The 57,671-nt window shown below is 64.6% G+C and carries 45 protein-coding genes and 1 tRNA gene (1 of these 46 running past the window's edge); 12 read left to right on the forward strand and 34 right to left on the reverse strand.

What is annotated here, in order from left to right; all coding sequences use genetic code 11:
• Positions 1 to 1,322, reverse strand: a 1,322-nt coding sequence (locus NZ993_04985; protein MCS7155143.1) for a sigma-54 dependent transcriptional regulator, incomplete at its 3' end; no start/stop codon positions are given.
• A 103-nt stretch (positions 1,323 to 1,425) separates the two neighbouring features.
• On the opposite strand from NZ993_04985, the gene NZ993_04990 reads away from it, so the two are divergent.
• Positions 1,426 to 2,106: an ABC transporter ATP-binding protein gene (locus tag NZ993_04990; GenBank protein MCS7155144.1), complete on the forward strand. Its 681-nt coding sequence runs from the start codon at positions 1,426 to 1,428 to the stop codon at positions 2,104 to 2,106.
• Here NZ993_04990 and NZ993_04995 read toward each other — a convergent pair.
• Positions 2,063 to 3,016, reverse strand: a complete 954-nt coding sequence (locus NZ993_04995) for a TIGR01777 family oxidoreductase (protein ID MCS7155145.1) — start codon at positions 3,014 to 3,016, stop codon at positions 2,063 to 2,065. The genes NZ993_04990 and NZ993_04995 overlap by 44 nt on opposite strands.
• A gap of 68 nt (positions 3,017 to 3,084) precedes the next feature.
• On the opposite strand from NZ993_04995, the gene NZ993_05000 reads away from it, so the two are divergent.
• Positions 3,085 to 3,831, forward strand: a complete 747-nt coding sequence (locus NZ993_05000) for a DUF72 domain-containing protein (GenBank protein ID MCS7155146.1) — start codon at positions 3,085 to 3,087, stop codon at positions 3,829 to 3,831.
• Here the strand turns inward: NZ993_05000 and NZ993_05005 are convergent.
• The 3 genes from NZ993_05005 to NZ993_05015 all read right to left on the reverse strand — a co-directional run bounded on the left by NZ993_05005 (position 3,828) and on the right by NZ993_05015 (position 10,014).
• A complete protein-coding gene (locus NZ993_05005) occupies positions 3,828 to 5,687 on the reverse strand; it encodes a GWxTD domain-containing protein (protein MCS7155147.1) in 1,860 nt (619 codons plus the stop codon). The genes NZ993_05000 and NZ993_05005 overlap by 4 nt on opposite strands.
• 135 nt (positions 5,688 to 5,822) lie before the next feature.
• The gene (locus NZ993_05010; GenBank protein ID MCS7155148.1) at positions 5,823 to 7,055 is read right to left on the reverse strand and encodes a RagB/SusD family nutrient uptake outer membrane protein; all 1,233 of its coding nucleotides are present in this window, start codon (positions 7,053 to 7,055) and stop codon (positions 5,823 to 5,825) included.
• Between the two features lie 19 nt (positions 7,056 to 7,074).
• A complete protein-coding gene (locus NZ993_05015; protein MCS7155149.1) occupies positions 7,075 to 10,014 on the reverse strand; it encodes a TonB-dependent receptor in 2,940 nt (979 codons plus the stop codon).
• A 244-nt stretch (positions 10,015 to 10,258) separates the two neighbouring features.
• Between NZ993_05015 and thpR the strand changes: the two genes are divergently transcribed.
• Positions 10,259 to 10,807, forward strand: a complete 549-nt coding sequence (thpR, locus tag NZ993_05020) for an RNA 2',3'-cyclic phosphodiesterase (protein MCS7155150.1) — start codon at positions 10,259 to 10,261, stop codon at positions 10,805 to 10,807.
• Positions 10,808 to 10,902: 95 nt separating this feature from the next.
• Here thpR and NZ993_05025 read toward each other — a convergent pair whose 3' ends face one another.
• The gene (locus tag NZ993_05025; protein MCS7155151.1) at positions 10,903 to 11,700 is read right to left on the reverse strand and encodes an energy transducer TonB; all 798 of its coding nucleotides are present in this window, start codon (positions 11,698 to 11,700) and stop codon (positions 10,903 to 10,905) included.
• A gap of 213 nt (positions 11,701 to 11,913) precedes the next feature.
• Between NZ993_05025 and NZ993_05030 the strand changes: the two genes are divergently transcribed.
• Positions 11,914 to 12,588, forward strand: coding sequence for a hypothetical protein (locus NZ993_05030; protein MCS7155152.1), 675 nt, complete (start codon positions 11,914 to 11,916; stop codon positions 12,586 to 12,588).
• A gap of 2 nt (positions 12,589 to 12,590) precedes the next feature.
• Here the strand turns inward: NZ993_05030 and NZ993_05035 are convergent, their stop codons facing one another.
• From NZ993_05035 to NZ993_05095, 13 genes are all read right to left on the reverse strand, one after another.
• Positions 12,591 to 13,055 carry a gamma-glutamylcyclotransferase gene (locus NZ993_05035; GenBank protein MCS7155153.1) on the reverse strand — a complete coding sequence of 155 codons (465 nt, stop codon included), beginning with the start codon at positions 13,053 to 13,055 and terminating at the stop codon, positions 12,591 to 12,593.
• 31 nt (positions 13,056 to 13,086) lie between these two features.
• A complete protein-coding gene (gene mtaB / locus NZ993_05040) occupies positions 13,087 to 14,427 on the reverse strand; it encodes a tRNA (N(6)-L-threonylcarbamoyladenosine(37)-C(2))-methylthiotransferase MtaB (GenBank protein ID MCS7155154.1) in 1,341 nt (446 codons plus the stop codon).
• Positions 14,428 to 14,484: 57 nt separating this feature from the next.
• On the reverse strand, positions 14,485 to 15,516 hold the full coding sequence (locus NZ993_05045) for a zinc-binding dehydrogenase (protein MCS7155155.1): 1,032 nt from the start codon (positions 15,514 to 15,516) through the stop codon (positions 14,485 to 14,487).
• 72 nt (positions 15,517 to 15,588) lie between these two features.
• Complete coding sequence (locus NZ993_05050; GenBank protein MCS7155156.1) at positions 15,589 to 18,444, reverse strand: PD-(D/E)XK nuclease family protein; 2,856 nt, start codon at positions 18,442 to 18,444, stop codon at positions 15,589 to 15,591.
• Between the two features lie 3 nt (positions 18,445 to 18,447).
• The gene (locus NZ993_05055; protein ID MCS7155157.1) at positions 18,448 to 21,513 is read right to left on the reverse strand and encodes a UvrD-helicase domain-containing protein; all 3,066 of its coding nucleotides are present in this window, start codon (positions 21,511 to 21,513) and stop codon (positions 18,448 to 18,450) included.
• Positions 21,514 to 21,543: 30 nt separating this feature from the next.
• Positions 21,544 to 25,125, reverse strand: a complete 3,582-nt coding sequence (locus tag NZ993_05060) for a T9SS type A sorting domain-containing protein (protein ID MCS7155158.1) — start codon at positions 25,123 to 25,125, stop codon at positions 21,544 to 21,546.
• A 16-nt stretch (positions 25,126 to 25,141) separates the two neighbouring features.
• Positions 25,142 to 25,540: a hypothetical protein gene (locus NZ993_05065; protein MCS7155159.1), complete on the reverse strand. Its 399-nt coding sequence runs from the start codon at positions 25,538 to 25,540 to the stop codon at positions 25,142 to 25,144.
• Entirely contained in the window at positions 25,512 to 25,985 is a 474-nt protein-coding gene (locus tag NZ993_05070; protein MCS7155160.1) for an SUF system NifU family Fe-S cluster assembly protein, read from the reverse strand. The genes NZ993_05065 and NZ993_05070 overlap by 29 nt, the downstream gene beginning before the upstream one ends.
• Positions 25,986 to 26,020: 35 nt before the next feature.
• Entirely contained in the window at positions 26,021 to 27,274 is a 1,254-nt protein-coding gene (locus NZ993_05075) for a cysteine desulfurase (GenBank protein MCS7155161.1), read from the reverse strand.
• A 79-nt stretch (positions 27,275 to 27,353) separates the two neighbouring features.
• The gene (gene sufD, locus NZ993_05080) at positions 27,354 to 28,619 is read right to left on the reverse strand and encodes a Fe-S cluster assembly protein SufD (protein ID MCS7155162.1); all 1,266 of its coding nucleotides are present in this window, start codon (positions 28,617 to 28,619) and stop codon (positions 27,354 to 27,356) included.
• A 14-nt stretch (positions 28,620 to 28,633) separates the two neighbouring features.
• Complete coding sequence (sufB, locus tag NZ993_05085) at positions 28,634 to 30,046, reverse strand: Fe-S cluster assembly protein SufB (protein ID MCS7155163.1); 1,413 nt, start codon at positions 30,044 to 30,046, stop codon at positions 28,634 to 28,636.
• A gap of 32 nt (positions 30,047 to 30,078) precedes the next feature.
• Complete coding sequence (gene sufC / locus NZ993_05090) at positions 30,079 to 30,849, reverse strand: Fe-S cluster assembly ATPase SufC (protein MCS7155164.1); 771 nt, start codon at positions 30,847 to 30,849, stop codon at positions 30,079 to 30,081.
• A 153-nt stretch (positions 30,850 to 31,002) separates the two neighbouring features.
• A complete protein-coding gene (locus NZ993_05095; protein MCS7155165.1) occupies positions 31,003 to 31,221 on the reverse strand; it encodes a DUF2905 domain-containing protein in 219 nt (72 codons plus the stop codon).
• A 169-nt stretch (positions 31,222 to 31,390) separates the two neighbouring features.
• Between NZ993_05095 and pdhA the strand changes: the two genes are divergently transcribed.
• From pdhA to NZ993_05115, 4 genes are read left to right on the forward strand one after another with little or no spacing between them, the layout of a single operon-like run.
• The gene (gene pdhA / locus NZ993_05100; GenBank protein ID MCS7155166.1) at positions 31,391 to 32,476 is read left to right on the forward strand and encodes a pyruvate dehydrogenase (acetyl-transferring) E1 component subunit alpha; all 1,086 of its coding nucleotides are present in this window, start codon (positions 31,391 to 31,393) and stop codon (positions 32,474 to 32,476) included.
• Positions 32,477 to 32,492: 16 nt separating this feature from the next.
• The gene (locus tag NZ993_05105) at positions 32,493 to 33,473 is read left to right on the forward strand and encodes a pyruvate dehydrogenase complex E1 component subunit beta (protein ID MCS7155167.1); all 981 of its coding nucleotides are present in this window, start codon (positions 32,493 to 32,495) and stop codon (positions 33,471 to 33,473) included.
• Between the two features lie 12 nt (positions 33,474 to 33,485).
• Positions 33,486 to 34,709 carry a pyruvate dehydrogenase complex dihydrolipoamide acetyltransferase gene (locus NZ993_05110; GenBank protein MCS7155168.1) on the forward strand — a complete coding sequence of 408 codons (1,224 nt, stop codon included), beginning with the start codon at positions 33,486 to 33,488 and terminating at the stop codon, positions 34,707 to 34,709.
• Positions 34,710 to 34,739: 30 nt separating this feature from the next.
• Positions 34,740 to 36,377 carry an NFACT RNA binding domain-containing protein gene (locus tag NZ993_05115; protein MCS7155169.1) on the forward strand — a complete coding sequence of 546 codons (1,638 nt, stop codon included), beginning with the start codon at positions 34,740 to 34,742 and terminating at the stop codon, positions 36,375 to 36,377.
• A 1-nt stretch (position 36,378) separates the two neighbouring features.
• On the opposite strand, the gene NZ993_05120 is transcribed toward NZ993_05115, so the two are convergent.
• From NZ993_05120 to NZ993_05140, 5 genes are all read right to left on the reverse strand, one after another.
• Positions 36,379 to 37,140, reverse strand: a complete 762-nt coding sequence (locus NZ993_05120) for a TPM domain-containing protein (protein MCS7155170.1) — start codon at positions 37,138 to 37,140, stop codon at positions 36,379 to 36,381.
• A complete protein-coding gene (locus tag NZ993_05125) occupies positions 37,141 to 37,737 on the reverse strand; it encodes a LemA family protein (protein MCS7155171.1) in 597 nt (198 codons plus the stop codon). It lies immediately after the preceding gene.
• A gap of 60 nt (positions 37,738 to 37,797) precedes the next feature.
• Entirely contained in the window at positions 37,798 to 38,700 is a 903-nt protein-coding gene (gene speB, locus NZ993_05130) for an agmatinase (GenBank protein ID MCS7155172.1), read from the reverse strand.
• 74 nt (positions 38,701 to 38,774) lie between these two features.
• The gene (locus NZ993_05135; GenBank protein ID MCS7155173.1) at positions 38,775 to 39,320 is read right to left on the reverse strand and encodes an arginine decarboxylase, pyruvoyl-dependent; all 546 of its coding nucleotides are present in this window, start codon (positions 39,318 to 39,320) and stop codon (positions 38,775 to 38,777) included.
• Positions 39,321 to 39,385: 65 nt separating this feature from the next.
• Complete coding sequence (locus NZ993_05140) at positions 39,386 to 40,558, reverse strand: serine hydrolase (GenBank protein ID MCS7155174.1); 1,173 nt, start codon at positions 40,556 to 40,558, stop codon at positions 39,386 to 39,388.
• A gap of 101 nt (positions 40,559 to 40,659) precedes the next feature.
• On the opposite strand from NZ993_05140, the gene NZ993_05145 reads away from it, so the two are divergent.
• The 4 genes from NZ993_05145 to NZ993_05160 all read left to right on the forward strand — a co-directional run bounded on the left by NZ993_05145 (position 40,660) and on the right by NZ993_05160 (position 46,763).
• Positions 40,660 to 42,792: a S46 family peptidase gene (locus tag NZ993_05145; protein ID MCS7155175.1), complete on the forward strand. Its 2,133-nt coding sequence runs from the start codon at positions 40,660 to 40,662 to the stop codon at positions 42,790 to 42,792.
• Positions 42,793 to 42,836: 44 nt separating this feature from the next.
• Positions 42,837 to 44,756: a M1 family metallopeptidase gene (locus NZ993_05150; GenBank protein MCS7155176.1), complete on the forward strand. Its 1,920-nt coding sequence runs from the start codon at positions 42,837 to 42,839 to the stop codon at positions 44,754 to 44,756.
• A 1-nt stretch (position 44,757) separates the two neighbouring features.
• Positions 44,758 to 45,222: a Mut7-C RNAse domain-containing protein gene (locus NZ993_05155; protein ID MCS7155177.1), complete on the forward strand. Its 465-nt coding sequence runs from the start codon at positions 44,758 to 44,760 to the stop codon at positions 45,220 to 45,222.
• 161 nt (positions 45,223 to 45,383) lie between these two features.
• A complete protein-coding gene (locus NZ993_05160) occupies positions 45,384 to 46,763 on the forward strand; it encodes a methyl-accepting chemotaxis protein (protein MCS7155178.1) in 1,380 nt (459 codons plus the stop codon).
• A gap of 58 nt (positions 46,764 to 46,821) precedes the next feature.
• Here NZ993_05160 and NZ993_05165 read toward each other — a convergent pair whose 3' ends face one another.
• From NZ993_05165 to NZ993_05210, 10 genes are all read right to left on the reverse strand, one after another.
• Positions 46,822 to 48,114: an amidohydrolase family protein gene (locus NZ993_05165; protein ID MCS7155179.1), complete on the reverse strand. Its 1,293-nt coding sequence runs from the start codon at positions 48,112 to 48,114 to the stop codon at positions 46,822 to 46,824.
• Positions 48,114 to 49,562, reverse strand: a complete 1,449-nt coding sequence (locus NZ993_05170) for an amidohydrolase (GenBank protein ID MCS7155180.1) — start codon at positions 49,560 to 49,562, stop codon at positions 48,114 to 48,116. Before NZ993_05170 ends, NZ993_05165 begins: the two co-directional genes overlap by 1 nt.
• Before the next feature lie 24 nt (positions 49,563 to 49,586).
• The gene (locus NZ993_05175; protein MCS7155181.1) at positions 49,587 to 51,356 is read right to left on the reverse strand and encodes an amidohydrolase family protein; all 1,770 of its coding nucleotides are present in this window, start codon (positions 51,354 to 51,356) and stop codon (positions 49,587 to 49,589) included.
• 97 nt (positions 51,357 to 51,453) lie between these two features.
• The gene (locus tag NZ993_05180; GenBank protein ID MCS7155182.1) at positions 51,454 to 52,218 is read right to left on the reverse strand and encodes a Cof-type HAD-IIB family hydrolase; all 765 of its coding nucleotides are present in this window, start codon (positions 52,216 to 52,218) and stop codon (positions 51,454 to 51,456) included.
• A gap of 4 nt (positions 52,219 to 52,222) precedes the next feature.
• Positions 52,223 to 53,002: a hypothetical protein gene (locus NZ993_05185; protein ID MCS7155183.1), complete on the reverse strand. Its 780-nt coding sequence runs from the start codon at positions 53,000 to 53,002 to the stop codon at positions 52,223 to 52,225.
• A gap of 344 nt (positions 53,003 to 53,346) precedes the next feature.
• Positions 53,347 to 54,519 (reverse strand): hypothetical protein, encoded by a 1,173-nt coding sequence (locus tag NZ993_05190; GenBank protein ID MCS7155184.1) that lies wholly within the window; start codon positions 54,517 to 54,519, stop codon positions 53,347 to 53,349.
• Positions 54,485 to 55,714 (reverse strand): aminotransferase class I/II-fold pyridoxal phosphate-dependent enzyme, encoded by a 1,230-nt coding sequence (locus tag NZ993_05195; GenBank protein ID MCS7155185.1) that lies wholly within the window; start codon positions 55,712 to 55,714, stop codon positions 54,485 to 54,487. The genes NZ993_05190 and NZ993_05195 overlap by 35 nt, the downstream gene beginning before the upstream one ends.
• A 42-nt stretch (positions 55,715 to 55,756) precedes the next feature.
• Entirely contained in the window at positions 55,757 to 56,860 is a 1,104-nt protein-coding gene (locus tag NZ993_05200; GenBank protein MCS7155186.1) for a glycosyl transferase, read from the reverse strand.
• Positions 56,861 to 56,919: 59 nt separating this feature from the next.
• Positions 56,920 to 57,540 carry a DedA family protein gene (locus tag NZ993_05205; protein MCS7155187.1) on the reverse strand — a complete coding sequence of 207 codons (621 nt, stop codon included), beginning with the start codon at positions 57,538 to 57,540 and terminating at the stop codon, positions 56,920 to 56,922.
• Positions 57,541 to 57,602: 62 nt separating this feature from the next.
• Positions 57,603 to 57,671 (reverse strand) — tRNA-Gly (locus tag NZ993_05210) (it continues 5 nt past the right edge of the window).

The following is a 57,671-nucleotide window of genomic DNA, read 5'->3' on the forward strand; positions in this document are numbered from 1 at the left end:
GCGTACAGGTGGCTGCGGGGCATGCCGATGGCCTCGGCCGTGCGCAGGACGTTCCAGCCGTGCCGCGCCAGCTCGCGCTCCAGAAAATAGCGCTCCGCGCGGGCGCGAAACTCCGCCCAGGTGCGCGCCTCCTCCCAAGGCAACGCAGAGCCCGAATCCGCACCCGATACGTGCCGGCGCACGTCGTCGGCCGTGATCTCCGGGCCCGTCGCCAGGATAGCGAGCCGCTCCACCGCGTTGTAGAGCTCGCGCACGTTGCCCGGCCAGGGCAGGGCCTGTAGCGCGCGCAGGGCGGCTTGGCTAAAGCGCTTGGGCGGAAAGCCGTTTTCCGCGCAGACGCGCTCCAGCCTGGCCTGGGCCAGCAGGGGCACGTCCTCGGGCCGCTCCCGCAACGGCGGCAGCCGCAGCGTGATCACGGCCAGCCTGTGGTAGAGGTCCTCCCGAAAGGCGCCCGCGCGCACAAGCGCGGCCAGGTCTTTGTTCGTGGCGGCCAGGATCCGCACGTCCACGGGAATCGGCCTTCGGCCGCCGATGCGCTGCACGTGCCGCTCTTCGAGCGCGCGCAGGACCTTGGCCTGGGCCTGCAGGGGCATGTCGCCGATCTCATCCAGGAAAAGGGTTCCGGAGCTGGCCAGCTCAAACAGCCCGGGCCGGTCCTTGATGGCGCCCGTAAAGGCGCCTTTTTCGTGCCCGAATAGCTCCGCCTCCAATAGCTCAGCCGGTATGGCCGCGCAGTTTAGCGCCACAAAGGGCCCCTCCCCACGCCGGGACCGGGCATGGATCCAGCGGGCCACGAGCTCTTTGCCCGTTCCGGATTCGCCCAGGATGAGCACGCGCGCCTCCGTTGGGGCTACGCGTTCGAGGATCGCGCGCACCTCCTCGATGGCCGGGCTTTGGCCCAAGATGGGATCCAGACGCTCCAGGCGCCGGCGCAGGGCCCGGTTTTCCGCCTCAAGCCGGGCGCTACGCAGCGCGTTGCGCAGCGTAACGAGCAGCCGGTTCAGATCCGGGGGCTTTTCCAGAAAATCAAAGGCCCCGCGCCGGATGGCCTCCACGGCAAGCTCGATCGTGCCGTGCCCCGTAAGCAGGACCACGGGTAGCTCCGGCCGCCCCTGGCGTAGCGCCTCCAGGACCTCCAGACCGTCGCGGCCCGGCATCTTGACGTCCAGGAGCACAAGATCCACCTCCGATCGCAGGGCCTGCTCTAGGGCCTCCTCGGCGCTAGCGGCCTCCTCGACCCGGTAGCCTTCGTGCTCCAGGATCTCCCGCAGGGCGTTGCGGATGGCCCGCTCATCGTCTACGACCAGGATGCGGTGTGGCATCGGGTTAAGGCCGGCTTTGGCGCAAATATAACGGCTCCGCCTCCGGCCCCCCAAACGGATCCGGCCTTGATCGGGGGCCGGAGCGGATGCGACCTTCGGGCCGATGGCGGAGGCGATCCTCTGGGCAAGGGAGCTGCGCAAATCCTACCCCTGGGGCCGGGGCCGGCTTGAGGTCCTGCGCGGGGTGGACTTGGAGCTCAGGCCGGCCGAATTCGTGGCCCTGCTGGGCGCCTCGGGTTCAGGCAAGAGCACGCTGTTGCACCTGCTTGCCGGCCTCGATGCGCCGGATTCGGGGCAGGTGCTCCTGGACGGACAGGACCTGTTCGCGCTCGACGGGCCCGGCCGGGCCCGGGTGCGGGGCGAGCGCATCGGGTTTGTGTTTCAGTTTCCGCACCTGCTGGGTGAGCTTTCGGCCCTAGAGAACGTGGCCCTGCCGCTTTGGATGGCCGGCTGGGGCCGCGCCGAGGCCCTCCGGCAGGCCCGGGCGCTTCTGGGGCGGGTGGGGCTTGCCGATAGGCTCGCGCACCGGCCCTCGGAGCTCTCCGGGGGCGAACAGCAGCGCGTGGCCATAGCGCGCGCGCTCATCCGGCGTCCGGCCCTGCTCCTGGCCGATGAGCCCACCGGCAACCTGGACGTGCAGACGGCGCGTGAGGTCCTGGCGCTGCTGGATGAGCTACGCCGCGAGTTCGGAACGGCCCTGCTTTTGGCCACGCACGATCCGGAGGTGGCCGCGCGGGCCCTTAAGCGGCTGCGCTTGCATGAAGGCCGGCTTGCTCCAGAATAGCCATCAGGGCCGTCTCCGGATCCGGATAGCGCCACCGAAAGCCGAGCTCGGCAAGCCGCTGCGGCAGCACCGGCGCCCCTCCGAGGAGCAGCTCCTGAGCCCGCTCCCGGCCCAGGGCGAGCTCTAAGAGCCACGTGGGCACGCGCCAGAGGTCGGGACGGCCAAGCAAGCGGGCGAGCAGGCGCGAAAGCTCGGCCTGCGTTAGCGTCTGCGGGGCCACGACGTTATACGGCCCCTCTAGATCGGGCCGTTCTAGGGCAAACAACAGGGCCCGTACGGCGTCCTCCCGGTGGATCCACGCTATGGGCTGCCGTCCGCTTCCCAAGCGCCCCCCCAAGCCCAGGCGGTACAGGGGCAACAGCCGGGCCAGCATCCCGCCTCCGGCCCCGAAGACGACGCCGATTCGGGCCAGGACCAGGCGCACGCCCCGGCTCCGGACGGGCTCGGCTGCGGCCTCCCAGGCCTGGGCGAGCTCGGCCAAAAAGCCCTCGCCCGGCCCAGAGGCCTCCGTTACGGGCTCCGGTCGGCTGCCGTAGTAGCCCGTAGCCGAGGCGTTAAGCAGCAGGGCCGGGGGCTCGGGGCTATCGCAGATGGCGCGCACGAGCGCCTCGGTCGATCGAACCCGGCTTTCCCAAAGCTCGGCTTTGCGCGCGCGCGTCCAGCGGCCCGAGGCGATGGAGGCGCCCGAAAGGTTGATGACGGCCCGGCATCCGGATACGGCCTGGACCCACGGACCGAGGCTGCGGCCGTCCCAGCTTACAAGCTCCAGGCCCGCCAGATCGGCCCATTCCGGTGGCGCGGCCTCCGGCCTCCGGGTGAGCACGAGCAGGCGCCGATCCGAAGCGGCCAGGGCCCGCACAAGGGGACGGCCGATAAAGCCCGTAACACCGGCTAGGAGGATGCGCTCCACAGACAGCACCTCCGGTTTTCGCCTCCGTCAAACGAGCTAAGGCGACAGAAGGTTCTCGGAAAGCCGCTATGGAGGGCCATCGGATTTACGTGGGCACTTCGGGCTGGAGCGTGCTATCGGGACCGGAACGGCGCGCGCTTGGCGGCCCTGGTCCGCTGCTTGCCCGCTACGGGCGGGTCTTTCCGGCTGTGGAGGTGAACACGACCTTTTACCGCTCCCACCGGCCCGGCACGTATGCGCGCTGGGCGGAGCTTGTGCCCGAGGGTTTTCGGTTTGCCGTCAAGATGCCGCGCTGGATTACGCACTTGGGCCGGCTTCGCAGGCTTGACGGGCTTGAGCCGTTTTTAACGGAGGTGCGGCATCTGGGCCCTAAACTTGGCCCGGTGCTCGTGCAGTTGCCGCCCAGCCTGCGCTATGATCCGGAGCCGGTGGAGGCGTTTTTCGCCGCGCTTCGCGGCCTCTACGACGGCCCCTGCGCTTGCGAGGGCCGTCACGGAAGCTGGTTTTCCGAGGAGGCCGGGGCTATGCTAGGACGCTGGCGGATCGCCCGCGTCGTGGCCGATCCGGCCCCGATTCCGGCCGAGCCCGAGCCCGGAGGGTGCGGAGAGCTCGTGTACGTGCGCCTGCACGGCCGGCCTCGGATGTACTACTCGGCCTACGCTCCAGCGGAGCTGGAGGCCTGGATCGGACGGCTTCTTCGGTGGGCGAAGCAGGGACCGGTGTGGTGCTTTTTCAACAACACGGCCTCTCAAGAGGGCCTGGAGAACGCGCGCTACACCTGGGAGCGGCTTCAGGCGGAGTGCGGCTCGCCTTAGGTGGGCTCGATCACGAGCAATTTGAGCTCGCGCTCGGTGCGCTGACCGGATTCCAGGTCCGTGATCTGCAGCCGTATGGTCACCTCTCCGGGGGTCCAGTTGCGGGTCTCCAGCAGCAGGTATTCGCGCAACGTGCTGCCGCTTGTTATGTGCGTGGTAGCACCGCTTGTGCGCTCCAGCCGAAACTCCGTTCCCAGCGGTCCGGTCGGGACCCGACGCAGCACCTCGTAGGTCGTGCGCACCCGGGCCTGGCCTGCGGCGTTGGGCTTAAGATGGTAGACCTCGTAATACAAGGCCAGGGGCGCGCCCGGCAGGCAGGAGCTATAGGGATAGGGTCGGGTGGCGCCGGCGGGCACCGGGCGCGCGCTGAGTGCGGCCTCTTGCAGGACTTCCAGGAGCATAAGATCGCTCATCTCCAGCCGGGCCGGATTGGGGTTCAGGGCCCGAAGCGAATCCAGGCGCTGCACGTAGGTTTTGAGCAGGGGGATGGAGTCCAGGTTAGGCACCCGGCTCCGGGAGGGAAGCAGGTATTGGTCCAGTTCGAAGGCCAGATGGTAGAGGCCCGTATCCCCCCGTATCGTGTAGGTGCGGGGCTCCAGCACGGCCTCGCGCTGGCGGGCGGCCTGGGGGGCGAGCCGATGCCGGAAGTAATGCCGCACCCGGGGCTGATAGGCCGAATCGGTCTGTACGATGGAGCCCACAAGCAGGTATTCGGCCTGCTCCAGCGGCATGCGGGCGCGCTCCAGGCGGCGCCTCATCGCGCGGGAGGGCTCAAAGCTCCGGGCCGGCCCGGACCAGTAGAGCTCTGTGCGCGTGGTGCCGTCCGGATCGAGAAAGCGCGCCCAGCGCAGCTCGATCTGAAGCGCCTCGTAGGGATCGAGCACGTTCGTATAGGGCGGGGCCTGCAGCTGCTCGCGCCGCTCAAGCAGGTAGGCCTCCTCGTTCTGGACTTGCAGGAGCATCCGCTGCCCGAAGGCCGTAGGCGGAAGCTCGGGCCGCTGCGGGACCTGGCTTTCGAGCGTGGCCACGTAGTTGGCCACCTCATCGTAGAGCGCGCCGTAGTCGATGTGATACAGGGCAAGCTGGCGGTAGATCTCCTCCAGGGTGCGGAGCAGGGCCTCGGCCCGGCGCGGGCTATTTCGCAGGGGGCGCGGGATGAGCTCTTCGGAGGAGCCGATCCGGAAGCCCTCTCCGGGCCGGCGGATGAAGAGATAGTGCAGGTTGCGGTCGACCTGGGAGTAGACCCAGAATTCGTTTTCCGGGAACTCCAGGGGGCTCAGCGTGGGCTCTCGATCCAAGACCAAGCGCCGGTAGCGGGGGTCATCTAAGCGCACGCGCGTTTGCCGGGCCGGGGGGCCGTAGCGGATGTAGATCCGGCCGCGATCATCGAGCCGGTCCTCGTAGGTGTAGTGCCGGTGGGCGTAGGCCCAGCGCTCCAGGTGCTCTTCGATGCGCTCGTTGCGTGCGGTGGCGGGCCGGGCGTCCTGCGACCGCCACCAGGCCAGAAGGTCTGCGGCCACAGGGGGGCGATCCAGGCGCCGGGTGAGCTCCGGGGGCAGGATTTGGCGCAGGCCCTCCAGGTGGGGTTCGAGCACGGCGCGTTCGGCGGCCGAGAGCGTATCGTCGAGCAAGGCGAGCAGGGCCAGGTAGAGCCGGCTCGTCTCCTCGTAGCGGGCGCGCTCGGTTTTTCCGAAGACCTCCCGGATGCGTTGATCGGCGTAGCGGATCCACTCCAGCCGGTTCGGGGCCTCGGATAAGGTTTCAGAGCCGGTCTGCGAAGTCGCCCCTTGAGCCTGCGCGGCAGCGCTGGCGAACATCCCCATCAAGCCCAGCAGGCCGACGCCCAAGGCGAACATGCGCACCGCACCTTTTCGCAGTACGGAAATATCGTCTCGCCAAGCGCCGTGCGCAAGCGCCGCACGGGCGAGATTAAAACGTAAGGGGCCGCCCCGAAGGGCGGCCCCGGAGGAATGCGGACAAAATACGGACGCCTAACGCCCCATGTTCGGGTTGCTCAGCCGCTCCCGGTCGGTGATCTCCAGGTACTGCCAGGTGCCGGCCGGCAGGTGCCAGCGGCCGAAGCGGCGCTGGTCTATGAGGCGCTGCCCCTGAACGAAGAGCTCTTTGTCGCGCTCCACGTAGATCACGTCCAGGTTCACGCTCGTCAGGGGGCTTAGCCCGTAGTTGGCCCGTACCTCGTTGACCAGGCTTAGGGCTGTGGCCGGGCTTCCGCCTAGGCGCAGCTCCAGTTCGGCCAGCATGAGGTTGTTTTCCTGCCAGGTGATGATGGGCAGCGGGGACTCCCGATCCGGGTACTTGGCCTGCCGGAAGAAGGTCGTGCCCGGAGCTGAGGCGGCGCGCTCAACCGGGATGCGGGCCGATTCGCGCGGGTCGTCAACAAGATACCGCTGCCAGAAGCGCGTATCGACGACGATCTGCGTTCGGCCCCGGCCGCCGCCGAAGAACCAGGGGTTGTTGTCCTGCGTCGAATACAGGGCCCGGAAGGGCGCATCGCCCCGGCGCAGGCCCTGCTGGGCGGCCGCGCGGGCTTCGGCGTACTTGCCGTTGTAGAGGTGGGCGCGCGCAATAAGCGAGTAGATCGTGCGGCGCTGCAGGTCGTTTTGCGCATACCGGAGCGCCTCGTTCCACAGGGCGACGGCCCGGTCATAAAGTTGGGAGCTGGGCACAAAAGGCCCGCCGCCCTCATCGAAGCCGCCCCCCTCAGTGGGGCCAACGCCGTAGTAGGAGGCCCAGACAAAGCGCACCAGGCCCCCGTACAGGTGGGCATTGTAGAGAGCCTGGATTCGGATCGCGTCGTTGCGGAACGTGCCGATCCGGTTTACGCGCTCGATCAGGTCCTTGGAGATGTAGTAAGCGCGCCCCAGGGGCAGCATAGCACCCGTGGTGGAGTTGTTATCCCGCCTTGGGTTGCCCTGGTCGATGTCCAGGTACGTGGGGAAGGTCGCGTTCGTCACGCGCGTATCGAAAAAGCACTGATCCGAAAGCAGATCCCCCAGCATAGCGGCTTGCCCGTAGGCCTGGCCGAACTGCTGCTGTAGGCCGATGATCACATAAGGGATCTGGCTTTCATCGATCAGCTCATCCTGCACCTCGTCGATCGGGGCCTCGACGTCCTGCACAAACTCGCTGCAGCCGGTCCCGAGCCCCCAGCCCAGCAGGAGGAGCGCGCCCAGCGCAGCACGTCGCAATAGGGTAGCGGTCATGGTCAGATCCCTCCTCCGGTTAGAAGCCGACCCGCAGGCTTATGGTATACACGCGCGGAGCAGGGAGCGTGAGGAAGTCCTGCCCGTTCGTGATCGTGATGCCGCCGTTGAAGTTCACCTCGGGGTCGGGGTTGTTGTACTTGGTCGTAAGGAACAGATTCCGGCCCGCGGCCGTGATCACAAACGAGCGCAGGCTCTGCGCCCCGGGCAGCCGGCGCAGTATCGAGGTGGCGTCAAAGCTCAAGGCCAGCTCGTCGAGCCGGAAGAAATCGCCCGGCTGGATGTGGTTCTCCACCGTGGCGCTCTCACCCAGCAGGCGCACCAAGCGCTCGGCCGCTTGCCGATACTCCTCCGTTCCCGGTGTGAGCACGGGGATGTTCTCGTAGAAGCGGCGCGGCACATTGGTCCCGATCGAGAGCCCGAGCTTGCGCCGCAGCTCCAGGTACTCGCGGTTGTTCATGAAGTCGCCTGAGCGGGAGGTGAAGGCCAGCGTGTAGTTGAGCACCTTATGGCCCAGGGCATAGCGGCCGTTTCCGGAGAGCGTGAAGACGCGGAACAGGCGCACGTTCAGCCCCACGGAACCGGTGTAGATGGGAATGGGGGAGCCGTGATCGAAACGCTGCCCGTTCTCCTCAAGCTCAAAGCCGATGTAGCGGCCCTGCGCATCGAAGCGCGGCCCCTTCACGCGAGGCACATAGAAGGAGTTCCGGCGCAGGCCAGGCCGGATTACGGTGAAGCTGAAAGCGTCGAAGATGTCTGCGGCCCCGCCTAAGGTCTTGACCCGGTTGTCCTGGTAGGCGAAGGAGGCGTTGAGGGTGGTCTGTACGTTGCGCGTACGCACCGGCGTGGCATAAACGGATAGCTCGGCGCCCCAGGCGTCGATGCGGCCCACGTTGCGCGGAATGCCTCCGGAGTTTACGCCCGTGCCTTGAGAGGGCGGAAGCAGGAAGTTCACGATCGAGTTCGTGGTATACTGCCGGTAGTACGTGAACTCCAGCCCATAGCCGCCGCGGAGCTCAAAGTCGATTCCGCCCTCGATCTCGCGCGTGCGCTCCGGCTTAATGGCCGTGTTGCCGAAGCGGCTCACGACCAGGCCAGAGCCGTAGCCCGAAGCCGGCGTGGGGGACCAGAGCAGAGGTTGTCCGTCGAAGATCCCCGGAAGGGCGCCGGATTCGCCGTAGGCCACGCGGGCCTTGAAGAGGTTAAACAGGTTGAAGAAGCCGGGCAACAGGCCCAGCTGGTCCAAGCGCACGGAGAAGTCCGCGCGCGGGTAAAAGATGTTCCCCGCGTCCCGGCCGTAGGCGCTGGCGAAGTCCCAGCGGAAGCCGCCGGAGAAGAAGATCCGATCGTTCCAGTTGAACTCCTGCTGCAAGAACAGCCCGGCCTCGCGGGCGTTGGAGAAGGCCTCGTTGGCGTTGATGAAATCCAGACCGGCTCCAACGTTTTTCACGAGCTCAGAGCCGAAGTTTTGCTTCTGCACAAAGAAGGAGCGCTGCGTTACGATGAAGGCCTGCGTGCCCAGGATCGTCGTGGCCCGCAGCATGGCCACGGGATATGTGTAGCGGGCGCTGAAGTCGTAGTTGAACTGGTTGCGGCTGAGCTGAAAGATGTTCCGCTCACCGCGCACGCGGCCGGTATAGGTGAAGTTGGGCGGGAAGGTGGCGTCGTTGCGCGTATCCAGTCCGTCATAGCCCATCACGCCGCGCAGCTCTAGCCCCTGTATGGGCGCCCAGCTCATCTCAAGAGAGCCCACGAAGCGGTTTTCGCGGAACTTGTTCTCGATAGAGCGCACCGCCAGGCTATCGGTGAAATACCAGGTGCGCGGGGTCAAGAGCGTGTTGCCCAGATAGCCGAAGACGTTGTTGTCGTTCTGGGGCCGATCGTTCTCGGTGAGCGAAAAGAAGGAGTTCACCTTCAAGCTCACCCGGTCCGAGGGATAGGCGTCGAAGTTCGCGCGGAAGGAGCGGCGAAAGAGGCTATTGCTGGGCAGGTGCCCGTCTTCGCGGCGCAGATCGAGCGAGGTGTAGTAGCGCGTCCATCCCGCAGTGCCCTGAAGCGAGAGGGCGTGATCCTGGATGGGCCCGCGCCGAAAGAGCGCGTTGGCGACATCAGCCGTAAGGTAAATGTTGGGGTCGTATTTGCGGGCCTGCTCATTGTACCCGAACGTAGAGCGGTAGTCGATCTGGAGGGCGTTCGAAAGGCCCCGGGCGCGCTTGGTGGTGATGAGAATCACCCCGTTTTGACCGCTCGTGCCGTACAGAGCCCCACCGGCGGCGCCCTTGATGACCTCGATGGACTCGATGTCCTCTGGATTCAGCCCCGTAAGCGTGGAGTATTGCTGGCCTCCAACGCCGAAGCCTGTGATCTCGGTGTTGGTCACGCGCACGCCGTCGACGTAGATCACGGGCTGGCCCGTGCCGTAAAGACCGCCTCCGGAGCGCATAAAGAAGCGGAAGCCTCCACCGAGGTTGCCGGAGGGGTTGACGATTTGCAGCCCGGCGATCTTGCCCGAAACGAGCTGGGTCAGAGATGTGTACTGACCGCTCACTTCCAGGTTGGCCGTGCTGATGCGCGAGACCGAAACAGGCGCGATGGCCTTGGCCGTGCGCGAGGCTACGCCTGTTACGACGACTTCCTCTAGACCGCGCACGTCGATCTCCAGCCGGAAGTTGACCGTCACGGTCTCCCCGGCCCGGACGGTGATCTGCTCTTGCGCGCGTCGGTAGCCTACGAAGGAGGCCACAAGCGTATACGTGCCCGCCGGAACGCGCGCGATCACGTACTCGCCCTGCAGGTTCGCGGCCGCACCCAGCGTGGTGCCCTGCAGGACAACGTTTGCCCCCGGCAGGGGCTCCCCTGTGCCCCGATCCGTTACACGGCCCCGGATGGTCCCCTCCTGGGCCCAGGCAAGAAGGGGAAATCCCAAGCAGAGGAGGGTTAGTACGGTTCGGTTCATCATGCGCCTCTCCTTAAAGTTTTAGAAATCCACCCAACACCGTCGGCGTTCTGCACGGGGAAACGCTATTTCCCCCTAACAAACGTCCGTATTATTGGATGGGGCGCTCAGATTTGTCAAGTTCGGACTTTGCGCGCACAGGGGTTTTAGACGCAAATGTTACATTTTCGAGATCGAACGGTCGAAAATGTTGGCTGAATGGTTTTTTATGCGCCTCCAATGGTCTTAGCTTGGGCTCGGAGGTAGAATGCGCTGTTTTTGGGCTGTCGAGATCTCCCGAACGCTCTGGCCGCAGGTGGAGCAGCTGCAGCAGATGTTGCGGCGCGCGGGCGCAGCCGCCTCCTGGGCTCGGCCGGAGCAGCTGCACCTGACGCTCCATTTTCTGGGGGAGCAACCCGAAGCGGTGCTCGGAGCGCTTGAGCGCATCGGCCGACGGGCGACCTCCCAGGTGGGGCCCTTTTGGCTCTACAGCGACGCACCGGGCGCCTTTCCGGATCCGAACCGGCCTCGGGTTGTGTGGCTGGGCTTTCGGGAGGACGAAAACCTGAAACGGCTGCATCGGGCCCTTGGGCAGGAGCTTCGCGCATGGGGCTTTAGGCCCGAAGAGCGGCCCTTTCGGCCCCACCTTACGGTGGCGCGCCTTAAGCGGCCTATGCCCTTGCGAGACCTTCTGGAACGCTTCCCCTGGGAACCTGTGCCCCAGGCGGTGCGGGAGCTCGTGCTGTACAAGAGCGAACTACGCCCCGAGGGGGCCCGCTACAGGGCTCTTCTTGCGCTGCCCCTTGTCGGGGCATAGCCCCAAGCTCACCCTGAAAAAAACCACCCCCCTCCGGTGCGGAGGAGGGTGGGACCTCGGGAAGCACGCCGTCTACGCCACGGCGCGATTTGGGGTTACGCGGGAGGTCTTGTGGGGTCCTGCAGGCGGAAGCGAACCGGGATCGCAAAGCGCACCCATACGGCTTTACCCCGCTGCCGGCCCGGCTTAAAGGAGAGCTGCATCACGGCCTCCAGGGCCGCCTCATCAAGCCCACCTCCGGCGCGTTTGATCAACTGCGGCCTATGCGGCCGGCCCTCGGGATCGACGAGCACCTCGACGATCACGAGCCCCTCGATACCGGCCTTGCGGGCCAGATCCGGATAGCGGATGAGCTGCTGCAGCCGCTCAAGCCCTCCGATGATCTCCGGCGGCTCCTCAACAACCACGAAAACCTCAGGCTCCGAAGGCGAAGGCGGCGTCTGCACGGGCGGAGGCGGCGGGGCTTCGGCTGGAGGCGCAAGCGAGGAGACCGGCGTCGCTTGTCCGACGACGAGCTCACTGGAGGCCGTTAAGACGGGTTCCTCTGCCAGCGGCTTCTCGTCCGGAACCGCGATCGGCACAAGCGGCAGAGGCGCAGCGGGGGGACGCTCCGGCTGCACGGTCTGTTCGACCAGCTGTAGCGAAACCGCCTCCTGCGGGGCTTCTCGGAGCAGAAACGATCCGGACGGAGCCAGGGGCAGCCGTAACAGCCCCGTTAACAGGCTCAGGGCCAGCGCCAACCCCACGGCCAGACGCAACGCGTACGTGCGCCGATCGGCGTGCGCGCGCACCAGCATCGGCCTCAGCCCGCGCACGGCCGGCAGGGCAAGGCCGCGGGCCCGACCCCGACGGCGAAGCGCAAGCTGCGCTAAGGTTTTTGCTGCCGCGATCATCGTTTCGTCTCCTTCCCGAGGTCACCTGTAGCGGTTTCTAACCATATGTACGCACGGGATGATGTGTAGTTTCAGATAAAAGAATATGAAATTTTGATGAAGCGCCTCCTGCGATTTTCCCTTGTGCGCGCTTGCGCGCAAGCAAAAAACCGTTACCTTTACGCAGAAAGGCCGTCTACTTGCCATGGTTTACTTTGCAGAGGAGTTTCGATCATGCGGTGGACATTAGCTCTGCTTTTGCTCTGGGGCGGATATCGGCTCGGATGGGCCCAGGTCGTTGTTGTAGAACGTCCGGTGCAGGCTCAGAGCCCGGATCAGGTGGTGCGCCAGGGCATGGCCTTTTCCCTGATCTTTAGCAACAACGGCTTCGGGATAGGCGGCTATTATTTGCGGACGCTCGACCCGGACTGGACGGGCTTTGCGAGTATAGAGATCGGCGCCGGCAAGGATGAAAAGGAGTTTCAGTTCGTCGTCGACTACTTCGGCAACACGATCGTGCCGGGCAAGCTCAATCGGCTGCTCGTGCTTCCGGTTCTAGTGGGCCTGCAGTACCGGGTCTTCCGCAACGAGCTTGTGGACGCGTTTCGCCCCTATGTGCAAGCCGCCATGGGACCCACCTTCGCGTGGAAGAGCCCCTATTGGAACGAGTCAGCGGGCCGTCCGTACGACCCCATCGGCGGGCTTCCGCACGGGCGGGCTTTAGGAGGCTGGACCGTTCAGCTCGGCGTAGGGGCCAACTTCGGTTCCAATTTCCGGTCCCTGCAGGGGGTAAGCTTTAGCTACGCGGTCCATTGGCTGCCGGCGGGGGTGCAGCTTATGATGGCCAGCCCGCGCCAGCGCGTTTTCGCCTCCCCGCAGCTTGTGCTCTATTTCGGCCGGATGTGGTAAGGCTACGCCCGGCTGAGCCCTTCGAGGGTTTCTGCGTTTTCCAGCTCTTGCACGTAGGCGGAGCTTAGGAAAGCGCGCGCGCTGAGAAGCTCCATCAGGTAAGCCAAAGAAGGCTTAAGGCCCGGGCGCACCATGGCGGGGTTGGCCCGGTACGCGTAGGCCGAAACCGCCTCGCCCTCGGCCGTCTCGACCGTGACGCGATGCCGCTCATAGGCGTGCGGCGCGCCCACGGCCAAGTCCAACCGTTCCAAATCCTCGGCCCGCAACGTGTAGAGCACCCCCTCTACGCGGGCGCCTGGCTCGGGCGCGATGTTCGCGTAGCCCTCTCCGGGGCGCGCCCCCAGTTTGTTGAAAACGAGCCGGAAATCCCGCAGCACGGCCCCGCGGCGCTCCTGAGGAATGATCCCCAGCCGGTGCAGGTTGGCCTCGTTCATGTTGTGTCCGTAGGCGAAGAAGTAGACCCACATACTCGATCGGCCTCGTTTCGGCGGAGAGTCGTTATTTTATGAGCGTGCCGCTTACGCAGTCGCCCTCTTCCGGCGGGCCCAGGCGAACGGGGACGATGCGGTTGATCAGGGCGGGCGCGTAGGGTATGCGAACCCTGATGTAGTTGTCCGTAAAGCCGGACATTTGTCCTGCGCTCTCGGTCGCCTCAAACAACACCGGTCGCATGCTTCCGGCGTGCTCTTCGTAGAAGGCGCGCCGCTTCTCGTATGCAAGCAGGCGCAGCCGCCGGTTGCGCTCCTGACGCACGGGCGCGGGCACGACGCCGTCCATTTGGGCCGCGGGCGTGCCCGGGCGCTCTGAGTACGTGAACACGTGCAGATAGGAGACGGGAAGTTCGGCCAAAAACGCGCAGGTCGCCTCGAAGTCCGCCTCGGTCTCACCCGGAAAGCCCACGATCACGTCCGCGCCGATGGCCGCGTGGGGCAGGCGCTTTTTGATGTAGAGGGCGCGTTCTGCGTACAGCCGCCTTCGGTATCGCCGTCGCATACGGGCCAAGATGCGATCTGAGCCGCTCTGCAGCGGGATATGAAAATGCGGCATAAAGCGTTCGGAGTCGGCCACAAAGTCGACGATCTCGGGCGTAAGCAGGTTGGGCTCTATCGAACTGATCCGGTATCGCGGGATGGGGACGCGTTCCAGCTGGCGCAACAGCTCCAGCAGCGAAGTGCCGATTTTGCGCCCGTAGTCGCCCACGTTGACTCCGCTTAGGACGATCTCCTGTACACCTTGAGAGGCCAGCTCCCAGGCCTGCTCCAAGACGCTTTCCAGAGGCAGGCTGCGGCTTGGACCTCGGGCCTTGGGGATGGTGCAGAAGGCGCAGCGGTAGTCGCAGCCGTCCTGCACCTTCAGGAAAGCGCGCGTGCGGTCGCCGAAGGAGTAGGCGGGGGCGATCTCCTCCAGGCCGTCGATGCAAGAGACGCGGATCTCGGGCTCGGGCTTTTTCCGAAAGTCCCGAACGTATTCGAAGAGCCGCAGCTTTTCGGCCGCGCCCAGCACCAGGTCCACGCCCGGGATCGCGGCGAGCTCTTCGGGCCGCAGCTGAGCGTAACAGCCTGTTACGATCACGTAGGCGGCCGGGTTTTGGCGCAGCAGGCGCCGGATGATCTTGCGGCATTCGCGTTCGGCGGCCTCTGTGACGGCGCAGGTGTTTATCACGTACACATCCGCCGGGTCTTCGTCCTCGACGAGCCGGAACCCGCGTGCGGCAAACTGGCGCCGCAGCGTGCTCGTCTCGGCAAAATTGAGCTTACAACCCAGCGTGCAGAAGGCCACCGAGGGCTCCTGCTCCGGGGCGCCGCGCCGATCGATCGCGCAAAGGGGCTCCGCTTGCATGTCGTGTCGGGCGACTTGGATAGCACCTTTAAAGCGTTTTCTCGGGGGCCTGTTCCGCTACGGCAGCCGTAGCACGATCTTGCCAAACTGTTCGCCTCGCTCCAGCAGCGCATGCGCCTCGCGGGCGGCCTCCAGGGGCAGAACGCGATCGATTACGGCCCGAAGCTGACGGCGCCAAATGAGCCGGAAGACGTCCATGAATTCGGCCCGATTGGCCATCGTAGAGCCGATGATGCGCAGCTGGCGCCAGAACACCAGGCGGATGTCCGTTTCGGCTAGCGCCCCCGTGGTGGCCCCGACGGTCACCAAGCGCCCCTCGCGGCCAAGAAGCCGCAGGGCTTGAGCCCAGGTCGCGCGTCCGACGTTGTCCACCACGACGTCCACGCCCAGCTTGCCCGTGCGCTCCCAGACGCGCTGCGACCAGTCCGGGTCGCGATGCAAAAGCACCCAGTCGGCGCCCAGCTCGTAGGCGCGGCGCATCTTCTCCTCGGTGCTCGCGGTGACCCAGACCTGACAGCCCATGAGCTTGGCGATCTGGATGGCGGCCGTGTTGACGCCGCCCCCTGCGCCCAAGACGAGCACGGTCTCGCCGGGCTGGATGCGAGCCCCCGTCATAAGCATGCGCCAGGCCGTGGGAAAGACCAGGGCGCAGGCGGCGGCCTCCTCAAAGGAGAAGCCTTCCGGAATACGCTCCAGGTTTCGGGCGGGCACGACGACGTATTCGGCCATACCGCCCCAGGTGTGTTCGCCTACGATCGCAAAGCGCAGACAGAGGTTGTCTTGGCCCCGCAGGCAATAGCGACAGCGGCCGCAGGAGAGCTGCGGGTTGACCACGACGGGATCGCCTACTTGCCAGTCCGCTACGTCTGGGCCGCAGGCGTCGATTGTTCCGGCGATATCGCATCCGCCCACGTGGGGAAACGCGGGGGGTACGCCGGGAAGCCCTCGCCGCACCCAGAGGTCGAGGTGGTTGAGGGCCGTGGCGCGCACGCGGAGGCGCACCTCCCCGGGCCCCGGTTCCGGAGTGGGCACCTCGCAGTAGTCGACCACCTCAGGTCCGCCGTGTCCCCGGATAACGGCCGCTCGCATAGCTCCTCCAACTCCGTACGGGCACCCCGAAGATGCAACGCCTTCGCTTTCCCAGGCCACATCCGAAGCCCCTCAGATGGAGGCGCGCACCCATGTGGTGCCGCAGATCGCCTGAAACGGACAGCCGGGGCAGGTTCGCTCCAGGCGCTCCGGGGGCCGAAAGGGCTGATCCGGATCGAAGAGCTCCTCGAAGATCCGACGCAAAACGGCCTCCACGAGCTCGCAGGCGGTATGTGGATCCGGGCCCATGCGCGCGTCCTCTATGTGCGGCCCCAGGCGGCTTTGGCCCAGGAAGAGGTAGCGCACCTCTACGGCGGTGGGCGCCACCCCGTAGGCGAGCGCGCACAGGCGCCGATACAGCGGCAGCTGCACGGAGCCGATGGCGCGCGCCCAACTGCTCCGGTCCTCCGGATCGAGCGCGCGCACATGGATCCGATACCGTTCGCCTTGTCCGGAGCCGGTCTTGAAGTCGAGCACGTAGAGCCGATCCCCGCGGCGCTCGATGCGATCGAGCACGCCTTCACAGAACACCCCCTCCCAGTTTGCGCGCAGCCGCTGCTCCAGAGCCTCGATCACGACGGGCTCGCGTTGCGCCAACGGAACCTGATATGCGTCTAGAAAGCGCTCAAGCTGGCGCTCGACCTGTCGGCGCACAAGGCGCACGGACGCCACGGGATGCGGGCCGTATCGCTCCCGAAAGTAGGTGCGCACCAGGCGCCGCAGCCGCCCTCCGGCCTGCCGAGCGAGAAGCTCCGGGCTGAGCACGACGCCGAGGTGGGGCTCGAAGAAGCGCCGCAGGATCTCGTGCACGGCCGTGCCGATCTCGCGCGCATCCGGCTCTTCGGCCGCCGAGTCGGGCTCCTTTAGGCCCAGCACGCATTCGTAGTAGAAGCGGATCGGGCACCTGAGATAAGTATCCAGCAGCCGAGGGCTATAGGTGCGGCGCCGCAGCCAGGCGGCCAGCTCCGGGCCCTTTTCGATGGCCTCCGGGCGCGGGTTCTGTAGCGACAAAGGATAGCGCACGACGTGTTCCGGGGGGCAGGCCCCTTCCTCCTTCTCGCACTCCCAGAGCAGGCGCTCCAGAAACCGGCTTCGTTCCCCTTTTCCGGTGCGGGGGTCCTCGGTGTAAAACAGATGCACGCGCTCGGCGGCGCGCACCAGGGCCTCGAAGTAGTAGCGCGCAAGCTCCTCGCGGTCCCGTTGCGTCTCCAATCCCAACCGACGCCGCACCCCCTCGGGCAGAAGCACGGCCGGCTCCGGCGCAGGGGGTAAGATGGACTCGTTGGCGTCCAGCAAGTACACGGACCTAAAGCGCAGCAGCCGCGTCTCCAGCAGCCCCAAGACCTGAAGGCCCTCTACGGGCGTGCCCTCAAAGGGAAGGGTTTGGGTCTGCAGGTAGTGCGTGAGCACCTGTAGGTAAGCGCCGGGACGGCTTAGGCGTTCCCGAGCCAGGCCGGAACGCTCTAGGGCCTCTAGGGCCGCAAGCAGGCCCTCCAGAAAGGGGGCAAAGTACGGATGCTCCCGCGCGGTGCTTCGTTCGGCCACAAGCCTTAGCACCTGGGCGGCCTGGCGGGCAAAGGCGCCCACGTTCTCTGGAGCCCAGAGCGCCCGCAGGGTATGCGTGTGCAACCACCGAAGGTGTTGCCTTAGCTGCTCAGCCGTGATGTCGGGGAAAAGAGGCTGTAGGGTGCGCGCCAGCTCCTCAAACCAGCCTGTGCGCTCCTCGAGCTCCTCCGGGCGCAGACGGAGGCGCAGCTCGGTTCGCGCTAGCTCCTCTTCGAGGGCGTGCAACAGCACGCGCGTAAGCTCAGGGGGGCGATCCCCGTAGCGCAGGTTTTTCGTGTAGGGATGCATAATAAAGGCGCGGTAGGCTGAGGCCTGCAGAGTCCCGTCGAGCTCCGTATCCAGGGCGCTCAAAAGCGCGCGCAGAAAGCCGAAGCCCGGGGTGCGCACAAGCGGATATCCGAGCGATACGTTGTAAGGCTCGCCAGCTCGCAAGGGGGCTAGCCCCCAGAACAGGACGGGGAAAAGGGCGTCTGCGGCCGGAAGCACTACGACCGCATCCTCTTGCAGGGGTCGGCCAAGGCGCTCTCGCTCCGCGCGCAACGCCTCGGCCAAGGCCAGCACCTGCCCGAGCCGATCTGGAGCGCGCGTAAAGACGAACACGGGCTTGCGGGCGACTTCGGGCTCCAGACGCTCTATGTGGGATTCAGACAAGCCCAACCGCCTAAGCTGCGCCGCAAGCCCTGGGCCCTCCACGAACAGCCCGATCGATTCGGGGCGCTCTAGCAGGGCTCTGAAGAGCCGGGCCTCCGCCGGGGCGAAGGCGTACAGACCCGCAACGAGAATCCGGTCGAACTGCTCTAGGGCTAACACCTCGAAGCGGTCGGCGAGCGTGCGCACGTATCGGGCGCGCGTCCAGAGGCCTGCCTGTTCCAACGCCTCATAAAAGCGCCCGAAGTAGGCCACAAGTTGGCCTCCGCGCTCCCAGCCTGCGTCGGCAAGCTGCGCACGCAGCCGCTGCGGCGAATAATCGGCCAGATACAGCGCCTCTAGCTCCTCCAGGAGGCGCAGTCCGACGGGCAGAAAGCGCTCCAGGCTCATGTAGGCCTCTGCGCCCAAGCGCTCCGAGGCCGGTAGGCTTCGGTGGACCTCAAAGAGCACCGAGCAGGCCTCCAGGGCCTCCGCCTTTCGGCCCGAGACCCCTAGCTGCGCATGTACGGTGGCCTCGATCCAATCCTGCACCGCGTAGATGGCCGGCGGCAGCAGCGCGCCCTCGTGCCGAGTGCTTAGGCGTTTGCGCAGGAAATGGGCCGGCCGGCGGCCGGGAAAGAGCACAAGGTTGCGTCGATAGTCCGGCCCCTGGGGCCGAAGCTCTTCCAGCACCGCGGCCACAAGATCCGTCCCCGCAGGCACTACGCGCAGCATGGGCTAGGGCTCCACGTAAAGCAGGCTCGTTCGGATCGGACGATCCGGCCAAAGCGCGCGCACCCAGCGGGCGTACTCGGCGATTTGCGCCGCATCCTCCGGGCGCGGGGCGCCGGTTTTGAAGTCCAAAACCCAGATACACTCCGGATCGCAAACCAGACGGTCGATGCGATGCAGGCGGCCCTGGGCGTCGAGCAGCTCCAGTTCCGTGTAGACGATCCGATTCGGGCGCCACCGGAAGTGCCCCTGCACTTGGGGCCGCTCCAAAAAACGGAGCAGGCTGCGCCGGGCTTCTTCTCTCCAGCAGGCCCACTCCGGATGTTGGCTTAGCACCTCCTCGAGGGCCCGCTCCAGCTGCGCGACCGGATCGGCGGTCAAAAACCGGATGCGGGCCAGCACCGCATGCCAGCATTCACCCCGCTCGGCTTCCCGGCGATCCGCGGTCAGAGGCCGCTTGGGTAGATCCAGGGAACGAGGCGGCGGCCAGGGTGTAAATTGCGCCCCTCCAAGGGCGAGCTGCGCGGGCGCAGAGGGGCCAGTGGGCGCGCCCAGCTCCAAATCCTCCGCGGGCAAAAACCGCCCCAGATCTCCGCCGGCCTCCAACCAGAACACGTGCAGCTCGGAACCGGCGCGCGTTAAGGCCACGTACAGCCGGCAGAGCGAATCGATCGTGGCCGTGGCGCGGCGATGCAGATAAACATCCTTAAGCGCGGGATCGGCATTGGCGACGTCCGCCGATAGGTACCATAGCCGGATGCCGGAATCGGGATCCGACGGGATGGAGCCCGGATACTGGGGATCGGCCGGAGGCGGCAGATCGGGCCAGTAAAGCAGCACCGCGGGGAACTCCAGGCCCTTGGCCTTGTGCACGCTCATGAGCGTGACGGCCTCTAGGCCCTCGGCCACGGGCACGTCCCAGTCCTCATCCTCGGAAACCTCGGAGGCGCGCTCCAGAAAATCCCGCAAGCTGCCCTGACCGTCCTCTTCGAAGCGGCGCACGACCTCCAGCAGCTTAGCCCACGTGGCCGTCTCCTCAGCATGGCGCCCAAGTACTCCCCAGCTCTGATACAGCTCCACCAGCAGCTCGTAGACGGGCAGGTAGCCCACGCGACTGAAGGGGCGCTCGAAGTAGCGCGCCCAGAGCTCTGGGTAGCGTTCCCGAAAGGCGGTATACAGGGGGCTCGTTTGGCGGTGCTCCCGCAGAAAAGCCCGCACTTGTTCCAGTTCGAGCTCCGGCGGGCGCAAAGGACCCAGCAGCACGCTGGCGAAGGCCAGATCCTTAATCGGAGAGTCCAGAAATTCCAGGAGCGCAAGCAGCGCGCGCACCACGGGCCTTTGGCGCACATCCAGGCTCGAATGGGAAACAAACGGGATCTCCGCTCTGGCCAGCCAGGCGCCCAGCTCGAGCACGTCCTGATTGCGCGGAGCGAGCACGGCGATTTGGCTCCAGCCATAGCCCCGCGCGCGAAGATCTTGCAGTGTCCTCAGAAGCTCGCGGCTCGGCAGCGCAGCGCCCTCCGCTTCGGGCTCGAAGACCTCGGCGTCCGCGCGCTTCGGCACGGCGAATCGGCGAAAGCGCACGTATCCAGCCTTCTCGCGGCCCACTCGCACCTGCTGGGCCGCCCGATGTAGCCCGCTAGCCTCCCAATAGAGCGGCAAGAACGGGTTTTCGGAGGCCAGGGCCTGCACCCGGCGGGCGGCGGCCTCTTCGAAGACCTGCTCGACGAACCGAACTATCCAGCCGTCGCTTCGGTAGTTGACGGTCAACTCCTCGCGTTGGGTGGGGGCGGAGGGAAAGACGTCGTGCTGGCGCATATGCGCCATAATCTGCCAATCGCCGCCTCGAAAGCCGTAGATGGCCTGTTTGGTGTCGCCGACCAAAAACAGGCTTCCGCCTCTGGCCAGCGCCTCCTCGATCAGGGGGCGCAGCGCGGCCCATTGGATCGGGGCGGTGTCCTGAAACTCGTCGATGAGATAGTGGCTGATCCGATCGCCCAGCCGAAAATAGATATCCGGGATCACCTCCTGCCGAAGCAGCTGCAGCAACAATGCGGTGGCCTCGGCCAGGTGCAGGCGGTCCTGGGTGCGCTCCAGTTCGCGCATTCGGCGCCGCAGCTGCCCATAGAGGGTTACGTACGGCGCATAGCGTGCAGCGGCCAAAAAGCGCGCATAAAGCCGGCGTAGCTCGCCTAGGCGCTCCTGCAGGGGCGCCATGTCGACCTCGGCCTCTTCGGATCGGGGCCCCTTTTTGAAAGCCCTTTGCGCGGGCTCGCGTTTTAGGAGGGCCTCTAGATCTCCTGTTTTTAAGGCCCGAACGAGCTTTTCGAAGTTCTGCGCCGCGGCTACCCCCCGCTCAGACCAGAACGCAAGGCGCTGCGCTATGGCCTCCGCCAGGGCGCGGAGTTCCCCTCGGAGCGCCTCCGCGGATCCCTCTGGAGCGATCGCAAGAGGTTTTTCCAAAAGCCCGGCCAGCCGCTCATGGATCCGGATCAGTTCCCGTTCCAGTTCAGCCTGGGGGCTCCAGGGGTAGCGTGTGCGCGTTTCCTCCATGAGGCGCAGGACGTGCTCCAGGGTTCTGGCCTCGGTTCGGCTCCTGAGGGCTTGTTCCAGGTACCCCCTGAGGGCCTCTCGGAGCAGGGGCCGGGGATCCAAGGCGAGCTCCAGCCCGGGGTTTAAGCCGAACTCCAAGGCGGTGGCGCGCAGGAGCCGGCCCAGGAAGCTATCGATTGTGCCCACCTGGAGCTCCCCGTACCTGTCCAAGAGCGCCTCCAGGAGCGCGCGCGCACGATCCCGCCATTCCTGCTGGGTCCATTCGGGCGCGCCTTGCGGCGGAAAGGCCTCTTGGAGCGCGCGCAGCCAAGCCGCATCGCCCCCGGCGACGCGTTTAAGCCACTCCAGAAGCCGGCGTCGCAGCTGTCGCGCGGCGTTGTTGGTAAAGGTAATGGCTAGAACGTGAGCTATGTCCCCGTAGGGCACCCGGGGATCTAGGAGCAGCCACAACAGCCGACCCGTAAGCCGATGGGTTTTGCCCGAGCCAGCGGAGGCGGAGACGAAGCGAAATTCGGACATAGCGCGCCGGCCTGCCGAGCGAACCGGGCCCTATGGAAGGCGAATCAGCTTCTGCGCGCGCACGGCCTCGGGCGTACGCAGCCGCACTAGATACAGGCCGGCGGCTAGCGAGGCGCCCTCAAGCCCCACCTGGTAGCGGCCCGCCTCTAGCGGGCCTCGGAAGAGCGCGCGCAGCAGCCTTCCGGAGGCGTCGAAAAGCTCCAGATGCACCTCGGCCGCACGAGGCAATCCGAAGCGTACCACGGCGTAGGCCTGGAAGGGGTTCGGAAAGACAGGGGCGAGCTCGTAATCTGCGGGCCGGCCGGAGGCCTCCGCCGACACCACCGGTGGGGCCTCCAGGCGAAACATCCAAATCGCAGACCACGCCCCTGGTCCTTCGGGGGCCAGGGCGCGCACGCGAAGGTGATACAGTAGCCCGTAGGTGAGCCCCTCAGGACGCCAGCTGGGAGCCGACAGCACGGCATCCACCAGCAAAGCGGCGAAATCCGCATCTCGGCTCACCTGCAGCTGATAGCCTGAAGCACCCGTTACGGGGCTCCAGCGCAGAAGCTGGCGCGGATCTAGGTGCGGCTCCAGTCCGGCCGGGGGTTGCCAGCTGGGCGGTTCTAGCTGCGTCGTGAAGCGGCCCACCGCGGACCAGGGGCTTACGCCGTCGGCGTTTCGGGCACGCACGCGCCAAAAATACGTCTGTCCATGTGCAAGATCCGGCGCCCGGACGGAGGGTTGGCTCAGAAGGCTATCCTGCCAGATCACGGACTGGAAGCGCGCTTCGCGCGCGACCTGCACGTGATACCGGGTCGCCCCGGCTGATGGCGCCCAGGCGAGGCTCACAGGCAGAGGCACGGCGCCCGCGCCTATGGGGGGGCTCATCAGGTCCGGGGGGCCTACGACGGTGGTGAAGGTGCGCACAGCCGACCAAGGCCCCGCCCCCCGAGGGCCCAGGGCGCGCACACGCCAAAAGTACGTGGTGAAGTGGCGCAGGCCGCTAAGCGCATAGCGCGTTTCGGTCCAACCGGATCGGCTGAGCACGGGGCTCATGAAACCGGGATCCGGGCTAACTTGGACTTCGTAGCTGAGGGCACCCGATACGGGCCGCCAGATAAGCTCCAGGCGCACGGGGTGTCCGGCCGAATTCGGAGCCGGGTGAAGGAGCTCTGGCGCCCCAAGCGGCGCAGCTGGACCCGGATCCACATACGCGGCGTAGACCCCGTTGCCATGCGTGGCCACGGCCACAAACCCGTCTTCTGGCCGGGCGGCGAGCATGCTGACGACCACGTTGCCGATTGTGCGCGCCCCTTCTTGGCGCCACACGGTGTTTCGGCCCTCCAAGGCCTCGGCGCTGTATAGGCCGGTGCTTGTGCCCACAAGATAGAAGGGGCGCCCCGCTCGGCTCGTGATCACGGCCCAGCGCACCGAGGGGCCGCTGCCGGAGCCATCCGGATGTTCCTCTAAGTTTCCGGACACGTCCATCCAGGTGCGCCCTCCGTCGGCGGTGTAAAAGAGGCTAGGCACCTCGTAGTTGGAAAACACCACAAGCAGGCGATCGCCATTTTCGGGATCCGGAGCAAGCGCGCTCACGTAGGCGCCCCTCGGAAACTGGGGGCCTGTGATGTCAACGGGCCGCGAGCCGGGCTCATGAGCGCGATCCAACCGAAACAGGCGTCCGGTGCTGGTGCCGTAGTAAACCCGATGCGCGGGCTGCGCCGTAGGGGCCAGGGCCGTGATCACGCCTTCTGAGACGTAGGTTGGCTCCAGCGCGGTCCAGTTCGTAGAGGCCGGTTCGCTACGGAACATGGGGATGGCCGTCACGTTCTCGTTGCGCCACAGCACCTGCCCCCCGGCCACGTAGAACACCCGGTCGTCGTTGGGATCCAGGGCAAATGGGTTAATGAACAGATATCCCGCCCCGCCGGCCGGATCTATGCGGGTCCAGCCTGTCTCCCGGCCGGAGGCGTCGTAGGTGATGCGGTATGTGACGCCGTTTTGAGCCGATACGTAACGGGATAGCCCGTCGCGCGAGATGGCGCAGTACGCCCCATCGCCACCTAAGACGGAGCGCCAGGGCGTTTGTCCGTCGAAAGAGCTCGTGGCCCAGGTGCCGTTATCTTGCATTCCCCCGATGAGCAGGGGATCTGCTGGGACAGGCCGCAGGGCTATGGTGTAAAATTGGGTCGTCAGATAACCGTTGTTTAGCGAGGTCCAGCGCACCGTCGAGGCTAAGCAATCATCGGTGCGGTGCACCCCTCCGTCGGAGCCTGTATAAAGCACCCGGGGATTAGAGGGACGAAACTGCAGGGCGTGTTGATCCGGGTGGTGGTTCGGATATAGCCCGGAGCCGGAGGGGGCGTATCCGCCGATATGCGTAAAGCTATTGGGCTCGGCAAAGCCGTTAAGGGATCGGTACAGGTTCGTGCCGCCGATGAAGACGACGTTGGGGTCATCGGGTTTGACGGCGATGACAAGATCGTAGCTGCCTTGGGAGTCGAAGGTTCGGGGAAGGTTGAAGGAGCGATTCTCCCAGCGTCCTCCGGAGCCGCTTCCGTCTCCGGAAAGGTAAGTGTACCGCCACAGGCTGTGGCCGTTTACCCCTGAGCCGGGGGTTTCGGCCAGGAAGTAGACTATATTGGGATTCGAGGGCGCGATCCCGATTACGATCCGGCGGTAGTTCGTCGGCCATCCGGACGGGGTGATGGGGGTCCAGTTGACCCCGTCAGGGGAGCGCCAGATACCCCGCGAGGGGCTCTGGACGTTGGCTATGCTAGAGGCCTCTCCCAAGGTGGCGTAAACCACCCCTTGCGGGGTGACGGCCACGTCCGTGTGTAGCGAGGAGGGCTCCTGCGCTCCGAGCACGGCGGTCCAGCTTCGACCCCCATCTAGGCTACGGAAGATGCGCCCGTAGGTGGCCGCATACAGCTCATCTTGGGCCCAATTCGAGGGATCTACGGCCAGGTTCCAGACGTAGTCGAAAGGCTGATCGAACGCATGCGGCCGGCGTGTGGAGGTGCTCTCCAGCACACGCCAGGTCCTGCCCCCATCGACAGAGCGAAAGATCCCATCTCCCCGATACGGGGCCCCGCCTCCTCGGGCCGAGTTGCCCACCAGTTCGCCTGTGCCGTAATACCAGATGTGCGTCTTGCCCGGACGGGGGTCCTGCACGATGCAGGTGATGCTGTGCAGGTCCTCCGGATCGGTGACCTTCGTCCAGCTCTGCCCTCCGTCGGCGGAGCGCCACAGGCCCCCGGACACCCCTCCGGCTAGCAGCACGTTTTCGTCGGTGCGGTCGATAGCTAGGGCCCGCGTGCGGCCGCCTATGTTGATCGGCCCCCGGTGGGTCCAGGACAGGGCGACCGGATAGGGGCCTTTGCGGAAGGACTCCGCGCGGGGTAGCTGCTCGGCAAAAGCCAGCTCACGGGCGCGTATGTCATCCGGGATGCGGCCCGTGCGGGGGTTGCGCAGGCGCATCCACTCCCAGCGAACCCGAGCTTCGGGATCTTCGGCCGGATGCTCTAGGGCTTCAAGAGGAGGCTTGGGGGGGATGAGGAGGGAATCGGATCGCCCCCCCAAAACACAGCCCAAAGCCCCCAAGTACAGCACCAGCTTTTTGCCGCGCATGCTCACCTCCCGCCGCCTACGAGCGTCGCCGGGCCTCGAGCAGCCGGTACCGATCCGCCGGAGGCGCGCCCTCTTCAAGCGCCTCAAGCTCAACTTCCCAGCGCTCCCCCGAGGCGGGCTGGCCAAGGGAGGAGGGCCAAGGAAGACGCAGCCGGACCCCCTGGGCGATAGGAGCCGGAAAGGCCATTCCATAGCCCAGGACGCGTTCTACGCGCATCGTGACCATCCATTGGCCCGCCGCCTCCGCCTCGACGCGCTCCAGCTGCCCAAGCAGCCGGCAGCGACCGGGGGCGAGGGGCTCAGAGAACAGGGGCGAGGCGGGTTGCGGTCCTGAGGCCAAACAACCCCACAGGAACCCCCCCACCGCCAAAGCGATCCCCAGGACGCTAACAAACTGGACCCCGAGGCGGTTCATCCGGCAATGCCCTGGGCGGCTCTGGATGCTCCAGCGCTTGCTTAAGCGTGTTCCAGGCCAAAGTAGCGCATTTGACGCGCATAGGGAAGCGCCCTACGCCCCGAAGCAGACGCAGCTCGCCGAGCGCCGGAGGCAAGTCGGCTTGCTTGCCTGTTACGAAGGCCTTGAAGGCTTCGATAAGCTGCTGGACCTCTTCAAGGGAGCGCCCTTTGACGTGTTGGCTCATCAGGGAAGCCGAGGCGATCGAGATCGCGCACCCGTAGCCGCGGAAGCGAAGCTCCTGGATGCGGCCATCGCGGATCTGGAGCAGCAAAACGATCCGATCCCCGCAAGACTGGTTGTAGCCCTCCTCCACAAGGTCGGGCTCGGGCAGGTCGCCGTAGTTGCGCGGCTTGGTGTAATGCTCCAGGATCAATTCGGAGTACAGTTCATTTAGCGCGTCCATACTTTGCCCCCGGCTCGTCCAAGTGCGGTCGCGCTTTATGCGCGCGCTGAGGCCTTAAGTTCCCGTTCGACCAGCGGACTGAAGAGCTGGGCGGCTTTGCGCACGGCCTCTAGCAGGAGCTCCAGCTCCGAGTCCGTGTTGTAAAAGTAAAAACTCGCCCGCGTCGTGGCCTCTAGGCCCAGCCGGCGCATGAGGGGCTGGGCGCAGTGATGACCAGCCCGGACGGCCACACCTTCGCAGTCCAGCACGGTGGCCAAATCGTGCGCGTGCACACCGGCCAACACGAAGGAGACGACCCCAGAGCCCGCTTTCGGCCGATATACGCGCACACCCGGGATTTGCCCTAAAGCCTCAGCGGCCCGATCGGCCAACGCGCACGACCAAGATCCGATAGCTTCCAATCCGATGGCCTCCAGATAGGCGATCGCGGCCTCTAGCCCTACAGCCCCCGCCATGTGAGGGGTGCCGGCCTCGAATTTATGCGGAAGTTCGGCGTACGTGGACCGGTCGATCCAGACCTCGTTGATCATGTCCCCCCCACCCAGAAAGGGCGGCATCGCCTCCAGTAGCTCCGGACGGCCGTACAAGACCCCGATACCCGTGGGGCCGCACATCTTATGCCCGGAGAAGGCGTAAAAGTCCACTTCGAGCTCTCGCACGTTTACGCGACAGTGGGGGACGGCCTGCGCCCCGTCGACGAGCACCACGGCCCCGCAGGCGTGCGCGACGCGGACGATCTCGGAGATGGGGTTTACGGTGCCCAGCACGTTGGAGACGTGCGTGACGGCCACTATGCGCGTGCGAGGCGAAAGCAACTGCAGAAATGCGTCCCAGTCCAACTGGAGGTCTTCGCGCAGCGGCACGGCCCGAATGCGCGCGCCCGTGCGCTCGGCCACCAGATGCCAGGGCACGAGGTTGGCGTGATGCTCCATCTCCGTTAACAGGATCTCGTCGCCTGGCTTAAGCCGGCTCAACCCCCAACTATAGGCCACGAGGTTGATCGCCTCCGTCGTGTTGCGAGTGAAGATGATCGCCTCTGGACCGGGAGCCCCGATGAAGTCGGCCACGCGCCGGCGGGCGCGCTCGTAGGCTTCTGTTGCCGCCTCGGCCAGTGCGTAAGCGCCCCGATGCACGTTGGCGTTCTGGGTCGTGTAGAAGCGTTCGATGGCCTCCAGCACGGAGCGGGGCTTCTGCGTGGTGGCGGCGTTGTCCAGGTACGCCAAGGGCTTTCCCCCGGGCGGATGCGTTAGCAGGGGGAAGTCCTCTCGGATCCGTTCGACGTCGAGCATGTGGGTGCTCCTTTCTAAAGAACAAAAGCGGGGGTGCGCCGCGTGCGGCGTGCACCCCCGCCATAAGGGCTTATCGCGTTTATGCCGACCGGAAGACGATCGCTTCCAGCTCGTCTAGAATCTCCTGCCGGACGCGTTCAATCGGGATGCGCTCCAGCACCTCCTGCAGGAAGCCCAGCACGATCAGGTGCTCGGCCTCTTCGCGTCGCAGCCCTCGGGCCATCATGTAGAACAGGTGCTCCTCATCGACCGGCCCCAAGCTGGCCCCATGGGTACAGCGCACATCATTGGCCTCGATCTCCAACATCGGGATCGAGTCGGCTCGAGCCTGCCGGCTCAGGAGCAGGTTCCGGTTGGCCTGATAAGCGTTGGTCTTCTGGGCCTTGGGGTGCACGCGGATAAGACCGCTGTAGACGGATACGGCATGGTCGCGCAGCACGCCCTTGAACAGGAGATCGCTCATGGTATGCGGGGCCACGTGGTCCTGCAAGGTATCGTGTTCGATGTAACGGTCGGCGTCGGCCACGTAAAGCCCCAGCAAATCCGCCGCCACGCCGGGCTCAAGCAGGTGCCCCCGGACGGCGACCCGGCTCAGACGAGCCCCTAAGGAGACGTTAACCCATCGGACGGCCGCATCTCGGTGCGCGTGCAGGGCGCGCGTGCTAAAATCCAGCACATGCGCCCCCCAGCGCTGAATACCCACGTATTGGACGGAACTGGAGGCCTCGGCGAAGATCTCCACGATCCCAGAGGTCAGCGCGGACCGCTCTAGACTGGGACTTCGCAGCTCGTCGATCACGACCAACCGGGAGCCCGGTGCGGCGATCAGCAGGGTGTAGGGGAAAAGGGCCACGCCGGGCTCGGTGAACTCCTGCTCAAGCAGGATGGGTTCGGGCACCTCGACGCCCTCGGGCACATAAATGACCACCCCGCCGAGCCGAAAGGCCGCGTTCAGGGCGGTCATCCGATCTTCGTGGGGCTGCACGGCGCGCTGAAAGTAACGGGCCAGCAGCTCGGGCATCCGCTCTGTAGCGGTTTCAAGATCCAGCACCACCACCCCGCGGGGCAGCTCGGAGCCCGACTCTTCTATGGGCATCCCGTTGCGCAGCCGAAGCCGCGCCCGCCGGCCCTCAAAGCGGGGCGCATCCGTGGGCAGCAGCACCTCAAAAGCGCGCCAGTCTAGCTCCAAGCGTCGGCTGCGCAGCTGAGGCAACGGAAGCGCCTCCAGGGCGTCGAAAGCCTGGCGGCGTTTGGCGCGCAGCCAGGCCGGCTCCCGAAGCCGATCCGATAGCTCCCGCAGCGTCTGGACCTCAGGGGCGCGCTTATCGAGCAAAAGGGCGGACATCTAGGCTCCTCTCCTTATCCAACGGATCCCTCCATCTCCAGAGCGATGAGCCGGTTCATCTCCACGGCGTACTCCATGGGGAGCTCCTTGACGATGGGCTCGATGAAGCCGTTTACGATCATCGTAACGGCCTCCTCTTCAGAAAGCCCCCGGCTCATCAGGTAGAAGATCTGCTCATCGCCCACTTTGGAGACCGTGGCCTCATGGCCGATGTGCACGTTTTGCTCCTGGATCTCCATCGTGGGGTACGTGTCCGTTCGCGAAACCTCATGCAGCAGCAGGGCGTCGCAAGAGACGTTGGCCTTCACGTGCTCGGCGCCCGGATAGACCTTGAGTAGACCTCGGTAGCTAGCCCGGCCCGTGCCCTTGGAGATCGACTTGGACTGCACAAGCGAAGTCGTGTGCGGGGCGCGGTGGACCATCTTGGCGCCCGTATCCTGGTGTTGGCCGTCTCCGGCGAAGGCCATCGAGAGCACCTCGCCGTGCGCGCCCCTGCCCAACAGGTAAACGGCCGGATACTTCATCGTGACCTTGGAGCCGATGTTGCAATCGACCCACTCCATCGTGGCCTCTTCGTAGGCGAAAGCGCGCTTGGTGACCAGGTTGTAAACGTTATTGGACCAGTTCTGAATCGTGGTATAGCGCACTCGCGCCCCTCGCTTGACGATGATCTCCACCACGGCCGCATGCAGGGAGTCCTCCGTGTAGACCGGGGCCGTGCAGCCCTCGACGTAGTGCACAAAGGAGCCCTCGTCGGCGATGATGAGCGTGCGCTCAAACTGGCCCATGGCCTCCCGGTTGATCCGGAAGTAGGCCTGCAGGGGAAACTCCACGCGCACGCCCGGGGGCACGTAAATGAAGGTGCCGCCCGACCAGACGGCTGAGTTCAAGGCGGCGAACTTATTATCGGCGATCGAGACCACGGTGCCGATATACTCGCGCACCAGGTCTGGATAGCGCTGCACGGCCTCATCGGTGGAGCAGAAGATCACGCCCATGCGGGCCAGATCCTCCCGAACGTTCGAGTACACGGATTCGGAATCGTACTGGGCCTCCACGCCGGCCAGGAACTTGCGCTCCGCCTCCGGGATGCCGAGCCGCTCGAAGGTGCGCTTGATGTACTCCGGGACCTCATCCCAAGAGCGGGCCGGGCGGTCCGTGGGGCGCGCATAGTAGACGATCTTGTCGAAATCGACCCCCGAAAGGTCCGCCCCCCAAGTGGGCATGGGCTTTTTACAGAAGATCTCATAGGCGCGAAGCCGAAACTGGCGCATCCATTCGGGCTCGTTTTTGATCGCGGAGATCTCCTCCACGATGCGACGCGAAAGCCCTCGAGGGGCCTCATACACGTAGATGGCTTCGTCCCGAAATCCGTATCGCTCGGCGTAATCTTCACGCAGCGTCTCAAGCAGCCTCGTCTCGCTCATCGCGGGATCTCCTCAAACGATTTAGCCTCGCTTTAGGCTGCGGCCGTGGACTCCAATTCGGCCCGCAGCCAGTCGTAGCCGCGCGCCTCCAGCTCCAGGGCGAGCTCTGGACCTCCGGAGCGCACGATGCGGCCATCCATGAGCACGTGCACGAAGTGCGGTTGGATGTAGTTCAAAAGCCGCTGGTAATGCGTGATCACCAGCACGCCCATGTCCGGACCGGCCAGGGCGTTTACCCCATCGGCCACGATGCGCAAGGCGTCGATATCCAACCCCGAATCCGTCTCGTCCAGGATGGCCATTTCGGGCGCTAACAGGCTCATCTGCAGGATCTCCATGCGTTTCTTTTCCCCTCCGGAGAAGCCCTCATTAAGAGCCCGAAAAGCGAAGCTGGGATCGATGCGCAGCTGCTCCATCTTCTCGTTTAAGATGAGCCCGAACTCATACGGACCATAGGGCTCCAGGCCCAGCGCCTGCCGGCGGGCGTTGACGGCCGCGCGCAGAAACTTCGAGACCGTAACCCCGGGGATCTCCTGCGGATACTGAAAGGCCAGGAAAAGGCCCAAACGGGCCCGCTCGTCAGGCTCAAGCTCCAAAACGTTTTGCCCTTTGAAGTAAACCTCTCCGCCCGTGACCTCATAGAAGGGATGGCCCATGAGGGCGTAAGCCAGGGTGCTTTTACCCGATCCGTTGGGCCCCATGATGGCGTGGATTTCGCCTTTGTTAACGGACAAGCTCACGCCCTTAAGGATTTCATTGCCCTCAACGGAGACGCGCAGATCGCGAATGTCCAGATCAGCCATGGCGAATATGCTCCTGTGTTACGGTACTGCAACCCGCTCGTACAAGTTCGATGTCAAACCCCCAGAACGTCGAATGCTTGATCAAAGATCCGCCTCCGGTAGGATAAAGTCAAACTTAGACAGCATCCAAATTAAGCCGCTAAAATGGCGGCCTTATCGTCTTCCGATCATGTTGAGCAGCAACGTGAGCAGGATACTCAACAGAAGCGACGTCCCCAGCAGGATGGACAGACGCCAGCCCGGACGCTCAATGTGGATATCCCCGGGCAGATTGCCAAACCAGGGCAAACGTCCCAGCAGCCACAGTAGCGATCCCAGGGCCACCAGGCCCAGCCCTATCAGCACGAGGGTCTTGCCGAGCTGTTCGGACATCGCTTCTTGAGCCTCCTCGAAAACGACCAGGCTCGGTATCGAGTTCCCCGAACCGGTTCGGCCAAGCCCCCTCCGTAGGCAAACCGGCTTTCGCTTTGTCAACTGTTCTACTATTTTTGTTTTTGCACACGAGCCATCCATCGTGCCAGCACATAGCAGGAAAGCGGCCATGACAGACGGAACGCCTACGCGCACGCAGGCCCAGTTCGCCTCCTCGCACACAGCCGAGCTAACCCCCTCCTTGGTCGGGGCCACGTATTCGCATCGGGACATCGGCCTATCGGATGAGCAAGTCCGGGCCATGTACCGGCTTATGCTGCTCCAGCGGCGCTTTGAGGAGGCCGCGGCCAAGGCCTACGGGGAGCGCAAGATCTCAGGTTTCCTGCATCTGTACATCGGACAAGAAGCCGTATCAACTGCGGCGGAGTTCGCGATTCGGCCCGATGATTACGTGATCTCCGCGTACCGGGACCATGGCATCGCGCTGGCCCGAGGCGTAAGCGCGCGCGCCTGCATGGCTGAGCTTTTCGGCAAAGTTACGGGCTGCAGCCGCGGCAAGGGCGGTTCTATGCACTACTTTTCCAAAGAGCACAACTTCTTAGGGGGGCATGGCATCGTAGGCGGGCAGATCCCGATCGGCACCGGCGTGGCGTGGGCCATCAAGTACCGCGGGGAAGAGAGGGTCTGTCTTACCTTCATGGGCGACGGGGCGGTGGCGCAGGGAGTTTTTCACGAATCGCTCAACATGGCCATGCTGTGGCGGCTGCCCGTAGTCTACATCATCGAAAACAACGAATACGGCATGGGCACGGCCGTCTCGCGGGCCCACGCCACCCCGGATTTGGCGCGCCGAGCCCTAGCCTACGGCATGCCCAGCGCCCAGATCGACGGCATGAACGTCTTCGAGGTCTACCGGGGCGTTAAGGAAGCCGTTGAGCGCGCCCGACGGGAGCATATGCCTTCCCTGTTGGAGGTGAAAACCTATCGTTACCGCGGGCACTCTATGTCCGATCCCGGCACATATCGGACCAAAGAGGAAGTGGAGGCCCATCGCAAACGGGATCCTATCGTAAACCTTCGCCACTACATGCTAGAGGCCGGACTGGCCACGGAGGCAGATCTAGAGGCGATCGAACGCGAAGTGCGCGCCGAAATCGAAGACGCCGTGGCCTTCGCCGAGTCCAGTCCGCTTCCTCCGATCGAGTCCCTGTATGAGGACGTCTACACCGATCCCGATTATCCGTTCTTAGCCTAAGCAAAAAGGTGGGTCGATGGCGATCATGGAGTTCCGAGAGGCCATCCGTTTGGCCATGATCGAGGAAATGGAGCGCGATGAGCGCGTCTTCCTCATGGGCGAGGAGGTCGGCCTCTACGACGGCGCCTACAAGGTGAGCAAGGGCATGCTGGAGCGCTTCGGCCCGATGCGCGTGGTGGACACCCCGATCTCGGAGGCCGGCTTTGCCGGAATCGGCATCGGGGCGGCCATGGTGGGGCTGCGGCCTATTATCGAGTTTATGACTTGGAATTTTTCCCTCGTGGCCATGGATCAGCTCGTCAACCACGCGGCCAGCATCCTGTACATGAGCGGCGGGCAGTTTCCGATCCCGATCGTCTTCCGCGGACCCAACGGGGCGGCGGGCCAACTGGGGGCCACGCATTCTCGTTCCTTGGAGGCCACCTATGCGCACTGGCCTGGCCTTAAAGTGGTAACCCCTTCGACCCCTGCCGACGCCAAGGGGCTTCTGAAGTCCGCCATTCGGGACGACAACCCTGTTCTGGTCCTGGAAAGCGAACTCATGTACAGCATGAAGGGCGAGGTGCCCGAGGATCCGGACTTTCTCATTCCGCTGGGCGTGGGGGAGATCAAACGCCCCGGCCGCGACGTGACCGTGGTGGCGCATTCGAAGAGCTATCACCTGGCCCGGATGGCCGCTCAAGAGCTGGAAAAAGACGGCATAGACGTCGAAATCATCGACCCCCGCACGATCCGGCCCTTGGATATCGACCTTATCGTGTCTTCGGTCAAAAAAACCAACCGGCTCGTTATCATCGACGAGTGCGCCCCCTTCGGGGGCGTGGCCAGCGAGATCGCCTATCAGGTGCAGCTGCGCGCCTTCGATTACCTGGACGCGCCCATCGTGCGCATCACCACCAAGGACACGCCCGCCCCATACGCCAAGAATCTCTACGAGTATTGGATGCCGCGCCTGGATGAGGCGATCGAGGCCATCAAAAAGGTGCTTTACCGCTAAAGGAGGCTGGGCATGGCGATCGTGATCCGCATGCCGAAGATGAGCGACACGATGGAGGAGGGCGTGCTCGTCGCTTGGCTTAAACGCGAGGGAGAACGCATAGAACCCGGAGACGTGATCGCCGAGGTGGAAACGGATAAGGCCACGATGGAGCTGGAGGCCTTTGACTCGGGAGTGCTGCTTAAGCAGATCGCCCAACCCGGGCAGGCCATCCCCCTAGGCGGTGTGATCGCCATCTTGGGCGAGCCTGGAGAGGACATCTCCGCGATATTGGCCGAGCTAGAAGGCGCCCCGAAGGCCCCGGCTCCGGGTCTGGCTGCGGAGGCGGACTCGGAACCGAGCCCGCCTCCCGACGGAAGAGCGGCACAGCAAACGTCCCCCGAACGCATCAAAGCCTCTCCCCTTGCGCGCCGCATGGCCCGCGAAGCCGGCATTCCGCTGGAGGCCATTTCGGGCACGGGCCCGGAGGGCCGCATCATCAAGCGCGACGTCGAGGCCGCCGTGGCGCGGCTTCGGGAGCTGGTGCCGCAGATCGAAGAGGCGCCGGCCCTGAAGGCCGACTTTGAGGCCATCCCGATTAGCCCGATGCGCAAGACCATCGCTCGACGCCTCGGCCAGAGCGTGAACACCGCTCCTCACTTCTACCTGTCCATCGACGTCGACGCCCAACCCTTGCTTGCGGCCCGAGAACGGCTTAACGCGATCAGCCCGGTGCGCATCTCCGTAAACGACTTCATCACCAAGGCCTGCGCGCTGGCGCTCAGGCGGCATCCGGAGATCAACGCCTCGTGGGCCGAGACGGAGATCCGCCGCTACCATGCCGTCCACATCGCCATCGCCGTCGCAATCGAAGAGGGGCTGGTAACGCCGGTCATCCGAGACGCCGATCGCAAAGGCATGGCCGAAATCGCGCGCGAGGCACAAGCGCTCATCGACCGCGCCCACAACCGACAGCTTAAGCCCGAAGACCTGGAGGGGAGCACGTTTACCACCTCCAACCTGGGCATGTTCGGAATCGAATCCTTTACCGCCATCATCAACCCGCCTAACGCCTGCATCCTGGCCATCGGGGCCATTCGGGATGTGCCCGTGGTGGAAGGCGACCGGGTGGTCCCCGGAAAGCGGATGCGCCTTACCCTCTCATGCGACCACCGGGTGGTGGACGGGGCCATGGGGGCCCGTTTCTTAAACACGCTAAAGGGCCTTCTGGAAAACCCGCTGGCCATGCTTCTGTAAGACCCCCCTGAAGCGGGCGCCTCGGCGCAGATGCATGCGAGCTACTTCACCCTGCGCGCCTGGATCCAAGAACTGCGGCCCCTGCTGAGCGGAGCCCTGCTGGAGGAGGCCTTCACGCAGGAGTCAGAGGAGCTGCGCCTGATCTGGGCGCTTTCGGATGGCGGTACGCTTACGCTTCGCTTCTGCCTGCATCCGGCCCGGCTGTACGCCGCCCCACGTTGGGGGCGCGATCGCAGGCGGCGCAACGTAAAGGGCTTCTTTCAGAGCCTTTGGGGGCTAAGTCTTTCGGAGTTGTTCATAGCCGAGCGGGATCGCCTGCTGCACTTCGTCTTCGATACCCCACAGGGCCCCCTGCGGCTGCATGTGCACCTGTATAGGCAAAACGGAAACGTCTTTCTGGAGCAGGAGGGGATCGTTCAGGAGGCTTTCCTGCAGACTGAGCTTTGGCGCGCTCGGCCATGGCCCGGGGCCAAACCGGCTTCGGATCCCCAGACGTACGAGGCGTTCGCCTCCGCCTTCTGCGCCGAACCCGGGGAGGCGCAACGGGCTTTTCAACGGGCTGTGCCCCTGGCGGATCGCCTGATCGCGAAGGAAGCCCTCTGGCGTGCGGGCGTGGATCCGGAACAGATACGCCCGGAGGCGGACGAAAGCGTGCGGCGCATCTGGCTTGCCTGGTGCGCGCTGCGCGAGTCGTGGCGCTTTCCGGAGCCCCGCATATACGCGCACGCAACGGGGCCTTACTTCGCCCTGGGGCCTATGCGGCACCTGGAGGCCCAGGGAGCCCATCCGGAGCCCTTCGACTCCGTGGGAACTGCCCTGCAGGCCTTTGCGGGGCGGTTTTGGGAGCGGCTGGCCTTCCAGGGGCTTTTCTCGGAGCTCGAGGCGCGCTTGGCGAGGGAACTTAGCCGCCTACAGGCCGCCGAGGAGGCCTTAACGCGGGAACTGGGCGAACCGGATCGAAGCGCACGTTACGCGCAATGGGGGCATCTGCTGCTCATCCACGCGCAGGCACTTCCTAGGGGCTTAGAGGAGGCTGAGCTGGAGGACCTCTTCTCAGGGGGCCGGACGCGCATTCCCCTAGATCCGCAGCTGTCGGCATCGGAGAACGCCCAGCGCTACTACGAGAAGGCGCGCCGGGCTCAGGAAGCGCGCCTACAGGCCGAAAAACGATTGCTTGCGGTGCGCGCGCGGCGCGCGACGCTGCAGGAGGCTCAGCTTGCGCTGCGACGCTGTCGAACGGTCCGGGACCTAAAACGCTGGATCCGGGCCCACGCAGAGCGAGAGGAGGGCTCAGCGAAGGCGCTTCCGTTCCGGCGCATTCCCTTAGGAGAGGGCTACGAGGCGTGGGTGGGTCGGAGCGCCAAGCAAAACGAGCTGCTTCTGAACCGCTATGCCCGGCCTCATGATCTGTGGCTGCACGTTCAAGGCCTATCAGGGGCCCATGTTATCGTAAAACGGACCCAGGCGCAGAAAGCCCCGCCGCACAAGATCATACAGGCGGCCGCCGAGATCGCAGCCTACTTTAGCCAGGCCCGGAAGGCCGAGCGCGTTCCGGTTTGGGTGGCGGAACGACGCCATGTGCGCAAACCCAAAGGCGCTCTCCCTGGGCATGTGCTCCTGGAGCGCGGGCAGACGGTGTTCGTCAAGCCCCGACCTCCGGAGCCCTGATTTACCAGCTCCCTCCGGCCCCGCCGCCCCCGAAACCGCCTCCGCCGCCGCGAAACCCCCCACCGCTGAGGCCACCTCCCCGCCCGCTCCATGCGCCCCATCCGCCGGGGATGAAGATGGGCCCTCCATGCCAATAGCCTCGCCTTCGGCGGTAGGCTCTCCCTTCGCGCCCGCCGTCGGAGAAAAGCACAAAGGCGAGCGCGATCATGATGATGAGCACAAGCAACGCGATGCGGTTCAGATCGGGATCCGCATCCGGAGGCGCTGGAGGAGCCCGAAAGGCGCCTTGCGTGGCTTCAAACAGGGCGTCTACGGCGCGATCTAATCCCTCATAATAGGCCCCGCGCTGAAAGGCCGGGCGCAGAATGTGGCGGTATATGCGGAAGGCTAAGGCATCCGGCACGAGGCCCTCCAGGCCGCGGCCGATGGCGATGAAGACGCGCCGGTCGCGCACGGCGACCAGGATCACCGCGCCGTTGTCGTAGCCCCGCTGGCCCACACCCCAACGCTGACCAAGCTCCGTGGCGAATTGGGCGATTTCCCACTGGCCCACCGTGGGCACGGTCACGATCACGACTTGCGTGGAGGTGCTGTCCGCGTAGGCGCGCAGTTTGGCCTCCAGGCGCGCCTCTTGGTCCGGGCTCAGGATTTGCCCCCAATCCGTCACCCATCGGCCTGAGGGCTCCGGTATGGGAGGTTGCTGCGCCCAGACGGCCCGTCCAAGAAGGCCGCACAGAAGCAGAGGTCCGCACAGGATGCGCATCTAAAACCTCACGCGCGGGGCCACCTCGGCGCCGGCTTGCGCCTCAAAGCCCAGACGGGGCCGAAACCCCAGAGGAGCCGCCACGAGCACCGTGGGAAAGCGCCGCACGAGGGTGTTGTAGCGCTGCACGGCCTCGTTGTAGCGCTGTCGGGCCACGTTGATGCGGTTTTCCGTGCCCTCAAGCTGGGCCATCAGCGTCAGGAAGGTCTCGCTGGAGCGCAGCTGCGGGTACTGCTCCGCGACCACAAGCAGACGCGAAAGCGCGCCCGATAGCTGCGCCTGCGCCTCCTGAAAACGGCGCACGGCCTCGGGATCCGATAGGGACTCGGGGCCGAGGCGCAACTGGCCGACCCGGCTGCGGGCCTCGGCCACGCCCAGAAGAACCTCGCGTTCTTGAGCGGCAAAGCCCCGAACCGTCTCGACGAGGTTGGGCACCAGATCCGAACGACGCTGATAGGCGCTTTCTAGATCGCTCCAGGCCCGGTTGACCGTCTCTTCGGCCTCGACAAGGGCGTTGTAAGCCCCGCAGCCGACGCATCCTCCCAGCCCCAGTAGGGCCCCCAGAACCAGCAAACCCCAGAGCGCAACATGACGCATCCGTTGGCCCTCCTCGCTTTCGCCTGCGGCTCTTTATAGGCTCTCTTCCCACGGAGAGGGCTATCGCGCAAAAAGATAGCCCAAGGTCTTGTGCACGATCTCGGCTGCCGTGTACGTGGCATACCACAGCTCCGGACGCGGAGCTAGCTCGACGAAGTCAAACCCCACGACCTGTCGGCTTTGCGCCACGGCGCACAACAGAGCCGTAAGCTCGGCCCAGGAGAGCCCGTTGGGCACGGGCGTGCCCACAGCGGGCAGAATCGAGGGGTCGATCCCGTCGGCGTCGATGCTCAGGTAGACGCGCTCCCCCAAATGCTCCAGCACCTGTTCGATCCAGTCCGGCTCGCGCTTAAGCGCGTGCGCATACCAGGTTCGAATCCGGGGCTCGGTGCGAGCCCATTCGGCCTCCTGGCGGCATTGCGCGCGCACCCCCACCTGAGCCAAGCGGTCCACGCCGGGGACCTCGAGCACGCGCGCCATGACGCAGGCGTGGCTATAGGGGTTATCTTGATACTGCTGGCGCAAGTCCGAGTGCGCGTCGATTTGCAACACCGAGATCGGCCCCAAACGGGCGGCATAGGCGCGCACAGCCCCTAAGGTGACCGTGTGCTCGGCGCCCAGGAGCACGACGAATTTACCCCGGTCCAAAAGCTCCCCGACGGCCTCTTCGACGAGCTCGACGGCCTCGGCATCGTAGCGCCCGGTGAAGTCCAGCGGCTCCAAGGTGGCGATCCCGCCTGCGCGCTCGTAGATCTCAACCCCAAACTCCGCGTCGTATAGCTCCAGCTGGGCCGAAACTTCGATAATGGCCCCCGGCCCGGCAGCCGAACCGGAGACGAAGCTAGAGGTGTGCTCATATGGGGCGGGCAGTACGACGACGCGCGCCCGTGCAAAGTCGGCGGCCTCCGGGGGAGGGGCCAAAAAAGCGCGCTCCGCGGGCACGGGGATGGGTATCCAGCGCATCGGGATTCCTCTTCAGACGAAGACCCCCGTGGCCCGTCGGGACCCACGGGGGAATATATCCATAAACGACACGATCAGGGAATGAGCACGGCGGCTGCGATGACGGTTTTCCACCGACCGTGTTTGTCGCCTTCGGCCGTCTGCACGATGTGCCGGGAGGTGACGATCTTGCCGCTGATCTTCCAGATCTCCTCTTTCTCATCCCAACTCTGATCGGGATCGAATTCCACCCCTAGGATCGTGGCCAACATCTCGGCGGCTAAGTCTTCAGCATACTCACCGGCCACCTTGGCCGTCTCCCCGTAGGAGTGGTGCTCAGACAAGTACCCGAAGTGCGTCTTATCGGCCGGAAGCGCAAGCCCGATGGCCGCCGCGATAAGCCGGTTGGGCTCGTTGGTGGCGGCCTCGCTCATCACCACGTGCACGATCTGGCCCGGCTTGAGCTCCTTTAAGCCCTCTTGGGGGGAGACGATTTTGCATCCGGGGGGGAAGATACTCGAGACGCGTACCAAATTGAACTGCGCGATGCCGGCTTTGCGAAGGGCCATTTCGAAGCTGGAGAGGCGTTCTTTGTGCACCCCAACGCCCTTCGTAAAGAAGACCTTGCGGGGTACGTACAACGGCGGAGCCCTCCTTGTTTTGAAGAACGCGCAAACTTCCGGAACGAGCCGCTGATATGCAACCCCTAGGGGAGGGCGGCCAAAAAACGCAACAACCCGCTATAAAGCCCCAAAAAGCGAACCTCATCTAGAAGGCGCTCGTCGTTCCACGTGGCGATTACCGTAAAACGCCGGCCGTCGGCGCGCAACAGCCGAGCCGATAAGTTCAGCACGCCGGGCTCCGATCCGCCTTTAAAAGCCACCGCAGCCCAATCCGCGCGCCGAGCCGGACCCGGATTGATCCCCATTATAGGCAGCTCGGCCACCTCATCGAGCAAGGCGGCCAGCTCCCGGGCTGAGAAAAACCACTCCACATCCAAGGCGACAGGACCGGAGCTAAACAGGGTCTCATCGGGCAGAGGGCGTTGGGCAAGTTCACGGAGGATGGCCCTTTTGCCCGTCTCGTCGGATCTGCGGAAACGCTCTAGCCAAGAACGGTTTGCGGGGTTTTTGAGGGCAAAGGCCTCTCGAGTGTTTAAAAAAGGCCGGTTTCGGTTGGCCAGACGCTCCACAGGCTGGCGCCCCAGAAGAGCCAGCAGGTGATCGGTGGCGGTGTTATCGCTCTGCGCTATCATGAGCGCCGCTAAGCTGTACAGCGTAAGGGGCGCTCCCTCGGGCCAATCTTGTAAGATCCCGGAAGGCAGGCTTTTGTGGGCGGAGGCTATAGGCACCAGCTCTTCCCACCGGCGACGGCCCGAGGCAACCTCCCGCGCCAGGGCCGCTAGCACAGCCACCTTGAAAGCCGAGCCCACGGCAAGCGGCTCCTCCGCTCGCAACACAAGCAGATCCTGATCATCCCGACGCACAAGCAGCGCCACGCGGCCGGGCAAAGCCCGAAAGGCTTCTAGCCATCCCTCTAGGGTCGTGGCCTTGGGATATGGAGGCTGAAACAGAAGCCCGCTGATGCGCCCCTGCGCACCCAAGACCATGCGCGTAGGCACCCAGGCCCGCTCCAGCTCCACCTCGTATTCCAGGCCTCTTCCCCGGACCGCAACCCAAGATCCATACTGCCGGCGCAGCTCCCGAACGATAGCTTCAATCTGCGCTATCGGCACTTGGGCCAGCAGCGCCGGCTCAAACCACTCCGCCTGCATGCGCTCTTCGGTAAAAAGCCGCTGCAAGACCTGCTCGGGCTGCTGAGCCCTGACAGGCGCGCCGAACACCCCGAACAGGACCGACAGCAGCAGCAACCTAGGCATAGCGTCGCCTCCTTTTTCGGATGCGCGCAAAGATACAAGAAAACGTGACCTTTTAGGCGGCAGACGATAACTTACCCGAGCCAGTAAAGAAAGGAGTGCGCATGCGCACCTCGTGGTGGATTCCGTTAAGTAGTGTAGCTCTGCTGGCAGGATGCGCCGGTATACGCCCTCTGCAGACGCCCTTCGGGGTCTCAGCGCCAAGCTTTTTAGAGGACACCGTAAGGGCCGGACGCTTCGATACGGGCAAGATGTGGACTTTTGAGCATCCGCCCGTGGAGTATTTCGCCCAAACCTACGGCTTTCGCCCCACGGAGGAGTGGCTACAGCGGGTGCGGCTTGCGGCGCTGCGCTTTGCCACGTACTGCTCGGCCTCCTTTGTATCGCCCGATGGGCTGGTGATGACCAACCACCACTGCGCCCGGGATGCGGCCGCCGCCGTGTCCCGCGCGGGCGAAAACCTCGTCGAGACGGGCTTTTACGCCCAAACCCTTGAGGAGGAGCGCCGCGTGCCGAATCTGTTCGTAGACCAACTGGTGTTCATCGAGGACGTGACCGCGCGCGTGCAGCGTGCCATGGTGGAGGCCCGCACCGATGCGGAGCGCTTGCAACGTCGGGACGCCGAGATCCGCTCCATCGAAGAGGAATACCGGCGTCGCACGGGCCTGGAGATCCAAGTGGTCGCGCTCTACAACGGAGGCCGTTTTTCGGTCTACGGCTACAAACGCTACACAGACGTGCGCTTGGTCTTTTTGCCGGAACTCGCCCTGGGCTATTTCGGAGGGGATCCCGATAACTTCACCTACCCGCGATACGCTTTCGACTGCGCTTTCTTCCGCGTCTACGATGAACAAGGCCGCCCCCTGCGCACGGAGCACTTCTTCCGCTTCAACCCCCGTGGCCCCGCCGAGGGAGAGGTCGTGTTCGTGGTCGGCAATCCGGGCCGCACTAGCCGGCTCAACACCGTGGCGCAGCTGGAGTTTCGGCGCGACCTGCAGCTTCCGTACACCCTGGAGTACCTCAAGCGCCGCTCCGCTATCCTGCAGGCGCACCTGCGCAGCCTGCCGGGCGGGGATCCGGAGCTGGAAAACCAGATCTTCTCCATAGAGAACACGATCAAAGCCTTCACGGGCCAACTGCGCGGGCTGCGCGATCCCCATCTTATGAGCCGCAAACGGGCCTTTGAGCGGGATTTCCGACGCGCTGTGGCCGCCCGGCCCGATCTTGCGCCCCGTTACGGGCGGATTTGGGACGAGATTGCGCAGCTGCGAGCCGAGCTGCGGCGCTACTACCCGGATCTGTTTCTTTTTCAACCTCAAGGGCTGGGTCGCAGCCAGGCGCTTGCGCTCGCACAGGCCCTCATCGGATACGCCAACCAGGTTCAAAACAACACGAGCGTCGCCGAGCTTGAGGGCCGGCGCAACCGCATCCGCAACTGGCCCGATCCGGCCAATTCGGAACTGGAAGCTCGTTTCCTGGGCGCCCATCTGGAGGAGGCGCGCCGCATCCTGGGCCCGCAAGATCCCTACGTGCGGGCTGCGCTTCGAGGCCGGGGGCCAGAGGAGGCGGCCCGCGCCCTGCTGCGAGAAAGCCGCCTCTTTGATCGGGCCTTTCGGGAGCGCCTTTTGGCTGAGGGCCCCCAGGCCATAGCCGCCTCCCAAGATCCCCTCTTGGTTCTGGCCCGCATCGCCGAGCCCCGGTTTCGCCGGGCTCAGGAGGCCAACCAGCGGCTAAGCGCGCGCGAGCAGCTCTTGGTGGGCGAGCTTGCCCAGGCGCTTTTTGCAATTTACGGAACGCAGATCCCCCCGGATGCCACCTTTACCCTGCGCCTGGCCGACGGAGTGGTGCGAGGCTATCCGTATAACGGCACAATAGCCCCCTACAAGACGACCTTCTACGGCCTCTACGATCGCTTCCGGTCCTTTGACCGCAAATCCCCGTGGGCGCTTCCGGAGCGCTGGCAAAACCCCCCTCCGGAGTTCGACCTGGGCACCCCGCTTAACTTCGTCTCCACAAACGACATTATCGGGGGCAACTCCGGAAGCCCCGTCATCAACCGACAGGCCGAGCTCGTGGGGCTGATTTTCGATGGCAACATCGAAAGCCTGCCCGGCGACTTCCTCTACACCGAAGAGACAAGCCGGGCCATCTCCGTGCACGCCGGGGGCATCCTGGAGGCCCTGCGGCACATTTACAGAGCCGAACGCCTGGTGCGCGAACTGCTAGGAGCGCGCTGAGGTTGCACCCATGGAGCCCTTCCCCTGGCAAGAGGAGATCGATCATGAACCGATCCGCTGTTGTGCTGCTTTTGTGGAGCTGCGCCGGGGTGCTTCAAGCCCAGCCTGTGGCTCGCTTTGCCCCGCTTCCCTGGCCCGAACCCAACGCGATGCGCACCGCCACGGGCGCACCGGGACCCGCGTACTGGCAACAGCGGGCCGATTACTGGATTCAGGCTACGCTGGACACGGTTCGACACCGGCTCGAAGGGCGACAGCGGATCCGCTACACCAACTACGCCCCAGAGCCGCTTGAGCACCTGTGGCTGCAGCTGGATCAGAACCTCTTTCGCTCCGGAAGCCGAGGCGCCCGGCTCAACCCGGAGGGCCGCTGGAGCGGGGCCTTCTCCGAAGGAGGGTTCGAGATCCGGTCCGTCGTGCTCTCCCAAGAGGGCCGTCGCCAAGCGGCCCGGTACGCAATAGAGGACACGCGCATGCGCATCGAGCTGGACAGGCCCGTTCCGGCTCGCGGCGGCGTGATCGATATCGAACTGGAGTGGGCCTTTACGATACCCGAATACGGGGCCGACCGCATGGGCCGCACGCGCTTCCGGAAGGGCTGGCTGTATGCGATCGCCCAATGGTATCCGCGCATGTGCGTCTACGACGACATCCGGGGCTGGAACGCGCTTCCCTACCTGGGGCAGGGGGAGTTCTACCTGAGCTACGGGGACTTCTACGTGGAGCTGACCGTGCCCCGGGAGCTGATCGTGGTGGCCACCGGGGAGCTCCTCAACCCAGAAGAGGTGCTCACGGCGCAGCAGCGCGAAAGGCTCCAGCGGGCCCGCCGGAGCGCCCAACCTGTCATGATCGTCTCGCGCGCCGAAGCCGGGCGCCCGGATGCGCGGCCGCCTGGACGCAGCCCCTTGACGTGGCGTTTTCGCGCCCAAAACGTGCGGGATTTCGCCTGGGCCGCCTCCCGGGCCTTTCTTTGGGATGCGGCTAGCTGGGAAGACGTGCTCCTCATGTCCGTATACCCCGAAGAGGGGCTCGGCCCGGATTCCTTGGGCCAACCCGGCTGGGAGCGATCGACGGAGTACCTGCGGCACACGATCCGGTTCTATTCGGAAACGTACTACCGCTATCCCTACCCCGTGGCCATCAACGTGGCTGGACCCGTGGGCGGCATGGAATATCCCATGATCGTTTTCTGCGGAGTGTTCGCCCGAGGACAGGCCCTCTTCGGGGTCACGGATCATGAGTTCGGGCACACCTGGTTCCCCATGATTGTGGGCTCCGATGAGCGCCGCCACGTATGGATGGATGAGGGGCTCAATACGTTCATCAACCACTACTCGAATTTAGCCTACTACGGCCAGCAGGCCCGCCGTCTGGCTCAGCTGCACCCGGATACTGTGGCCAAACGCATGCAGGAGCCCTGGCATCGCTACCCGATCATGACGGCCCCGGATCTGCTGCCTACGCGCGCCCTGGGTTTTCTGGGGTATCGCAAGCCGGCCTTCGGCCTTCTTTTGCTGCGCGAGTACATCGTGGGCCCGGAGCGCTTCGATCGCGCCTTTCGGGCCTACATCGCCCGGTGGGCCTTCAAGCATCCGCAACCGGTGGACTTCTTCCGCACCCTAGAGGACGTCGCCGGTGAGGACTTGGCCTGGTTCTGGCGCGGATGGTTTTACACGGCCGAGCTGTTTGATCAGGCCATAGACTCGGTGCGCGCCGAGCCCGGGCTTACGCGCGTGTACCTATCCAACCGCCAGGGGCTTGTACTGCCGACTACGCTGGAGCTGGAATTCGCCGACGGCAGCCGGGAGCGCATCCGGCTGCCCGTGGAGATCTGGGCGCATCAGGACCGCTATAGCTACGCGCTGCGCGATCCCCGTGCGGTGCGACGCGCGCGTATCGACCCGGACGGGCAGCTGCCGGATATCGACCGCTCTAACGACCTCTGGCCCCGAGCAAGCCGATAAGATGGCCGCCTTCGACCGTCCGCGTTTCTGGGCCGACGCCATGCTAGGCGGGCTTGCGCGCTGGCTGCGCGTGCTGGGCTACGATACCCGCTACGAGCCCTACATCTGCGATCAGGCGCTCGTGCAGCGCGCGCGAGCCGAGGCCCGCATCGTGCTCACGCGCGACCGGGCCCTTGCGCGCGCGCTTAGCCCCGAAGAAGTCCTCTGGATTGCGCACCTGCGTCCGCTGGAGCAGCTTCAGGAAGTGATCGCGCGCTTTGCGCTGGATACTCGGTCCGGTCTTTTTAGCCGCTGCCTGCGCTGCAACGCGGCGCTTGAGCCCGCCTCCTGGTCCGCCCATCGTCACCGGCTGCCATCCGGACCGCGCATCCGGACGGAACCGGTCCTGTACCGATGCCCCTGCTGCGACCGATTGTATTGGGAGGGCGGACACGTAGCCCGCATGCGCCGCTTATTGGGCGTGTAAAAAATGCCCCGGCAAGGCGCAAAAAAAGAGGCCCTCTTTTGTTTTGGATAGCCCCCAAGGCCGTCTTTTCTCTTCAAACTTGCCTTGGCTTTGTCCTTAAGAGGCCTGGAACGCCGTTTGCCTAGCGGAGGAGTTGCTATCAGCGCAAGGAGGATAAGGTCGTGCAACAGCACAGACAGCCCGTCCCGCAAGTCGAAGAGATCGTGGCGCTTGTAGAGGGGATTTTAAAAGGCCAAGGCTCCCTTGTGGAGGGCTTTTTCCTGCAATACCCCGAATGGCGGAGCCCGTGGGCGTCCTTTCTGAGCAAATGGGCCTCCTGGCCGGGGTGGCTTGTGCGCGCCATGGACAACAACGTGGAGCGCATCCGCAACCTGGCCGAGCTGCAGCAGGCCGCCTCCCAGTTCCGGGGTCGGTTTCTGGCGGACACAGATCAGCTCAACGCGCTGGCCGCGGCTACAGAACAAATGACGGCCACAAGCCGCAACATCGCCGAGCACATCGCCCACATGGCCGAAGAGGCGGAGGAGACTAGCCAAGAGATCCAGAAAATATTCGGTCTCATGCAAGGCGTCTTCAGCGCGATGGGCCAGGTACGGGAGTCCATCGAGCTTATGGCTGAGACGATCCAGCATTTTATGCGCAGCATGCAAACCATCTCAGGTCTCACCCGCACGGTAAACGACATCGCCCGCCAGACGAACTTGCTGGCCCTCAATGCCGCCATAGAGGCGGCGCGCGCCGGCGAGCATGGCCGGGGCTTTGCCGTGGTGGCCGATGAGGTGCGCAAGCTAGCCGAGAAATCCGCTCAGGCCGCGCACGAAATCAACGACACGGCCCTGGAACTGGAACGGCATTCGGCTCAAGTGGACGCGCGCCTAACAGAAGGGCTAAGGGCGCTTGAGGAAAGTCAGAAGAAAATCGCCGTCCTTAGCACCGCGTTCTCTAGGGCTCAGCAGACGGCCGAGACCACCGTCACGGGTGCGGCGCATATCCGGATGGCGATCCAGGAGCTGGAGCAGGCCATCGAGCAAGCCTCCCGCAACGCCGTAGAGCTTTTCTCAAGCCAATCGGCCAACGTGGAGACGCTCGATTCCATGCTGAGCGTTTTGGATCAAATAGCGCGGCTTGGACAGGAATCCGTGGCGTTGTTTGCGGAATGGCCCTCCGATACGCTGCTTGTTACGATCGCCAAGGCCGATCACGTCATTTGGGTGCAGCGCGTAAACGACGCCCTGCTGGGCAAGATCTCCATCCGTGGCTCCGAGCTTGCGGACCATCGTAGCTGCCGACTGGGCAAATGGTATTACAGCCGCGGCATGGAGCTATTGGGGCATGTGCAGCAGTTCCGGGATTTCGAAGCGCTCCACGCTGAGGTGCACCGCACAGGCCGCCAGATCGTAGAGGCGATCCAGGAGGGCCGACCGGAGGAGGCGCTCCGTCAGGCGCGTCGCCTCAATGAGCTGCGGGACCGCGTACTAGAGGCGCTTACCCAGATGCGCGAGCTGTTGGCAAGGGAACACCTACCTCAAAACGGACGGTAAACCGAGAGGGCGATCGGATCCAAACCGATCGCCCTCTCTCCAAAAGTTTTAGAACGCTTTAAAAGGCGCGTCGGCGGTATTCCTCCCACAGCTGAGTGTGACGGCTCACCAGGGGCACTAGCCAGCCGTTGATGAAGAGGTATCGCACCTGAGTGCGCAGCTCCAGCGGGTCGCCGTCGGTGACGATGAGCGTCGCATCTTTACCCACCTCTAGGGAGCCCATCCGATCGGCCACCCCCCAAATCTGGGCCGGATAGAGCGTAATGGCTTTAAGGGCCTCTTCCTTGGGCAGACCAAAGGCTGCGGCCATACCCGCATGATGGGCCAGGTTGCGGGCGTTGTAGTAATCGAAGGTGCCGATGGCGATCTTCACCCCCGCCTTGGCCAAGGCGGCGGCGTTCGCGTAGGCGCGATCGTAACGATCATAGGGCCGCGTGGGCAGGGCCAGCACGGGCCCCACGATACAGGGGATACCCGACTGCGCTAGGCTGTCGGCCACGCGCCAGCCCTCGGCCACGCCGGCGAAAATCGCCTTGATCTTGCGCTCTCGCACCCAGCGAATCGCGGCCAGAATATCGCGCTCCGCGTTCACGTTGATCAGAAACGGCAGCTCACCCCGCACCACGGGCCGCAGGGCCTCTAGACGCTGATCCCACAGGGGGGGCTCGCCGGAGCGGTTGCGCTCGTACGCCTCCCAAGCCCGGTTGTAGGCCACGGCTTTCTGCCAGAGTTCGTTGAGTTGCCGCAGCTGCTGTTCGTATTGGCGGCGGCGCTCCTCTTCGCTTTGCTGCTGAAAGAGCGAACGACGACCCACAGAGGGAAAATTCATCACCACGCCCACGGAGGGGCGTACGGCCATTTGCTCCGGTGTGTATCCATGTAGGTTAATCAGCGTGGCCTGCCCAGATAGCAACCCCCCCGTGGGGGCCGAAATCACGGTCGTGACCCCAGCCACACGGGTAACGGGTATGTGGGTGCTGGCCGGATTGATGGCCGTAAGGGCCAGCATGTGGGGGTTGTAGGCGCCCACTTCGCTTTCGTCGCGGGTCTCCGGAATCTGACCGATCTCGATCAGCCCCACCTGCGTGTAGCTGTTGATGAGCCCGGGGTAGATGCTCAAGCCGGAGCAGTCGAGCACCTCCGCCCCCTGCGGAATGGTTACGTTGGGGCCTACGGCGGCGATCTTGCCGTTTTGGATAAGCAGCGTACCGCGTTCGATCACGCCTCCGGAGACGGTTACGATGCGTGCGTTGGTGAGCGCAAACGTCCCCGTACGAGAAGGGGGGATGCCTTGGCCCCAGGCGCCCGCTGAGAATCCAAGCACAACCCCCACGCACAAAAGCCTTCGCATCATGGCCGATCCTCCTTGTGGGCCATCATCTCCTCTACGAGCTCGTACAGGTCAACTCCCCCCATCCAGGCGCCCTCGTGCGCCTCGGCCCCCAGCATGCAGCGGTCGTAGTCGGCGGGGTTGAACTGCACGTAGGCGTCCTCCAGGGACTCGTCAGGGTCGATAGCCAAGCGCATATCATCTGGATCCTTGCTGCGATCGAAGCGCACGACCCCATCGACCAGCGTCATCTCGCAGACCGCATACACGGACAGGGGATGGGCGCTGAAGATGGCCAGATCGGCGTCCTTACCGACCTCGATGGAGCCGATCCGGTGATCGAGGCCGATTTGCTTGGCGGGGTTGAGGGTGATCATGGCCAGGGCCGCATCCTCGGGCACGCCGCCGTAACGGACGGCCTTGGCGGCCTCATGATAGAGGCGCCGCACCAGCTCGTCGGAGTCGGAGTTCAGCGACACGTTCACCCCGTATTGATGCATGATGGCCGCATTATACGGGGTGGCGTAGTAGACCTCGAACTTGTAAGCCCACCAATCCGAGAAGGTCGAGGCCATCGCGCCAAACTCAGCTAGCTCCTTAGCGACCTTGTAGCCTTCGAGCACGTGCTGAAAGACGAGCCGCTTGATGCCGAAGTCGCGGAAGACCCGCAGCACCATCAGAATCTCATCGGCCCTATAAGAGTGGCAATGCACGATGACCTCCCCGCGCAGGATGGCGGCTAGCGTCTCCAGGCGTTCGTCTTTGCGGGGGGCGATGGGCTCAGGCCCTCGACGGCGGCTGCGCTCCCAAGCCTGCCGGGCGCGCTCATAGACCTCCCATTCGGCCATGTACCGGCGGGCCATCTCGAAGGCTTTGCGCATGACCTGCTCTACGCCCATGCGCGTAGCGGGGGTCACGTTCTCGCGACCGCCGCCGAATTGCCCTTGGCTGGCCCGGCCGTGCACGCGCGTGGGGTTTTCACCCAAGGCGAACTTGATCGTGCGCGGGGCATCCTGCAGGATCATACGCTCTACGGGCTCCCCGTAGCGAAGCTTCATCGTCACGGGCTGGCCGCCGATGACGTTCGCCGAACCGTGCATGGAATGGATCGTGGTCACCCCGCCGGCCAGAGCCCGGTAGATGTTGACTTCGTAGGGGTTGACCACGTCGCGGATGCGCACCTCGGCCGTAACGGGGTTTGTGGCCTCGTTGACGTTGTCGATCGCCATGTGCGAGTGCGCATCGATGATACCGGGCATGACGAACTTGCCCCTTGCGTCGATCACCTGAGCTCCGGGGGGCGCCGTCAGGTTGGGCCCGATCTGCGCGATCTTGCCGTCGCGGATGAGGATATCCGTATTCGGCAGCGTGCCCCGCGTTACGGTGAGCACGGTGCCACCTCGGATGAGCACAACGTTTTGGCCGTCGGCGCTGAGGGCCGCGATCCAAAAGACCAGGATAAACCCCATGCGTCTCATGCTCTGGACCTCCTCTTAATTCGGAATCCGCCGGGCTGACCATTGTCCGCTACCGCCTCCAGGTACGGGGAAGCTACCCGCTATGATGTCCCCCGAAACGGTACCCCGCATGGGGAAGGCGAATTGCTGGCCCTGAAACGAGATGGCCATCTCCAAGACGACCTCCGATCCGGAAACCCGCCCCCCCAGAAGGCTCACCTCAATGGGGGCGTTTACGGAAATCCGCCCCGTAAGGCTGGAACCATTCTGCTCCAGCTCTAAACGGCCCTGCAGGGCCCCTTGCGGACTCTCGATGACGAGCGACCAGGCCCCCTGCAGGTTCGCCGTCTCCCCGGCCGCAGGCCGAGCCGCGGCCGGTGGACGCGCTCCTGGCCCGGCCGGAGCGGGACGCGCCTCTACGGAGAAGCGTTCGCCGGCTACGAAGACATACCGCACCTGCGCATCGCGATCGAAATAATCGCCCCGCGTTACGACCAAGTTGGCGATTTTGCCGGGCTCTAGAGAACCCAACTGCCGCTCCACGCCATAGATACGGGCCGCATTCAGCGTAAGGGCCCGAAGCACGGCCTCCTTAGAAGCGCCCGCCTCCACGAGTCGTCGGAGGTTGGTGCGGATCTGCGCCGGCTCCACGTTGGCCGTAGCCAGCGCCACGGGTAGATCGGAGTTCAGCAACTGCGCGTAAGCCTCTAGGCGCGCCTTGCGAGCCTGCTCTTGACGATCCAGCAGCCGCCGCATCTCTTCAGAGGCGCGCCGCCGGCGCTCCTGGGCCGCCCGAGAGGTATCGGCCTCCCGCGGCAGGCGCAGCGACAGTGCCACGGGCACGCGAGCCGTCCGGAGCCGGTCCAAGACCAAATCGGGCTGCTCTACGCCCGTAAGCACGATGCGCCAACCCACCTCTTGCGCCAGGTTAAGGGCGCGCCAAACCGAGCGGGCATCTGGAGCCTCAAATAACACGGGAACTTGGCCTTTATAAACCGGAATGAGCGCCTCGCGGACCGGATCCCGAACCGGTTTGGGGCGACCGTTAGGATCGCGCTCGTAGGCGGCTAGCAGGGCATCCAGATAGCGCGCATCATGCCCTAGTTGACGGATCATGGCCATCACGGCCATGGTGGTGCCGGGATAGACGCCGCGAGCGGACTGAAATTGCGCAAACACCCCCACTTCCGGTTTAAGGGCTAGCGCTTCGGCCTCATACCCCCAAGGGGGCATGCCCACAAAGGGGCGATCCCGGTCCGGTACGCTCCCCAACAAGAGCAAGCTGGCCTTGCCGGCCAGAAAACCCTCGCGAGAGGTTACGACGGCCGCCGTAAAACCGGCCTCGCGCCAGGTCCGAACCGAGGCGTCGGCGGGCTGAAACTCCTCCAGGGCCAGGCGCGTCGGCCGAAGCCCCATCTGCTCCGGGGTGGGGTCACCGGAGAAAACCCGCGGCTGCGCGCCCGCCGTCGGGGGACGTGCCCCGGCTGCCTGGGCCGACCCGGCCGGCTGAGATCGGGGAATGCCCACAAACGAGCGCCCGTCGATGAAGCCCGGATACACGGTAAGCCCCCCTCCATCGATCGTGTCGGCGTCGGCGGGCACGGTGACGTTCGGCCCCACGGCCAAGATAAGCCCGTCGCGGATCACGATCGTGCCGCGCGGGATTTCAGGTCCCGAGACGGGCACGATGCGGGCGTTTACGATGGCCAGCGTGCGCGTGCCCGGACCCGGGTTTTGGGCTCTGGCGGGCCAGGCGCAGAAGGCCACTCCCCAGAGCCCACACAAAATCGTTAACGCCTTTTGCATATACGCACCCCTTCAAGGCTAGTTCGTGCACACCCGCATCTTGAGCACCGTATTTTACGGCAAGCTGCGTCGGATTCGATAACCCGGCCCCGACGCGTTACAGGCTTTTTACAGAGGCCCGGTTGTGCGCAACAGCCCACCTGTAGGCCATTTCGACAGCTTCCACCCAAGGAACCGGTAGGACACGAACGGGCGCTTCCCGTACCGCAGCCGCGGCGTTGGCTGGAGCGAACGCAAAGCCCACCTGTCGGAGGGCGGGCAAATCCCCGGAGCTATCTCCTATGTAGGCCACCTCCTCTGGGGAGGCGCCCCAGGCGCGGCATAGCCAAAGGAGCCCTTGTCCTTTGTCCGCACCGCGCACAACGAGATCAAGCGAAATCGGTGTTCTGTGCAGCACCAGATCCGGAAAACGCGCCTCTATGAGCGGAGCCATCTCCGCGTATAGACGCTCTATTAAACTCGCATCCGGGCTCACTAGACCCACCTGGGTGCGCTTGGCGTACTCGTAGAAAAGCTGCGGATAGCGGCACGCGTACCCATCCAGCACCCAGCGCCGGGCCTCCTCCAGCTGCCGCCACTGCTCCGGGCCGATCGCATCGGACCAGCGGACCTGATAGGTGCGCAGGTCAAAGAGCCCTCCTCCGCTTTCGAAGGCAAAAGGCCCCTCCAGATCCAAGGCCTGCGCCACGGCCTCCGCATAGGGCAGCGGCCGGCCCGTCAGCACGGTGATGGGAGGGTAAAGCGGATCCCGGCGGGCGCGCGCCTGCCAAGCGCGCAGCCGCGCAAAGGCCTTCCAGGGAAAGGCCCGAAAGGGCTCCGCAAGACAGCCGTCGATATCCGTCACGAACAGGCGGATGGGCATGCGCTCAGAACAAGTACAGCCGCGCCCCCAGCCCGCCGGTCATGTCCAGCGCCGTAGCGGGCCAGAGGGCGAATTTGGGGCTGAAGTGCATGTAGAACTCTATGCGTCCGATGAACAGCGCCATCCCCCCGGTACCGCTCAGGCCCCAGCGGTCCGCATGACCGCGCTGGGCGTCGGACTCAAAGCGCCCATAGCCCCCTAGGCCGGCGTAATAGACGATGCGCCCCGGCACTTCGGTAAGCCGCTGGGCCAGCCAATGTTGGCTTGCGTGCGCTTCCATGAAGAAGTACTTGTCCAGACGCCAAGCCATGAGCCCCTCAAGGGCGTAGCGTCGGCTCAAAAACTGCTTAGCCGTAAGCCCTGTAACGGGCCCTAGCTGTAGGCCCACGCCTAAAGGTCCCCCCACAACAGGCTGAGCCCATGCGGACGAGGCTAGGGCCATAGAACACAATAGCAAGATGGGCATTCGCTTCCTCATGATGCGACCTCCTGTAAGCTGCGCACCCCAAAGCCCGAGGAGGGGGCCACATGGTCCGCCGGCCGATCGGGCGAGGGGCTTGATGTCCGCTTCGCAACTATCGCCAATAAAAAGCACCTCCTGTGGCTGATAGCCCGTATGGATCAAGGCGTGCTCGAAAAGAGCCGGCTCGGACTTGCGCAGCCCAAGCTCCCGGGCGAAGATCACCGGGGAGGCGGCCTGTAGTTCCAGGAGACGAAACAGCTTTGCCCGCTGAATCTCCGGGAACCCATAAGAGAGCAAACCGGCTGGCCAACGGCTGCACACAAATTGCCACGCCCTGCGAACGCCCGGCAGCCAGCGCCAATACACGGCGCATCGGCTTAAGGTAGTAAGCCTCCGGCTCGACCCAGCGCTCCGAATCCGCCCCCAGAAGAGCCAACCATAGACGGAAGCGCAACCGCCGTAAGGCCTGCGCCTCAAGCTCGCCCCGTCCGTAAGCGGCCCCCAGTGGAACGTTAAGACGACGGTACAGCGAGCGCGCCCCTCGGGCCCGGGTGAGCTCTGGATAGGCCCAGCAGAGATCTCGGAGCGCACGGCGCTCAGCCCCTCTGTGATCCAGCAGCGTATCGTCGATGTCGCCGCAGACGAAGCGGATCGCAGGCCCCATGTCACACGGGCATCTCGTAGAGGGCGTAGCGCTTGTAGGGCACCGCGCCCACCATGCGGGCGGCTCGGTGCATCATCTCGTTTGTCTCCAAGACCCAACTCAACTCCGCATATCGGTAGCCGCGCCGCATCCCCTCGCGGATGGTATGGTAATGCATGACCGCGTCGATGCCCCGACCCCGGTAGGCGGGCAGAACGCCCATAATGATCGTGCGAATCCCGCGGATTTTGCGAACGCGCGTATGCCACAGCAAAGTCACCAGGCCGCAGGGGAAAAGACGGCCGTTGCGCACATGCCGCAGGGCCTCGTTGAGGTTGGGAAGCGAAACGGAAAAACCTACAGGTTGGCCCTGGAGCTCGGCGATGAAGACGATGTGCGGATCGACGACCGCGCGCAAGCCCTGGGCCAGGTGTGCAAATTCCCGCTCCGTCATGGGCACAAAGCCCCAGTTTTCGCGCCAAGCCTCGTTGTAGATGTCGCGCACGGTTCGGGCCTCACGCTCAAAGTCTTTTAGGTTCACCTTGCGCACGCGCAGATCCGGCAGACGTCGATGCACGAGCTCGACCCCGCGCTCTAGTTTGTCGGTCTGCACGGTCTGCACATCCACGTAGTAGGCGTACATGCCCATGACCTTGCGCAGACCAAAACGCTCCAAGAACTCGGCGTAGTAAGGCGGATTGTAGGGCATAAGCAGGGCCGGCGGGTGCTCGAAGCCCTCCAGGAGCACTCCAGCGGTGTCGTTAAGCGACGGGTTAACCGGACCCCGCATGAGCAGCAGCTCGCGATCCCGCAGCCACTGTGCGGCCCGCTCCAAGAGCGCAGCCGCCACCTCGTAGTCTGGAATAACCTCAAAAAAGCCAAAGAAGCCCGTTCCGTCTTGGTGGACGGCCAGATGATTGCCGTTGCGGATGGCCGCGATGCGCCCGATCACGTGGCCATCGCGCTCGGCCAAAAAAAGGGCGATCTGGGAGTGCTCAAAAAACGGGTTGCGCGCCGGATCCAGTAGCCTGCGCTGCTCTATCCACAGGGGCGGCACCCAATTAGGCTCGCGCCGATACAGCCGATACGGAAAGGCGATAAACCGCAGCCAATCCCGGCGCTCTTGGACTTGCAGGATCCGAAAGCCGGATTGTTGCGCCTCAGCCACGTCGGCCGTTGCGGTCGATGATCCCATGCTTTACCCCCACTTTGTAGAAGGCCTCCAAAATGAAGTCCAACTCCTCTTGCGTATGGGTGGCCATGTAGCTAGTGCGCAGCAGCGCCTGCCCGGGAGGCACGGCCGGGCTGATGACCGCGTTCACGTAGACCCCCTCGTCGAAGAGATCGCGCCAAAACCGGAAACACTGCATATCCTCGCCGATCACAACGGGGATGATGGGCGTCTGGCTCTCCCAAATATCGAAGCCCATCTGCCGAAATTGGCTGCGCATGTAATCGGAGATCTCCTGAAGCCGCTGCAAACGCCAGGGTTCTTGCTGCAGGATCTCCAAGCATTTCATCACCGTGGCCACGTTGGCCGGAGGCATGGAGGCGCTGAAGATATGCGCCGGTGATTTATAACGGATCCATTGGATTACGGGGGCTTCGCCGACCACAAACCCGCCCAAAGAGGCGAAGCTCTTGCTGAACGTGCCCGTGATCAGATCGACCTCCTCGTCAAGACCGAAATAGGCGGCTGTACCCCGTCCACCGGGTCCGATCACCCCGATCGCGTGCGCGTCGTCGACCATAAGTTTGGCCCCGAACTCCTTTGCTAGGGCCACTAGCTCGGGCAGCCGGACCAGGGCGCCGCTCATCGAAAAAACCCCGTCGGTGACGATGAGCTTCGCAGCCTTCGGATCGGCCCGCTCCAGAAGCCGACGCAGGTGTTCGACGTCGTTGTGCCGATACCGGACCGTCTGGGCCAGCGACATCATGGTGCCCACCACGATGCTGGCGTGGTTGTCTTTGTCGGAGAAAATCAGGTCCCCTTTTCCGGCTAGCGCCTGGATGACGCCCTGATTGGTCTGGTACCCAGTGCTAAAGAGCACGCACGCCTCTTTGCCCATAAAGGCGGCCAGGCGTTCTTCTAGCTCTATATGGATGTCCAGGGTGCCGTTTAGATAGCGGGAGCCCGTGCAACCGGTACCGTACTTCTCGATCGCCCGTTTGGCCGCCTCGATTACCCGGGGGTCTGTGGTCAGTCCCAGATAGTTGTTGGAGCCGGCCATGATAACGGTACGGCCCTCGATGACGACCTTAGTGCCGTAGTTTTCCGAGACGGGCTTGAAGTACGGATGTAGCCCCATCGCGGCTACTTCCTGGGGCCGCGTAAACTGCCGGCACTTCTCGAACAAATCGGCGGCCTGGGTCATGGGCGTCTGCGGCATGGCGCGCTTATCCCCTTCATTTGGAAGATATGGACATTCCTGTTAATATACAGACCCCCTTAGACCGGACAAAACCGGTTCGGGCCTCTCGGGGCCCCAGAGGGCGGTCAGGACCCGAAGCACTTCCGGGTTGCCCGCCTCAAAACGCCGTTGAATGGCGCTCTTGTATGCGGCCCAGCGGGCCAAGAAACCGGATATGTCCTCTAGCGTCGGATCGCGGCCGACCACGGCGGCTCCGAAACCGGCCTGCGCGAGCTGCCAGGCGTTAAGCGTCTGCTCGAAGATGCCCCTGTTCGGAAGCGCCAACAAGGGCTTACCCAGGTACAGGGCCTCGGAGATCAGCGTAAAACCCGCCGTGGCAATCACGGCGCGCGCCGAAGCCAGATCCCGCAAAAACCCCTCCAGGGATGAGGGGCGCATCTTCACGTTCCGAGCCACGGCGATGGCCTCCGAAAACCCGTATACGTGAAAGGGGACCTCCGCAAAGCGCTCCAGCAGGCGCAACAGCTTCTCGGCCCCCCGGCTCCGATTTATGTAGACCAGGACGTGTTCCCCCTCGGCGGGCTCAGCCCGCAACACAGCGGATCGGATCACAGGGGGCACGAGCCGAACCCGCTCCGGCCGCCGCAGGGGCAGGGGCAGAAAAGTCGGGATCAACGTGAGCACGGCCTGAGGCGGGGCGATCCAGCGCACCACCGCACCAACCAGGGCCGCGTTCAAACGCCATCGCCAGGGTATCGGATAACGGGCTTCGGTGAGGATCTGCTGCCGATTGAACCCCACTACGGGTAGCCCCAACAAGGCCGCCGCCCGGCCGCTGAAGTATTCGAAATCGTTGATCAGCCACTCGGCTTGAAAGGCCTCCAGAGACCGAGCCAAATCGCGGATCAGCCGACCGGACCTGAGCAGGTGAGGCAGGTTATGCCATAGCGTGCGCCAAGGCCTTAAGGTGTTGTTGTAGACGACGTGCTCCAGCGCGGGGACCCGCAGCACCGGCTTGTTGAGCTCGGTCAAGATCTCGTAGGCCACCCCGCCAGCGCAATAAAGCACCTCATGGCCCTCGAGCTCCAAGGCCTCGGCTATAGCTAATGCCCGGGAGGTGTGTCCCCGACCTTCGCCGCTGAGCGCATATACGATGCGCGCCACGCCCCCGAATGCTCCTCCTTCGCTCCCGATGCTAAAGTAGGCGCATCAGACGCAAAACGCTAGCCCTGCTCAGCCCCACGCCCCCGACGAAGCCAGAGCCGCACGGCGTAACCAAGCCCAAGCAAGGCCAGCAGCAACAGCACAACCCGGCCGTACTGGCGTAAATACTCCCCTACGAGCTCCCAGCGCTCCCCCAGCCAATAGCCCAGTCCCACTAACAGACCCGTCCAGAAGAGTGTGCTCAAGAACGCCGCAACCGTTACGGGACCAAAGGGCATATGCGCCATACCGGCCACAAGCGAAATCACCGAGCGAGTGCCGCTTAAAAAACGATTCAGCACCACCGCTACGATCCCATAGCGATGAAACCACCGCTGCGCCGCCCGCAGGTGCCGCTCGGATACAAACAACAGCCGCGGTCGGCTCAGCAGGACCGGGCCCACCCGGTAGCCGATCCGATACATCGTCACAAAGCCCAAGGTGCTACAGGCGACAGCCCCTAGCCAGAGGCTCCAGACGTTTAGCACCCCCAAACCGGCCAGATACCCCCCGAAAACCACCACCACGTCTCCCGGAATAGGGGGCAATAGGTTCTCCAGATACGCCACCGCCCAGATGGCCACATATAACCACAAGGGGGACAGCCGGCTCAGCAGGCTCACCCACTCGGCAACGTCCATATCACCCAATTCCGAACTAAAAGGAAAAGGCCCCGGTTTTGTATAAACCCGGGGCCTTTCCGAGCGGGACACGGGATTCGAACCCGCGACCTCAACCTTGGCAAGGTTGCGCTCTAACCAACTGAGCTAGT

It is taken from the genome of Bacteroidota bacterium, assembly GCA_025059945.1.
In the GTDB taxonomy this organism is placed as follows: Bacteria; Bacteroidota; Rhodothermia; order JANXDC01; family JANXDC01; genus JANXDC01.

Coding starts and splice junctions, on each gene's coding strand:
- NZ993_04990 (MCS7155144.1), top strand. CDS start 1,426: ATGGCGGAGGCGATCCTCTGGGCAAGGGAGCTGCGCAAATCCTACCCC.
- NZ993_05000 (MCS7155146.1), top strand. CDS start 3,085: ATGGAGGGCCATCGGATTTACGTGGGCACTTCGGGCTGGAGCGTGCTA.
- NZ993_05005 (MCS7155147.1), bottom strand. CDS start 5,687: ATGTTCGCCTTGGGCGTCGGCCTGCTGGGCTTGATGGGGATGTTCGCC.
- NZ993_05010 (MCS7155148.1), bottom strand. CDS start 7,055: ATGACCGCTACCCTATTGCGACGTGCTGCGCTGGGCGCGCTCCTCCTG.
- NZ993_05015 (MCS7155149.1), bottom strand. CDS start 10,014: ATGATGAACCGAACCGTACTAACCCTCCTCTGCTTGGGATTTCCCCTT.
- thpR (MCS7155150.1), top strand. CDS start 10,259: ATGCGCTGTTTTTGGGCTGTCGAGATCTCCCGAACGCTCTGGCCGCAG.
- NZ993_05025 (MCS7155151.1), bottom strand. CDS start 11,700: ATGATCGCGGCAGCAAAAACCTTAGCGCAGCTTGCGCTTCGCCGTCGG.
- NZ993_05030 (MCS7155152.1), top strand. CDS start 11,914: ATGCGGTGGACATTAGCTCTGCTTTTGCTCTGGGGCGGATATCGGCTC.
- NZ993_05035 (MCS7155153.1), bottom strand. CDS start 13,055: ATGTGGGTCTACTTCTTCGCCTACGGACACAACATGAACGAGGCCAAC.
- mtaB (MCS7155154.1), bottom strand. CDS start 14,427: ATGCAAGCGGAGCCCCTTTGCGCGATCGATCGGCGCGGCGCCCCGGAG.
- NZ993_05045 (MCS7155155.1), bottom strand. CDS start 15,516: ATGCGAGCGGCCGTTATCCGGGGACACGGCGGACCTGAGGTGGTCGAC.
- NZ993_05050 (MCS7155156.1), bottom strand. CDS start 18,444: ATGCTGCGCGTAGTGCCTGCGGGGACGGATCTTGTGGCCGCGGTGCTG.
- NZ993_05055 (MCS7155157.1), bottom strand. CDS start 21,513: ATGTCCGAATTTCGCTTCGTCTCCGCCTCCGCTGGCTCGGGCAAAACC.
- NZ993_05060 (MCS7155158.1), bottom strand. CDS start 25,125: ATGCGCGGCAAAAAGCTGGTGCTGTACTTGGGGGCTTTGGGCTGTGTT.
- NZ993_05065 (MCS7155159.1), bottom strand. CDS start 25,540: ATGAACCGCCTCGGGGTCCAGTTTGTTAGCGTCCTGGGGATCGCTTTG.
- NZ993_05070 (MCS7155160.1), bottom strand. CDS start 25,985: ATGGACGCGCTAAATGAACTGTACTCCGAATTGATCCTGGAGCATTAC.
- NZ993_05075 (MCS7155161.1), bottom strand. CDS start 27,274: ATGCTCGACGTCGAACGGATCCGAGAGGACTTCCCCCTGCTAACGCAT.
- sufD (MCS7155162.1), bottom strand. CDS start 28,619: ATGTCCGCCCTTTTGCTCGATAAGCGCGCCCCTGAGGTCCAGACGCTG.
- sufB (MCS7155163.1), bottom strand. CDS start 30,046: ATGAGCGAGACGAGGCTGCTTGAGACGCTGCGTGAAGATTACGCCGAG.
- sufC (MCS7155164.1), bottom strand. CDS start 30,849: ATGGCTGATCTGGACATTCGCGATCTGCGCGTCTCCGTTGAGGGCAAT.
- NZ993_05095 (MCS7155165.1), bottom strand. CDS start 31,221: ATGTCCGAACAGCTCGGCAAGACCCTCGTGCTGATAGGGCTGGGCCTG.
- pdhA (MCS7155166.1), top strand. CDS start 31,391: ATGACAGACGGAACGCCTACGCGCACGCAGGCCCAGTTCGCCTCCTCG.
- NZ993_05105 (MCS7155167.1), top strand. CDS start 32,493: ATGGCGATCATGGAGTTCCGAGAGGCCATCCGTTTGGCCATGATCGAG.
- NZ993_05110 (MCS7155168.1), top strand. CDS start 33,486: ATGGCGATCGTGATCCGCATGCCGAAGATGAGCGACACGATGGAGGAG.
- NZ993_05115 (MCS7155169.1), top strand. CDS start 34,740: ATGCATGCGAGCTACTTCACCCTGCGCGCCTGGATCCAAGAACTGCGG.
- NZ993_05120 (MCS7155170.1), bottom strand. CDS start 37,140: ATGCGCATCCTGTGCGGACCTCTGCTTCTGTGCGGCCTTCTTGGACGG.
- NZ993_05125 (MCS7155171.1), bottom strand. CDS start 37,737: ATGCGTCATGTTGCGCTCTGGGGTTTGCTGGTTCTGGGGGCCCTACTG.
- speB (MCS7155172.1), bottom strand. CDS start 38,700: ATGCGCTGGATACCCATCCCCGTGCCCGCGGAGCGCGCTTTTTTGGCC.
- NZ993_05140 (MCS7155174.1), bottom strand. CDS start 40,558: ATGCCTAGGTTGCTGCTGCTGTCGGTCCTGTTCGGGGTGTTCGGCGCG.
- NZ993_05145 (MCS7155175.1), top strand. CDS start 40,660: ATGCGCACCTCGTGGTGGATTCCGTTAAGTAGTGTAGCTCTGCTGGCA.
- NZ993_05150 (MCS7155176.1), top strand. CDS start 42,837: ATGAACCGATCCGCTGTTGTGCTGCTTTTGTGGAGCTGCGCCGGGGTG.
- NZ993_05155 (MCS7155177.1), top strand. CDS start 44,758: ATGGCCGCCTTCGACCGTCCGCGTTTCTGGGCCGACGCCATGCTAGGC.
- NZ993_05165 (MCS7155179.1), bottom strand. CDS start 48,114: ATGCGAAGGCTTTTGTGCGTGGGGGTTGTGCTTGGATTCTCAGCGGGC.
- NZ993_05170 (MCS7155180.1), bottom strand. CDS start 49,562: ATGGGGTTTATCCTGGTCTTTTGGATCGCGGCCCTCAGCGCCGACGGC.
- NZ993_05175 (MCS7155181.1), bottom strand. CDS start 51,356: ATGCAAAAGGCGTTAACGATTTTGTGTGGGCTCTGGGGAGTGGCCTTC.
- NZ993_05180 (MCS7155182.1), bottom strand. CDS start 52,218: ATGCCCATCCGCCTGTTCGTGACGGATATCGACGGCTGTCTTGCGGAG.
- NZ993_05190 (MCS7155184.1), bottom strand. CDS start 54,519: ATGGGATCATCGACCGCAACGGCCGACGTGGCTGAGGCGCAACAATCC.
- NZ993_05195 (MCS7155185.1), bottom strand. CDS start 55,714: ATGCCGCAGACGCCCATGACCCAGGCCGCCGATTTGTTCGAGAAGTGC.
- NZ993_05205 (MCS7155187.1), bottom strand. CDS start 57,540: ATGGACGTTGCCGAGTGGGTGAGCCTGCTGAGCCGGCTGTCCCCCTTG.